A 55,574-nucleotide genomic window follows, 5' to 3' on the forward strand; every position below is an offset into this window, starting at 1 on the left:
AGCGCGTCGAGGTCGAGCGCCTCGGCGGTGTCGGAGATGGACAGGGCCTCCTTGCGCGCGACCTTCGCGACGATGTCGGACAGCGAGTCGTCGCGGTCGATGTCGCCGGACGCGGCGGCGTCGCCGGCGTGGGCGAACGTCTCGCGGGTGACCTCGCGGGTGAGGTCGAGCCTCAGCTCCTGGTGCCGCCGGTAGCCCAGCCGCCGGTAGAAGCGCACCACCGTCGTGGTCGACGTCTCACCCTCGGCGGCCAGGCGGTGCATCGACCAGCCGGCCACGCCCACCGGGTCCGCCAGGATCGCCCGGGCCACCCGCTGTTCCGACGGCGGCAGCGCCGGCAGGGCGGCACGGATGTCGACCAGGATCCTGCGGGCGGACGGCGTCGTCGGCATCGGGCTCCTTCTCGTCGGGTGATCGCGTACCAACTTTACGCATGCGAGCTCTCAGACGTATGGTCTATACCTGTCTGACGAACGAACGAGGAGGACGGGCATGTCGAACGGTCTGCGCATGACGGCGATCGGCGCCGTTGTCGCGATGTCCCTGGCGCTCGCCGCGTGTTCCGACGCGCCCCGCGACGAGGCGGGCTCCGGCGGCGACGCCGGCGCGTCCGAGGCGCAGCCCGGCGGCGACCTCGTCATCGGGGTGACGTCGGACCCGGACACGCTGTTCCCCTGGCGCGCCACGCAGTTCCAGGCCGTGCACCTGCTCGGCAACGTCTACGGCACGCTCACCGAGCTCGACGAGAACCTCGAGGTCGTCCCCGGCCTGGCGGAGTCCTGGGAGGTGTCGCCCGACGGTCTCACCGTCACCTTCCAGCTGCGCGAGGACGTGACGTTCGCCGACGGCAGCGCGTTCGACTCCGAGGACGTCGTCTTCTCGCTCGAGTCCATCCGCGACGAGGCGACCGCCGCCGTGGCGGCCAGCACGCTCGCGCGGGTCACCGCCGTTGCCGCTCCCGACCCGAGCACCGTCGAGCTCACGCTCAGCACGCCCGACTCCGGTCTGTTCGCCAACCTCGCGACCGTGAACCTGGCGATCCTGTCCTCGGACGACACCGAGGAGGCGCTGAACACCCAGCCCAACGGCACCGGGCCGTTCACGTTCGAGGCGCGCGTGCCCAACCAGTCGGTCACGCTGGCCCGCAACGACGCCTACTGGGGCGAGCCGGCGCTGCTCGACACCGTCGAGTTCCGCGTCATCCCGGACGAGTCGTCCATCGTCTCCGCGATGCAGTCCGGCAACGTCCAGATGGCCGTGTTCGACGACCCGCTGGTGGCCGACACCGCCACGAGTCCGGACCTCACCGTCACCGAGACGCCGCAGCTCAGCTACCACGTCCTGCAGCTCAACGCGCGCCGCGGCCCGCTGGCCGACGTCAACGCGCGGCTGGCGATCCAGTGCGCCATCGACCGCCAGCAGGTGCTCGACACCGCCGCGCTGGGCGAGGGCGAGGTCACCGGGCCCATCACGTCGCCGGCCTACAAGTCCGACCCCGACGCCCGGCCCTGCCCCACCCGCGACCTGGACCGGGCCCGCGAGTACCTCGCCGAGGCCGGGCTGCCCGACGGGTTCGCGCTCGACACCATCGTGTCGCAGGGCGAGTACGCCACCTCGGTCAACGAGGCGCAGAACCTGCAGGCGCAGCTCGCCGAGGTCGGCATCGAGCTGACGTTCACGCCGCTGGAGTCCGGCGCCTACGTCGACCGCTGGATCGCCGCCGACTTCGACGCCGCCGTCGCCCTCAACGGCGGCCGCCCGGAGCCCGACGGCATGTACGGCCGCTACTTCACCAGCGACGGCAACCTCAACCAGGTCGCCGGGTACAGCTCGCCGGAGCTGGACGAGCTGTTCGCGCAGGGCCTGCAGGCCACCGACGAGGACGAGCGCAAGGAGATCTACGACCAGGTCGCCCGGCACCTCGAGGACAACGCCGCCTGGGTGTGGCTGTTCACCAGCTACACGTACACCGTCACCACGAACACGCTGCAGGGCTTCGTCCCGATGGCCAACGGCTCGCTGCAGTACCTCCGGACAGCCGGCTTCACCGGCTGACCGGGGCGGACGGCATGCTCGACACTCTCGTCCACAACGGCGTCGTCCGCCGCGTCGCCCAGTCCGTGTTCACGCTGTTCGGCGTGGCCGTCGTGGTGTTCGTCGTACTCCGGGCCATCCCGGGCGACCAGATCACCGCCAACCTCGGCACCGAGGCGGCCGCGCTGACACCGGACCAGCGGGCCGCCCTGGAGTCGTACTACGGGCTGGACCAGCCGCTGCTCACGCAGTTCTTCGGCTGGCTGGGCAACATCCTGACCGGGAATCTCGGGTTCTCGGCGCGGGCGCAGACCAGCGTCGCCGACCTGACGCTGCAGGCGCTGCCGGTGACGTTCGAGCTGGCGGTGCTGTCGATCCTGCTGGCGCTGGTCATCGGGATCCCGCTGGGCATGCTGTCGGCGTCGCGGCCGAACTCCGCGCGCGACGCCACCGGCCAGGTCGTGGGGCTGGCCGGGCTGTCGGTGCCGGCGTTCCTGCTGGCCACGACGCTGACGTCGGTGCTCGCGTCGCGGTTCGGGTTCAACCCCAACGGCGAGCCGTTCGCGCGGTTCTTCGACGACCCGCTGCTGAACCTGCAACAGATGCTGCTGCCGTCGCTGGTGCTCGGGTTCGGCGTCGCCGCGCCGATCCTGCGGACCACCCGGACCGCGGTCCTCGAGGTCGCCTCCGACGACTTCGTGCGGACCGCACGGGCCAAGGGCGTCCCCGCCCGGCGGCTGCAGATCCGGCACGTGCTGCGCAACGCGCTGGTGCCGATCGCCACCATGACCGGCCTGCAGTTCGGCTACCTGCTGGGCGGCGCGGTGGTGGTCGAGCAGATCTTCTCCATCCCCGGCATCGGCCGGCAGGTGCTGCTGGGCATCCAGCAGAACGAGTACGCCCTGGTGCAGAGCACCGTGCTGGTCATCGCGCTGGCGTTCGTCCTCGTCAACCTGCTCACCGACCTGCTGTACCGGATCATCGACCCCAGGGTGCGCGCCGCATGACCACCACCGACCAGATCGCCGACGTCGCGCCCACCCGGGTCAGCGCGCGTGGACTGCTGCGTGCCCTGACCCGCAGCCGCGTAACGCTCGCCGGCCTGGTGATCACTGGCGTGCTCACGATCGTCGCCGTGCTGGCGCTCCTCGGCGCGCTGCCGCACGACCCGCTCGTCCAGGACCCGCCCAACCGGCTGCTGGCGCCGTCGGCCGAGTACTGGTTCGGCACCGACCAGTTCGGCCGCGACGTCTTCTCGCGGGTGGCGGCGGGCGTGGGCAACTCCGCGCGGATCGCCGCGGTGGCGGTGGCCATCGCCGCCGTCATCGGGACGGCCGCCGGACTGGTCGCGGGCTTCTACCGGGGCTTCTCCGACACGGCCATCGGCGGCGTCACGAACATCCTGTTCGCCTTCCCGCCGCTGCTGCTCGCGCTGGCGCTCGCATCGGTCTTCCAGCGCACCTGGTTCACCGTGGCGGTGGCCATCGCCATCGTCTACACGCCGATCTTCGTCCGGGTCACGCGCGGGCCGGTGCTGTCGCTGCGCGAGATCGACTACGTCCGCGCGGCGGTGAGCACCGGGCAGAGCCGGCCGGCGGTCATGCTCAAGCACGTCCTGCCGAACATCACGTCGATCATCATCGTGCAGGTCACGCTGTCGTTGTCATGGGCCGTGCTCACCGAGGCGTCGCTGAGCTTCCTGGGCCTGGGCACGCCGCCGCCGGCGCCGTCGCTGGGCTCGATGATCTTCGAGGCGCGCACGCTCGTCACCGTGGCGCCGTGGACGATGCTCGCCCCCGGGCTGGTGGTCGTGGCGCTCATCGCCGGGCTGAACCTGCTCGGCGACGGGTTGCGCGACCGGTACGACCGCCGCGGCCGGGGCGCGCGATGAGCGACGGGGACGGGCGCACGCCGCCGGACACCGAGGCGATCGACCCGCGCTACGCCGCCATCGAGGAGGCGTCGGTCGCCGACCTCGCCCGGCTCATGAACGACGCCGACCGGACGGTGCCGGCCGCGGTCGGCCGCGAGCTGCCGCGGATCAGCGCCGCCATCGAGGCCATCGTCGAGCGGGTCGGTGCCGGCGGCCGGCTGGTCTACGCCGGCGCCGGCACGTCGGGCCGGCTCGGCGTGCTCGACGCCTCGGAGTCGCGCCCGACCTTCAACGTCGGCCCCGACGAGGTGCTCGCCGTCATCGCCGGCGGACCGGACGCCATCGCCGGTGCCGTGGAGGGCGCCGAGGACGACGCCGCGGCCGGGGCGCGGGCGATGACCGACGCCTGCATCGGTCCCGCCGACGTCGTCGTCGGCCTCGCCACCAGCGGACGGACGCCGTATGTGCTCGGGGCGGTCCGCCGGGCCCGCGAGCTCGGCGCGTTGACCGTCGGCGTCTCCTGCAACCGCGGCGCCGAGCTGAGCGCCGACGTCGACCACCCCATCGAGGTGGTGGTCGGGCCGGAGGTCCTGAGCGGCTCCACCCGGCTGAAGGCCGGCACCGCACAGAAGCTGGTGCTCAACATGATCTCGACCATCACCATGGTCCGGCTCGGCAAGACCTACCGCGGCCTCATGGTCGACCTGCGGGCCACCAACGACAAGCTGCGCGGGCGGGCGACGCGGATCGTGTCGGCACTCACCGGGGCCGGCCCGGACGAGGCCCGGGCCGTGCTCGCGACCTCCGGGTACGACGTCCGCGCCGCCGTGGTGCGGCTGCGGCTCGGCCTCGACCACGACACCGCCACCGAGCGGCTGCGCGCCGCCGGCGGCCGGCTGCGCGACGCACTGGGAGAACACGCATGAGAGTCCTCGGCCTGATCTCCGGCACGTCGCACGACGGCATCGACGCGGCCACCGTCGACTTCACCGTCGACGACGGCGTCCTGCGCGGCGACATCGTCCACCTGTCGGCGACGCCGTACACGCCGGAGCTGCGGGCCCGGCTGCTCGCGGCGCTGCCCCCGGCGCCGGTCACGCTGGCCGAGGTCGCCGTCCTCGACACCCTCATCGGCCAGGCGTTCGCCGACGCCGCGGCGGCGGCCCTCGCCGCGGGCGGCCCGGCCGACCTCGTCACCTCGCACGGCCAGACCGTCTTCCACTGGGTCGAGGGGAGCAAGGCGCTGGGCACGCTGCAGCTCGGCCAGCCCGCCTGGATCGCCGAGCGCACCGGCACGCCCGTGCTGTCCGACGTGCGCATCCGCGACATCACCGCCGGCGGCCACGGCGCGCCGCTGGTGTCGATCCTCGACGACCTGCTGCTGCGCGGGCTCGACGGCGTGCCCGCGGCACTCAACCTCGGCGGCATCTCCAACATGACGGTGCTGCGTCCCACCGGGCTGCACGCGTACGACATCGGCCCGGCCAACGCGCTCGTCGACGCCGTCGTGACCCAGCACGGGCTGCACCCCAGCGGCTACGACGACGGCGGCAGGATCGCCGCCACCGGCACCGTCGACCCTGCGCTCCTCGACGTCCTCCTGGCCGAGCCGTACTACCGGCTGCCCGCCCCCAAGAGCACCGGCAAGGAGCTGTTCCACCTCGGCTACGTCGACGACGCCGTCGAGCGCAACGGCCTCACGCCGGAGCCGGCCGACCTCGTCGCCACCCTCACCGAGCTGACGGTGCGCACCGTCGCCGACGCGGTCCGGGCCGAGGGTGTGACGACGCTGGTCGTGTCGGGCGGCGGCGTGCGCAACCCGGTGCTCGTCGACGGCCTGCGCCGCGCGCTGCCGGACACGCGGCTGATCCCGTCCGACGACCTGGGGGTGCCCGCGGGCGAGAAGGAGGCCATCGCGTTCGCGCTCATCGGCTGGTGCAGCGCGCACGGGCTGCCCGGCACCGTGCCCGGCGGCACGGGCGCCACCGCCCCGCGGATCCTCGGCACCTTCACGCCCGGCGCCGCTGCGCTGCGGCTGCCCGAGCCCCTGGCGACGATGCCGCCGGCGCTGACCCTGCGGCGTGCGGCGCTGCCATGACGCCGTCCGTGCGCGCTGCCACCGCCGCCGACCTGGACGACCTCGTCCGGGTCTTCCTGGCCTGCTGGCGCACCAGCTACACCGCGACGCTGCCGCCGCACCTGGTCGCGTCGATGACGGACGACCGCGCCCGGGCACTGTGGCGCGGCGCGGCCGAGTCCGTCCGGCCCGGCGAGCTCCTGGTCGCGGTCGACGACGGTGTCACGGTGGGCGTCACGCGCTACGCGGTCACCGGCGCCGGAGAGGGCGCCGTCCACTCCCTCTACGTCCACCCCGACGCCCAGGGCCGCGGCGCCGGGGGCCGGCTGCTGGCCGAGGCGGTGCGTCGGCTGGGCGAGCGCGGCGTGCGGGCCGCCCGGCTGTGGGTGTTCCGCGACAACGCGCCGTCGCGCCGCTTCTACGCCGCGCAGGGCTGGGTGCCCGACGGCGCGCAGCGGGTGCAGGACGAGTTCGGCGAGCCGGAGCTGCGGCTGACCCGGCAGGTCCCCGGCCCCGCCGAGCATCCCGCCGTCGCCGCCGCCGTCGAGCGGATCCTCGAGCCCGGGCCGTCGTGGACGCCGCCGGCCGGCGCCGTCGTCATGGTCCGCACACCGGCCGGGACCTTCGCCCACGCCGCCGGCGACCGGCTGCCCGGCGCCGCCCCGATGACGGTGTCGGCGGTGCACGACCTCGCCTCCGTGACGAAGCTGGTCACGACGGCGATGTGCCTGCGGCTGGTGTCGGCAGGGCGCCTCGGCCTCGACGACGACGTGCGCGCTCACCTGCCGTCGTTCGCCCACGCCGTCACCGTCCGGCAGCTGTTGCTGCACCGCGCCGGGCTGTGGGAGTGGTGGCCGTTCTACGTCGGCGCCCGGCACACGGACGCGGCGTTCGAACAGCTCGACACGCTGCCGCTGCGCTACCCGCCGGACTCCGCCCGGCACTACTCCGACCTCGGCTTCATGCTGCTCGGGCGCATCGTCGCCGCGGTCACCGGGGGCGGGCTGCGCGCGGCCGTCCGCGACCTGGTCGCCGAGCCGCTCGGCCTACCCACCCTCGGCTACGGTCCGCGCACCGACGACGAGCTCGCCGCCGCCGCTGCCGACGGCGACGACGTCGAGCGCCGCATGCTCGCGACGTCGGCCCCGTACCCCGTCCCGTTCGGCCCCGGCGACATGGACCGCTGGCGCGACGGACCGGTGATCGGCACGGCGGCCGACGGCAACGCGTTCCATGCGCTCGACGGCGTGAGCGGTCACGCCGGCCTGTTCGCGGCGGCGCCGGACCTGCTGGCGTTCGCGGTCGCGGCCGCCGGCACCGCCGACAGCCCGCTGTGGGACGCCGCCACCGCCCGGACGTTCCTCGCCGAAGGACCCGACGCCGGGCAGGCCCTCGGCTGGCGCACGGACACGCTGCGGGCCGGCCCGGACACCGTCGAGCTGCGCTACCACCCCGGCTACACCGGGACCACCGTCGCCATGGTCCCCGGCCACGGCATCGCGTTCGTCGTCGCGACCAACCGGCTGGTGACGGCCGGCGAGCCCGCGACCAACGACCACCTCCGCCAGGTCGCCGCCGCCGCGGTCGAGGACCTGCTGTCCGCCGCCTCCCCCGTCACGACACCGACGAGGTACCCATGACGACCGACCCGCTGCTCTCGATCCGCAACCTCTCCGTCACGTTCGCTACCCCGGCCGGGCCCGTGGCCGCCGTCACCGGCGTCAGCATCGACCTGGCGGCGGGCCGGACGCTCGCGGTGGTCGGCGAGTCGGGCTCGGGCAAGTCGACGACGGCCGCGGCGATCAACCGGCTGCTGCCGGGCAACGGCACCATCACGTCGGGCTCGATCCACTTCGATGGACGCGACCTCGCCACGGCGAGTGAGCGCGAGCTGGTCGCGATCCGCGGCGCCCGCATCGGGCTGATCCCGCAGGACCCGATGTCGAACCTCAACCCGATGCAGCGGATCGGCACCCAGATCGCCGAGGCGCTCGAGGTGCACGGGCGCACCACCGGCCGCGCCACCGACCGGCGCGTCGTGGAGCTGCTGGACCTCGTCGGCATCCCCGAGCCGGAGCGGCGGGTCCGGCAGTTCCCGCACGAGTTCTCCGGCGGCATGCGCCAGCGCGCGCTCATCGCGATGGGGCTGGCCTGCGAGCCGGCCCTGCTGATCGCCGACGAGCCCACGTCCGCGCTCGACGTCACCGTCCAGCGGCGGATCCTCGACCAGCTCGACACCCTGACCGACCGCATGGGCACCGCCGTCTTCCTCATCACCCATGACCTCGGCCTCGCCGCCGAGCGAGCGGACACCGTCGTCGTCATGTACCGCGGCGAGATCGTCGAGACCGGCCCGGCCCGCGACCTCCTCGAGAACCCGCAGCACGACTACACGAAAGCGCTGATCGCCGCCGCACCGAGCCTCAGCTCGCGCGAGCTGGTCCGGCCCGCGGAGGGTCGTCCCGCCGAGATCGGGCCGCTGGTCGAGGTGAGCGGCCTCTCCAAGGAGTTCGCCATCCGCTCCGGCCGCGGCCGGAAGCAGTCCTTCCTCGCCGTCGACGGTGTCGGCTTCACCATTCCGCGGCGCCAGACGGTGTCGCTGGTCGGCGAGTCCGGCTCCGGCAAGTCGACGACGGCCAACCTGCTGCTCGGACTGGAGGACGCGACGTCGGGATCGGTCCGGTTCGACGGCGCCGAGCTGGTCGGCATGAGCCGGCGGCAGCTGTTCGCGTTCCGCCGCAGGGTCCAGCCGGTGTTCCAGAACCCGTACTCGTCGCTCGACCCCCGCTACACGGTCCTGCGCTCGATCACCGAGCCGCTGCAGGTGCACGACATCGGCGACGCGCGGTCGCGGCGGCAGCGCGCGCACGAACTGCTCGACCAGGTCGCTCTGCCGCCCGAGACGGCCGAGCGGCTGCCGCACGAGCTCAGCGGCGGGCAGCGGCAGCGCGTGGCCATCGCGAGGGCATTGGCGCTGGAGCCCGAGCTGGTCATCCTCGACGAGGCGGTCTCGGCGCTGGACGTGATCGTGCAGAACCAGATCCTCGAGCTGCTCGCCGGGCTGCAGCAGCGCCTCGGCCTCAGCTACCTGCTGATCAGTCACGACCTCGCCGTCGTGCGGATGCTCTCGCACCAGGTGCACGTCATGCGCCGCGGCCGCATCATCGAGAGCGGCACCCCCGCCCAGATCTTCGACGACCCGCGCGAGGACTACACCCGTGAACTGCTCAGCGCGATCCCCGGCGAGCACCGCGCCGCGTCCTGACGGGCCGTTCTTGCCTTGACGCATGCGTCAAGGATTACCGTCGAGACATGCGCATCGGCGACCTCGCCCAGCGGGCCGGCACCACCACCCGCGCCCTGCGGTTCTACGAGTCACAGGGCCTGCTCATGGCGCAGCGGGCCCCCAACGGCTACCGCGAGTACGACGACGACGACCTGCGGCTGGTCACGGAGATCCAGACGCTGCAGCGCATCGGCTTCAGCCTCGACGACACCCGCCCGTTCGTCGACTGCCTGCGCTCGGGCCACGACTCCGGCGACGCCTGTGCCGACTCCCTCGAGACCTACCGGCGCAAACTCGCCGAGGTCGACGGCGTGCTCGCACGGCTGACCCGGATCCGCGCCGACATCCAGGACAAACTCGACGACGCCGAGGCACGGCACGAAGGGACGGACGCCCGATGACCACGGAGACGCTGACCGTGACGGATGAGACGTTCGAGCGCGAGGTGCTGGGCAACGACCTCCCCGTCCTGGTCGACTTCTGGGCCGAGTGGTGCCCGCCCTGCCACATGATCGCGCCCATGCTCGCCGAGCTCGCCGGCGAGCTCGAGGGCACCATCGCCATCCGCAAGGTCAACACCGACGAGAACCCCGAGCTGGGCGCCCGCTACCGCATCATGTCCCTGCCCACCCTCATGCTCTTCGTCGACGGCGAGCCGGTGCAGGCCCTGGTCGGCGCGCGGCCGAAGGCCCGGCTGCTCAAGGAGCTCGAGGACGCGCTCTCCCGATTCCCATGATCATCATCGAGAAGCCCGGGTTCCTAGGGGCGGACGCCGCGCACGGCCCAGGCGCGGGCGGTGAGCGCGACCGAGCCGTCGGCCCTCGTCGGCACCCGGTCGCGCAGCACAGTACGGATCGCCTCTTGCCGCGACGGCGGCAGCGCGGCGAGGTAGCCGGGCGCCGCGCCCTGGCCGCCGAGGAACGGCCGCCAGAAGTCGTCGAACGAGGCGAACACCGTCGGGATCTCGATGCCGCGCACGTCCACGTCGGCCAGCCCGGCGGCCAGCCACAGGCGCCGCAGCGGGTCCGGGCGGCACAGCGGGAAGCGGGTGCCCTCGTCGAGGGCGGCGCCGGCGGGGTCGACGCCGGCCGCGGCGGCCCAGAAATGCCGCATCATCTGCATGCCCTCGGCGTAGTCCCAGACATAGGCGGCGACGACGGCGCCCGGCGCGGCCGCGCGGACGGACTCCGCCGCGGCGGCGGTCGCGTCGGGCACGAAGTTCAGCGCCAGCCCGCTGACGACGGCGTCGGCGGCGCCGTCGTCGACCGGGAGAGAGTCCGCGGAGCCCGGCGAGAAGGTCGCGCCCGGGACCTCGGCGCGCGCCGTCGAGAGGAAGCCCTCGGACGGGTCGACGCCCACGACGGAGGCGGGGGCGGCGAGGTCGAGCACGCTCCGGGTCAGGGCGCCGGTGCCGCAGCCGACGTCGAGCCAGCGCCGGCCGGCCGGCACGCCGAGCCAGGGCACGAACTCGGCGGCGACGCGGCGGCTCCAGCGTCCGACGTATGCCTCGTAGGCGTCGCCGCGGGCCCACACGTCCAGCGTCATGACCTGACGATACGTCCTGTTCGCCGGATAAAGTGTGACCATGCGCCGTCGCATCATCGTCACCATCTCCGCGGTGGTGGTCGGGGCACTGGGCCTGGGCGCCGCCATCTGGTTCGGCGCGGTCCCGCACTGGCGGCCGGCCCTCGAGGACGGCGAGCGCTACGGCATCGACGTCTCAGCCCACCAGGGCGAGATCGACTGGGATGCCGTCGCCGGCGACGGCATCAAGTTCGCCTACATCAAGGCCTCCGAGGGGCAGAACTGGGTCGACGGGTACTTCGAGCAGAACTGGGACGGCGCGGAGCAGGCCGGCCTCGAGCGCGGCGCCTACCACTTCTTCACGCTCTGTGCGCCCGGCGAGGAGCAGGCGGAGAACTTCCTCGCGGTGGCGCCGCCCGACGACGACGCGCTGCCGCCGGTCATCGACCTGGAGCTGAGCGGCAACTGCAGCGACCGCCCGCCCGCCGACCAGGTCGCCGCCGAGGTCGACGCGTTCGTGCAGTTGGTGGAGGAGGCCTGGGGCCGGCACCTGCTGTTCTACGTCCGCCCCGACTGGGACGACGTCTACCCGCTCCGCGACGGCCTCGACCGGCGGCTCTGGGACTACCGCTTCTTCCGCCGTCCCACCGACGAGCGCTGGCACGTGTGGCAGGTGAACACGTTCGCCCGGGTCGACGGCATCGACGGCCCCGTCGACCTCGACATCATGCGCAACGACGAGGACCTGGTCGACTAGAACGCGAACCGGGTGGCGCCGTACGGCTCCTCGGCGCCCAGCGCGAACATCGCCGACGGCGTCACGCGGTAGACCTCCCGCGGCGGCGGCCAGGTTGCGCGCCTTGCGGGTGCCGGGTCCGGCGCTGGACCAGAACGCACCGTCGAGCCAGAGCAGGCCGACGGGCATGACGCGCGGCCGGCCGTCGGGGCGGACGGTCGCCAGCCAGCAGGTGTGCCGGTTCGGCCCGCCGTCGCAGGGCGCCTGCGGCACGCCCGCGTCGAGCCGCGCCAGCACCTTCTCCCACGGGATCAGCGGTGCGCCGTAGCGCTCGATGTCCGGTCGCTCACGGGTGCCGTCATCGTCGTCGCCTCCTGGCATCGGAACCGCCAGCGCGTAGACCATCGATGCCACCCGGAGTCATCGTCGCGCGAGCGGGGCTGGGTTTGCCCCGATGTGGGCGCGGGAAGATATGTGTACTGACACGCAGCCCGCCACCCGGAGGGACCCGGCATGATCGTGCTCGGACTGATCCTCATCGCCGCCGCGGCAGCGGTGGTCGTCGCCGCCGTCATCGCCGGCGGTGACACCGTCGCGCTCGACGCATTCGGCTACGACCTCGACTCCCCCGCGTGGGGCGTCTTCGCCGCCGGTGTCGCCACCGGCCTGCTCCTGCTGCTCGGCATCCTGGCGGTGGTCGCCGGGGCGAACCGTGCGCGGGCCCGGCGCGAGGAGATCGAGTACCTGCGCGAGCAGGTCGCCCGGCACGAGCGGCTGGCCGGCCGCGACGGCGACGACCCCGAGGTCGGCGAGTGGCTGGGACAGGCCCACGGGCGCAACCGCGGGGACGCCCCGGGCACCGAGACGACCGCCCGGCCCGGCGCGACGTCAGGCGCGGCGCCGCTCTACCGGCAGGGCTGACGGCGCACGGGTACCACCGGTCACCGCGACGGCCAGCAGGACCCACGCCAGGACGATCAGCGCCGGCGCGAGCGTCTCGCCGACGGTGTGCCAGCCGCTGATCACGACCTCCGCGAAGGTCGCCGCCACGGCCAGGACCGCCACGACGGTGACCCACCGGCGCGCCGCGGCCGGCGCGACCACCACGGCCAGCAGGGCGCCCGACAGCACCAGCGGCACGTGGCCGCTGAGCAGCACGTCGCCCGACGGACGGGCGCCGGGGAACGGCAGCCAGCCGGCCTTGACCGCCTGGACGGTGACATTGGAGCCCGCGGCGACCAGCCCCGCGAACAGCGCGAGCCGCGGGCTGCGCCGGTAGGCGACGACCGTCAGGACGACGATCAGCACCACCATGAACGGCGGCACGATGCGGCCGAAGCCGCCACGGAGCAGCCGCCACACACCGTCGCGCCAGCCGGAGACCGCGTCGGCGACCGAACGCTCGACGCCGTCGCCCCATGCGGTGCTGCTCAGAGCGTACGCGACCGCGACCGCCGCACCGAAGCAGGCCACCGCGGCGAGCACGGCGAGGACGCGCCCGGTGGACCCGGCGCTCATTCCGCCGTCGTCGCGGCGGCCGGCCCGGCGGCCGGCTCGATGGCCGCACCGCCGCCGACCTCGACGAACCGGTCGCCGGTGACGGGGCAGCGCCACGCGCCGTCGCCGTCCGCCTCCAGAGGTACGCCGGCCCGCCCCACCCACCGCAACCGTCGCGCCGGGACCCCGGCCACCAGCGCGTAGTCCGGCACGTCCGCCGTCACGACCGCGCCGGCCGCCACGGTGGCCCAGCGCCCGACGACCACCGGCGCGATGCAGACGGCCCGGGCGCCGACGGAGGCACCTTCGCGGAGCGTGACGCCCACGGGTGACCAGTCGGCCGCGGACTTCAGCGAGCCGTCGGGGTTCACCGCGCGCGGGTAGAGGTCGTTGGTGAGGACCGCCGCCGGGCCGACGAAGACGCCGTCCTCGAGCACGGCCGGCTCGTAGACCAGCGCGTAGTTCTGGATCTTGCATGCCCGGCCGACCCGCACGCCGGGCCCGATGTAGGCGCCGCGCCCGACGACGCAGTCGGCGCCGACGTCGGCGCCCTCACGCACCTGCGCGAGGTGCCAGACGGTGGTGCCGCCGGCGACGCTCGCCTGGGCGTCGACGTCGGCCGAGGCCGCGATCCTGGTGTCCACTCGATCCCCCCAATGCCGAGTCGTGCGCATCGGCGCCGGAGCCCCACCGCTCGCGTGGCGCAGATGTGAGGGATGAGGCTACAGTGAGAACGCCTGTGACGTGCCGCGGGGGGCGGTTCGCCGGATTGCAGGCGTTCGCACGGGTGGGGGGCCGCCGTGAAACACATTCCAGCCATGGCCGTTGCCATGGTTCTCGTCTGCGCCGTGGCCGCTTGTTCCGGCGACGGCGACTCTTCTGGTGCCGCGGGCGCCACCGAGACGGCGGCCGCGCCGGGCACGTCGGGCACGGTGCCCGGCGCGGAGCCTGCCGACCCGAACGCTACGGACGGCCAAGACGCGGGCGGCCGACCGACCGGCGCACCGAGCGACGGCGGCACTCCGCCCGGCAGCGGCGGCGCGAGCGAGGGCGACGGCAGCGAGGTCATCCCGGATCCGCAGGAGACCGCGCCGCGGCTCGACGAGCTCTACGAGGACCCGCCGGCGGCCGCGCCGCTCGCCCAAGTGCCGGCCGACGGCAGCGCCTCCGGCGCACTGGTCGACGGGTTCCCGGTCGACGTCATCGACCTGGTGCCCGACGCCGAGGTGACCTCGAGCGCGGTGTCCGCCGAGGGCAGCCGGGTCCAGATCTCCCTCGAGGCGACGGCGCCGGTGTCGCCCGAGGAGGTGCTCGGCCACTACCGCTCGCGCTTCGTCGCGGGCGGGTTCGCCGAGGCCGCCGTGCCGTCCGTCGCCGGCACCACCGCGGCGGCGTTCTCACGCTCCGGCGACGCCCTCGTCGTCAGCTCCCGCACCGATGGCGACGAGACCCTGTTCAGCGTGACCGGCGTGCTGGTCGCACAGGGCTGAGCACATGTACATCACGCTGCGGGATCGGCCGAAGGCCGGTGAGCAGGCACCGCCGCGCTCGAAGCAGAAGGTCTCGTCCGTCGTCGTGACGCTCGGCGTGGTCAGCCTGATGACCGACATCTCGTCCGAGGCGGTCGCGGCGATCCTCCCGCTGTACGTCACGGCCGCTCTCGGCCTGACGACCATCGCGTACGGCTTCATCGACGGGCTGATGCAGGGCGCCAGCGCGCTCGTCCGCATCGCCGGGGGCTGGGCCGCCGACCGGGGAGACCACCCGAAGTGGGTCGCCGTCGCCGGCTACGGCCTGTCCATGCTGACGCGGGCCGGGCTGCTGGTGGCCTCCGGGTTCGCCGCCATCACCGCCCTGGTCGCCGTCGACCGCGTCGGCAAGGGCATCCGCACGGCGCCGCGCGACGCGATGATCACCGCCGCGTCCGATCCGGCGCACCTCGGGCGCTCGTTCGGGGTGCACCGCACGCTCGACACCATCGGCGCCGCGCTCGGCCCGCTGCTCGCCTTCATCGTGCTGTGGGCGATCCCGGACGGCTACACCACCGTCTTCGTCCTCTCCCTGGGCTGCGCGGTCATCGGCTTCGCACTGCTGGCACTCCTGGTCCCGGACACGCGCCCTCGCCGCCAGGCGGCGTCGAAGACCGCCGGGGCGAAGCCCGCCGGCCGGCCGTTCAGCTGGCGCTCGGTCGCCGAGCCGCGGCTGCGCAGGCTGCTCGTCGTCTCTGGCGTGCTGGGGCTGCTCACCATCGGCGACGGCTTCATCTATCTCGCGCTGCAGTCGCGCGACGGGTTCGCGACCCAGTGGTTCCCGCTGCTCTACGTCGGGACCAACCTCGCCTACCTCGCGCTGGCCATCCCGGTCGGGCGGCTCGCCGACCGCGTCGGCCGGGCACGGGTGCTGGTCCTGGGACATCTGGCGCTGCTCGCCGCCTACCTCTGCGCCGGGGCGGCGACCGGCGTGGCCGGGCTGACCATCGCGGCGCTGGTCCTGCTCGGCGTGTTCTACGCCGCCACCGACGGCGTGCTGGCGGCGCTCGCCGGACAGCTGGCCGACACGTCGGTGCGCGCGGCCGCCATCGGGACCGCGCAGACGGTGGTAGCGGTCAGCCGCATGATCTCGGCGGCCGCGTTCGGCTTCCTCTGGTACGGCCTCGGCCGCGGCCCGGCCATGCTGCTGATGGCGGCGGTCCTCGCGGTCGCCGTCCCGGCCTGCTTCGTCGCCCTGCGCGGTCTCGACGCCGCGCGCGTCACCACCTCCGGAGCGGCATGATCGAACGCAAGCGGCGGGTCACCGTCTTCGTCCTCGTCGTCCTCGTGGTCGTCGTGGCGGCCGGCGCCTACGGCTGGTCGGAGTACTCCCGCAGCCGCGACGCGCAGACCACCGCCAGCGACGTCGACCTCGCGCCGGCGGACGCGCCCATCACGGGCGAGCGCATCGTCTTCCGCAGCACGGCGCCCGGCGACCTGTACGGCCGGGTGGCCGCCGTCGCGGCCGACGACCCCGGCGGCCCGCGGTCGGTGGCGCCGGTCGCGTGTGACCGCATCGATACCACTGGAGACCAATCGGTGTGCCTGCGGACCGACCGCGGCATCGTCACGACGTTCGAGGCGCAGCTGCTCGACGCCGACTGGCAGGTGATCCAGACCTGGCCGCTGCCGGGCATTCCCAGCCGGACGCGACTTTCGCCGGATGGATCACTGATCGCGACGACGTCATTCGTCACCGGACATTCCTATGCCACGACGGGTTTCTCCACGGAGACGGTGATCCACTCGGCCGGCGGTGACGACTACGGCAACATCGAGGAATTCACTCTGCTCGAGAACGGCGCGGAGATCGCTCCGGTCGACCGGAATATGTGGGGCGTCACGTTCGTCGACGACACCACGTTCTACGCCACGACGCAGTCGCGGGCACTGGGGCACACCTGGCTCGTCGAGGGCGACCTCGAGGCGCGGACCCTGAGCGTCGTGCGCGACGGCGTGGAGTGCCCGTCGCTCTCGCCCGACGGCAGCCGCATCGCGTTCAAGAAGGACGTCGACGACGGGTCGGGGGTCCACTGGTCCATCGCCGTACTCGACCTCGCCAGCGGCGAGGAGACCGTGCTCGACGAGGAGCGCAACGTCGACGACCAGGTCGAGTGGCTCGACGACGACACCCTCCTCTACGGCCTGCCGCGCGACGACGAACCGGGCGTGAGCGACGTGTGGGCGGTCCCGGCCGCGGGCGGCGCGCCGAAGGTGCTGATCCCCGAGGCGTGGTCACCCGCCGTTGTCAGATCGTGACAACCTCCGCGTCAACCGGCCGGACGGAACCGCGCGCCTGTGAGAGACTGCAGGTCAGAACCTCGTCGAGCGCGGAGCCGAACGAACGTGATCCTGAGTGACCTGCTCAACGCACTGCTGCGTCGCTGGTACGTGGTGCTGGTGGGACTGGTCGGCACGGGGGTCCTCTGCTTCCTGGTGGCGGCGCGGGTCGCACCCACCTACGAGTCCACGGCCACGGCCACGCTCGTGCCCGGCGAGTCCACCATCGCCGAGCGCGGCAACCCGCTCATGTACCTCGACGGGCTCATCCTGGCCCGCGACGTCCTGGTCCGGTCGCTGAGCTCTGACGACGTCCGCGAGCCCGTCCTCGAGGCCTTTCCGGGCGCCGATTTCGCGGTCGACGGCGACCCCGCCACCAGCGGTCCCATGATCGTCATCGAGTCGACGGCCGACACGCCCGACGCCGCGAGCGGCATCGTCCAGCGCGTGCTCGACGAGTTGCCGGCCCGCCTCGAGGCGCTCCAGGACGAGGTCGAGTCGCCCGCGGCCGACCGCATCTCGGTGCTCCCGCTGGCCGAGCCCGCGGCGCCCGAGACCGTCAACACAGCGGTCATCCGCGCCCTCGGCGGGGTCGCCGGCGCCGGCATCGTGGTCACCCTGATCATCACCGGACTGGTCGACGGCCTCATCGGCGGTCGCCGCCAGCGCGGGCGCGGCCGCGACCGCGCCCGCCCGAAGGCCAAGGCGGCCGCGCCGCACCCGCCCCCGCATCCCGCCGAGACGGCCGCCGACACACCCGCCGAATCCTCGGACGCGAAGCCGGAATCGAACCGCGAGAAGCCCGATTCCGAGAGCTCCGAGACGCCCGCGAAAACCGATCTTGAACCGGCGAGAATGCACCAGAGGTCTAATTAGAGCGGCACAGGTCCAGATGAGGGCGGCATCGAAATTCGGTGAATATTTCCTCATTTCGCTGCATAAGAACGCTCACGAGTGGGCAGACTGTCGATTGGCTCCAGCCGATTCGATGATCCCGATATTTGGACTCCAATGACTCACATGCCGATCCGCAGCCGTGCCAGCAGACGTATCCGTCGTGTCCGCCGTCGTCGAATCCGCATTCGCCTCTCCACCGCCATCGCCACCGTCGTGGCGATCGTGAGCGGTGTCACGGTCGCCCTCGCGCTCACTCCCGACGACGCGCGGTCGACCCACGGGATCTTCGCCGACGACCTCGCGCCGCGCACCGCTGTGGACCCGGACCGGCGTGCGGTCGAGCTGGGCGTGCGCTTCTCCCCGCAAGAGGGCGGCAGCGTCACGGCGCTGCAGTACTACCAAGGGTCGCGCACCCACGACGTCACCACCGCCACGCTCTGGTCGGCCGACGGCGACGTCCTCGCCCGGGCGTCGTTCGAGGCCAGCCGCTCGGTCGGCTGGCGCACGGTCGAGCTCGAGAAGCCCGTGCAGCTCACAGCCGGTGAGACCTACGTCGCGTCCTACCACGCGCCCCGTGGTGGTTACGCGGTCACCGAACGCGACCTGACCAGGCGGCAGGTCCGCAACGGCTTCCTCTTGCAGGCCGGCGCCGGCGTGTACCACTACAGCAGCCGCAGCCGCTTCCCCGACGACACCTACCAGGGCTCGAACTACCTCGTCGACATCGTGTACGACACCGACTCGCTGCCCACGGTGCCCCCTGTGCCGCCGGCCGAGTCTCCGAAGCCGACGCCGACCACGACGCCCACGCCGAAGCCCACCCCGACGGCCACGGCCACCCCGAAGCCGACTCCGACCCCCACGCCGACGCGCACGCCCACCGCGACGCCGAAGCCGACCCCGTCGCCCACGCCGACGCGACCGGCCGAGCCGTCGAACCCGGGCGCGTTCCCGACCCGCGAGTCCGCGGGCCTGCCGGACGGCTGGAGCCCGGAGCGCACCGTCCAGGGCGACCTGCGCATCACCGAGGCCGGTGCCGTCGTCGAGGACCTCCGCGTCGTCAACGGCACCATCTTCGTCGACGCCCCGAACGTGACGCTGCGCCGCATCGACGCCGTCGGCACCGGCGTCGTCAACGACCCGCGCAACATCTGCCGCAACGGCCTGGTCATCGAGGACTCCACGTTCACGCCACGCGACCGGACGTCCGACCAGGACATCTTCGTCATCGGCCCGGGCGGCTACACGGTGCGCAACGTCCTCATCGACGGCGTGCCCGAGGGCCTGCGGGCGGCCGGCGACGACTACGGCTGCGAGGGCGTCACCGTCGAGGACTCCTACATCAAGGTGTCGCCCCCGACCAGCTGTGGCGACTGGCATGGCGACGGCATCCAGGGCTACTACGGCGGGCACCTGAAGGTCCGCAACAGCACCGTCATCCTCGAGGAGGAGCAGGGCTGCTGGGGCACCGCGGCGTTCTTCTACCCGCACAGCCAGGGCAACACGTCGCTCGACGTCGACGGGCTGCTGGTGGCCGGTGGCGGCTATCCGTTCCGCAACGGCATGCCGGGCTCGGTCCGCAACCTCAACGTCGTCGAGGGCAGCTGGGGCTACGGGCCGATCGACGTGAAGTGCTCGGTCATGGAGACCTGGGAGGCCCAGGTGGTCCGGCTGGACGGCGCCGGCCAGCCGGTCCCGGTGAAGCCGATCAGCTGCTCGATGGAGGGCGGCCGGTAACCACCGGCCGGCGGTCACCGGCCGGGTGCGCTACCGGCCGGTGACCGCGGCGATCGACGCGTAGATTTCGCCCATGCGGTCGATCCGGTGCTCCCACAGGTGCGTGGTGGCGACGTGCTCGCGCGCGGCGGCGCCCATCCGCAGCCTCAGCTCCCGATCCTCGGCGAGCTTGCGGATCGCGGCCGCGCAGTCCGCGGCCAGCTGCTCCGGCGAGACGGCGGCCAGCCGGAAGCCGCACGCGTCGCTGACGTTGGCGCCGGGCCCCCCGCGCTCGCAGACGACCACCGGCAGGCCGTACGACATGGCCTCGAGGCTGACGTTGCCGCCCGGCTCGCGGTAGCTGGGGAACACGAAGACGTCGGCACGCTCGTAGAAGCCGTCGACCTGCGCACGCGGCACAGAGCCGTGGAACGTCACCCGGTCGCCCAGGCCCAGCGAGCGGACCAGCTCCTCGCAGGCCGCGCGGTCGTTGCCGTCGCCCAGCACGTCGAGGACGACGTCGAGGTCGCGCAGGTCGCCCAGCGCGCGGATGACGTCGCGCAGGCCCTTGGTGCGGACGGTGCGCCCGACGTGCAGCAGCCGGAGCGGTCCGGTGCGCCCGGACCGGTCGACCGGCGGCGGGACGTCGTGGACGGCGGTCTCGCTGAGCAGCTCGAACCGCTTCAGGGTCAGGCCGGACAGGAACTCCTGGACATACGGGGCCACGCCCACCACGCAGTCGGCCGACTCGTAGGTGGAGCGCAGCAGCGGGTCGCGCCTGATGCGCCAGCCGTCGAGGGCGCGCAGCCGCTGGTACCAGGGCGTGGCGCCCTCTTCGGCGACGAACCCGGGCGGCGACTCGAGGCTGCCCCCGACCGGCCCGATGACGAGCGGGATGCCCAGCTCGCGGGCCGGCGACGGGTAGCGCATGGCGACGGGGACGCTCTGGTGCGCGACGTCGAAGCGCTCACCGTCGCGCAGCCGCCCGCGGATCCAGCCGCGGGCGCGCCGGTAGAACGGCGCGTAGGCCGGCTGCATGAGGCTGTTGAGCCGCTCGACCCGGCCGACCAGTGGCGGCTCGCTCCACTCGACGACCCGCACGCCGGGCAGCTGCTGCGACGGCGGCACGTGGCCGCGCTTGTACGTGGTCAGCAACGTCAGGTCGAAGCGCTGCGACACCAGTGACGCCCACTGGAACGCCACCCACGACTCGCCGACGTCCTGCCCGTCGCAGGCAGGCGCGACCATCAGGACCTTCATCTTCGTCCATCCCCCCTGGAAGACGATCAGTATGCGGTTGTCCGCCCACCCCTGGCGGCGCCCCGGTGGCTCACCGGGGCAGGAACGTGTCACTCGCCATCAGCATCGGCGGCCGTGTGGACGGCCGTACCAGGGCCCGTATGGTCGGCCACGACTTGCGGTGGCCGAGGACGGCCCGGCGGACCTCGGTGAGAACCGTGAGCACGAAGTACACCCAAGCACGGGTGTCGTCGGTGCGCCGCCGATACAGCCGGACCCGGTTGATGATCTTCATCGTGTGGGTCGTCGCGCTCTCGCCGGACCCGCCGCCCACGTGCATGGCCCCGGGAGCCGGGGTGTACACCGTCGCCCAGCCCCGGTCCTTGGCCCGCAGGCTGAAGTCGGTCTCCTCGGAGTAGAGGAAGTACGACTCGTCGAGCCCGCCGAGCGCGTCGTAGCACTCGCGGTCGAGCAGCAGGATCGCGCCGACGGCCCAGTCGACCTCGTGCTCGGCCTCGTACTCGGCAGGGTCCTCGATGCGCTCGGTGAACGCCGGGAGCCCGGTGAAGCTCAGCCCGCCGACCCGGCCCATGGTCGGCCCGCGGCGCAGCGTCGGCGACAGGCTGCCGTCCTCTTCGCGCACCCGCGGCGCCACGACACCGACGCCGGGCTTGCGCAGCACGTCGAGCATGAGCGGCACGGCGCCGGGGTCGAGGGTGGCGTCGGGGTTGAGGACGAGCAGCGCCGCAGCCGGCGGCGAGTGGCGCACCGCCTTGTTGATGCCCGCCGCGTAGCCGTCGTTCGTCGACCGCACGACGACGCAGTCGGGCCGCGAGTCGAGGAGCGCCAGTGTGCCGTCGGCGGAGCCGTTGTCGACCACCACCACGGAGTACGAGAGCCCGGCCAGCGCCGCGGGCAGGCTGTCGAGGAGCTCGACGATGTGCTCCTCGCTGTTGTACGTGACGACGAGCGCGGCGACGTCGACCGCCTCGCCGCTCATGGTCCCCCCACCATGGCCCCCACCCGATCCTCGGTTCTGCGCAGCGCGCCCGCCATTCCGAGCAGCAGGAAGAGCGTACCCATGGTCATCGGGAACGCGAACGCGTCGAACATGACCAGGCAGACGAACCCCACGGCGAGCGCCGCGGCCAGCGCCGAGGCGAGGTCGCGGGTCGCGTCGTCGGCCGCGCGCCGGCGCACCCGCACGAGCATGGCGATGGCGACGACGCCCAGGGCGACGAACAGCAGCGTGCCGATGACGCCCACCGTCACCAGCAGGCCGAGGTACTGGTTGTCGAAGATCCGGTACTTGGGCAGGAACGTCCCGAGCCCGCGGCCGAACCACGGGTGCTCGGAGATGAACGACCCCGCCAGCGCGAAGCTGTCCGTGCGCGAGGCGATGCTCGGGTCCTCGCCCGCACCGGTGAACAGCCCGAGGATCGAGTTGACCAGGGTCGGGGTGAGGAACGTCAGCACCACGATGCCGAGCGCGCCGACGGCCAGCACCAGCCGGCGCCGCGCCTTGGGCCAGCCGACGGCGCAGATCAGCACGCCGATGATCGCGCCGACGTAGGCCGACCGCGACGACGTCACCGGGATGACCGTGGCCAGCGCCGCCGCCGGGATCCACCGGCCCACCGGGTGCCGCCAGGTGTGGTTGAACCCGACGTGCAGCGCGAGCGGCAGCAGCATCGTCACCACGACGCCGTACTCGATGGGGTGGATGGCCGTGCCCGCGGGCCGCAGGAAGGCACCGCGCAGGTAGGTCCCGGCCGCGTCGGCAGCCGTCAGCCCCGGGAGGGAGATGCGGTCGACCCAGATGGTGTGGGTGAGGACCTGCACGATGCCGAGAGTCGCGATGACGCTGCCGCAGACGGCGATGCGCCAGACCAGGCTGTTCAGCCGGTCGCGGCTGGTCACGCCGTCGTGCGCGATGAGCATGGTGCCCGCCCACGAGGCCAGCGCGAGCAGGGCGACGTCGGCCGGGCTGATCTCGTCGGTGTTGATGGGGCCGGACATCGCCAGCGCATAGCTGACGCCGACGCTGAACAGGAAGGCGCACAGCGCGATACGGACCGGCTGGACGCGCACCTGCACCGGTTTCGTGGTGCCGACGTAGTAGAAGGTCCAGAGCATCAGGCTGCCCAGCCCGAAGACCATGGACGGCGCCCCGGCGCTGCCGAGCGGGGCGAAGATCAGCTTGGACGGCACGAAGAACAGCAGGCCGACGTACAGCGTGAGCCAGGCGACCGCGTCGAGTCGCTTGCGGGTGCGCGGCAGGGCGCCGGTGACCGTCGTCACTTGGCCCGCCTACGGCTCCCCGGTGCCGTCCGCGGCGCCGGCCGTTCCGCGGGTTCGACCGGGCGTCCGTCGTCGTCGCCGTCGTCACCCGACCCGTCGCCGGCGGGGCCTCCGGAGTCGGGCACCGGGCCCAGGGCGGTCCGCCGGGCCTCCGCACGCGCCCGTGGCGCCGCTCGGCGGCGGGCCGAGCGCCGCAGCACCATGCGGTCGATCAGGACGGTCGCGGCCGCCGTGGCCGCCAGCCCGGCCCCGGCGGCCACGATCGCGATCAGGGTGCCGTTGCCGCTGAGCTCCTCGGCCTCGGTGCTCATGGTCAGCGGCATGGAGGTGACTGTGGACTCGGCGGGCACCTCGAGCTCCTGCTGCAGCCGCGCCAGCGTGCTCGGGACGGCGTCGGCGATGTCCTGCAGCGTCGCGAGCGCGCCCTCGGGCGTGGTGTCGGTGACCTCGATGGCGATGACGGGGCCGCGGGTCGCCTCTTCCATGGCGACCTCGTACGACGCCGTCGGCATCACGGTCTCGACGTCGGCGCGTGCGGACGGGCTGTCGAGGTAGGACACGATGATGCGGGCGGGCATGTCGAGCGCGCCGAGGGCGAGGAACGGGTTGCCGCCGTCGCCGACGGCGTCCTCGGGCGGCAGCAGCAGCACCAGCCCGCGAGCGGAGTACGTGGGCGAGGACATCACCGTCGCACCGACGGCGAGTCCGAGCGTGATGAGGACGCCGAGCACCAGCACGTACCACCTGCGCCCGGCGGCGGCGAGGAATTCCGCAGCCACCCGCCATCGACCCCCAGACCCGTTGACGGCCGGCGGAACCGGCCGCACCTCCGGCGGGGCCGAGGGGACGGCTCACCCTCGTGCGCTCGCGCGGAGGATTCTCCCCCTTGACCAGGCGAGACGGCCGAAACCGCGCACGCCACGATCTGCGCTCGCTACTATAGCCTGGACCTGGGCGGCAGGGGGGTCGCCGGGTTTCGAGAGGCGCGTGGAACACCGATGACGCCGTGGGAACTGATTCTCACCATGCTCCGCCGTTGGCCGGTGGTGCTGGTCGGCGCGCTGTGCACCGGCGCCCTGGCGTTCGTCATGATCGCCGACGACCACGTCTACTGGTCGCGCACCGAGGTGGTCTTCCTCGCACCCACCAGCCGGCTGTACCCGAACTCACTGAGCGCGCCGTCCGAGGACCTCATCATCACGGCGGGTGTGGTGGCCAAGCGCGTCACCGGGCCGGGCGCGACGCTCAAGTACGCCTCGCCCGAGGCCAACCTGGTGGGCATCGGCGTGCGCGACGGCTGGTCGGTGAAGCTGCCCGACACCGGCGGCCAGTGGGCCCCGAACTTCGCCCGCCAGGTGCTGTCGGTCGAGGTGGTGGCGTCGGACCGCGAGAAGCTCCTGGCCCGGCAGCGCGAGCTCATCGACCGCATCGCGCGCGAGCTCGACGCGCTGCAGCGCGAGCAGGGCGTCGACCCCGTCAACGACATCACCGTGACCGTGCAGCCCGAGACGTCGGCCGTCTACGAGATCGGCGGCAGCAAGATCCGTACGCTCGCCATGGTCGGCATCCTGGGCGGCGGGGCCACCCTGGCGGTGATCGTCCTGCTCGAGTACCGCGCCCGCAAGCGCGGCACCCCCATCCCGCGCGAGCGCGACTTCAGCCCAATCTCTTGACCAGGCTCACCGCGGCGTTGCGGGCGTCGCGCAGCCCCGGCCGGTGAGTGAGGTAGGCGCGCACCGACTCGACGGTGTCCGCGGCGGTCACGCTGTAGCGCGGCTGCAGCCAGGACCGCTCGCGGGCCGGGAACCGGTCGCTGGTGTAGACGGTCCGGTAGCCGGCGCTGCGCAGCCGGCCGAGCAGTCGCCGGTCGTAGCGGCCCAGCGGCAGCGCCGCCTCCGTCACAGTGGCCCCACTCGCCGCGGCGATCGCCTCGCGCGCCTCGACGAGCTCGCGGCGGGCGTCGGCGGCCGACAGCCCGCGCCAGGGCACGTGCGCCCAGCCGTGGCTGCCGATCGCCATGCCGGCGCCGCGCAGCTCCTCGAGGTCGGCCGGCGCCAGGCTCACCGGGTCGTCCAGGCGGCCGGCGAGGGCGAAGAACGTGGCCCGCAGCCCGCGCTCGCGCAGCGCCGGCAGCGCCACCTCGGCGTCGGAGGCGTTGCCGTCGTCGAAGCTGAGCCGCACGTGCGGGTGCGCGGCGGCCTCGTCGAGCACGCGCTGGAACATCGGCTCGGTGACCCAGTACCGGGCTTCGCCGGGCTCGCGCTCCCGCTCGCACGTGCCGATGCCGTGGAAGCACAGGTGGACGATCACGGGGCGGTCCCTTCGGCGGCCGACGGGCCGCGGGTGGTGTCGTCGCGGCCCCAGCCGTCGCCCGGACGGGCCGGACGGCGGGCGAGCAGGGCCGCGGCGACGGTGATGACCAGGTACGGGATGGCCGCCGGCGCCCGCCGGGGCTCGCGCACGACGACGTCGCGCAGCCACGCCCAGCGGTCGGCCGATCGCACCGGCAGGTCCACCTGGCCGGCGGCCGCGGCGGTCCGCAGCTGGGCGTTGCCCCGGCGCACCCGGACCAGCCGGCGCAGTAGGTCGCGCGTGGTGAACGGCGCCTCGACGACGACCTCGACCTCGGTCAGCTCGGCCTTCTCCGCCGCGGTGAACCGCGAGTCGAGGAACAGGTCGTCGGCGATGAGCTCCGGGAACGTGTCGAACCGGGCGCGGCCCTCCTCGGACAACGCGATCATTCCCCGCCCGAACAGCCCGGTCCGGAACGCCGGGTGCCGCTCGTTGATGGAGAAGTACGCCTTCACCGGCCAGGCCCGGCCGGCGGTGTTCACCCGGCGCCGCGGCACCACGGCCAGCGGCCGCGGCAGCACCTCGAACCGGGCCACCACCGTCGCCACGGCATGCGCGGGCAGGACGATGTCGGCGTCGAGGTAGATCCGCGGGAAGCCGGTCGCGACCGGGTCGCCGGCGTTGAGAGCCCCGGTCTTCCCGGCCTCGGGGCGATCGACCACCGTGACGCCGTGGCGGGCCGCCACCGCGGCGGTGTCGTCAGTGCAGCCGTTCGCGCTGACGACGATGTCGAGGTCGCCCGAGAACCGCTGCCCGGACAGCGCCTCGAGGCAGCTCCCGATGACATTCGCCTCGTTGTGGGCGGCGATCACGACGCTGGCCATCGCCATTCCTCTCCCCGGAGGGTCACGCAATACCGGCGGGCTCCCGGTGGCCCGAGGTCCCCTGAACGCTCGACCCTCGGTCCGGTCCTTCCGTCCTCGCACGACCCGACAGCCGAAGGCTGCTGGTGGGGCTGCGATATGGTGACCCGATGGGAGCGCCCGCCGTGGTCGTGCGGCCTGTCTCGGCCGGCGACGCCTGGGCCGTCAGCCGGTTCCTCCACCAGCACCTCAACCCGCGGGTCTCGGCCGACGCGTGGAGCCTGCTGCTGGCGCCGCCGTGGAAGGCCGACGCGCCCAACCACGGGTTCCAGCTGCTCGACGGCGATCGGATCGTCGGGGTGTACGCGGCCGTCTACTCCGAGCGCGAGATCGGCGGCGAGCCGGTCCCGTTCTGCAACCTGGCCGCGTTCTGCGTGCTCGAGGAGTACCGGCCGCACTCGCTGCGGCTGGTGCGCGCGCTGCTCGGCCAGAAGGGCTTCGTCTTCACCGACCTGTCGCCCAGCGGCAACGTCATCGCGCTGAACGAGCGGCTCGGCTTCCAGCGCCTCGACACCGCCACCACGCTGGTGGCCAACCTGCCCCGCCCGGCCGGCCGCGGCACCCGGGTGACGACGGCGCCGGCCGTCCTCGACCGCGTGCTCACCGGCCGCGACGCTGAGGTCTACCGCGACCACCGGCAGGCGCCGGCGGCCCAGCACCTGCTGGTCGGGCGCGACGGCGCGCACGGCTACCTGATGTTCCGGCGCGACCGGCGCAAGCGGCTGCCGTTGTTCGCGACGCCGCTGTACGCGGGCGGCGATGCCGGCTGCCTCGAGGCGGCCTGGCCCGCGGTCGCCGCGCACCTGCTGTTGCGACACGGCCTCCCCCTGACGCTCGCGGAACGGCGGATCCTGGGTTTCACGCCCGGCGGCCCGGGCCGGGTGCTGGCCCAGCCGCGGCCGAAGATGTTCCGGGCCGAGCACGTCGGCCCCGAGTCCATCGATCATCTCTACAGCGAGCTGACTCTGGTCCGCTGGTAGCCGGTCAGGCCGCGGCCAGCTTCGAGTCGACGAACTGCGTCAAGGACCCGAGGGTCTCGAACAGCTCGGCGTCGAACTCGTCGTCGTCGATGGTGATGTCGAAGCGCTCCTCGATGGCCGTCACCAGCGAGAGGACGCCCAGCGAGTCCAGCTCGGGCAGCGATCCGAACAGGGCCGTGCTCTCCTGGAGGTCCTCGGGCCGCTGCGTGAGGTCCAGCGACTCGATCAGCACCGTGCGGACGGTGTCCAGGGTGTCGGTCATGTGTGCTCCTTGTGCGATGGTTCGGTGGCGGGTCAGACGAGGACTTCGATCGGGGACGGGTGCCCCAGGAAGGCGGTCGGGCTGGCGGTCAGGCCGTAGGCGCCGGCCTGGAAGATGACGACGAGGTCGCCGATCTCCGCGGCGGGCAGCTCGACGTCGTCGCCGAGCAGGTCCAGCGGCGTGCACAGGCAGCCGACGACGGTGGCGGTCTCGGAACCGGACTTCTCGACCCGGTTGCCCACCACGAGCGGGTAGTTGCGCCGGATGACCTGGCCGAAGTTGCCCGACGCCGCGAGTTGGTGGTGCATGCCGCCGTCGACGACGAGGTACGTCGTGCCACGCGACACCTTGCGGTCGAGGACGCGGGTGACATAGACGCCGCACTCGCCCACGATGTAACGGCCCAGCTCGATGACGGGGATCGCCTCGGGCAGCTTCTGCGCCAGTTCGCCGGCGACCAGGCCGGCCAGCTCGCCCGCCACGAGGCCGAGGTCGAGCGGCCCGTCCTTCTCGACGTACGGGATGCCGAAGCCGCCGCCGAGGTTGAGGTAGCGCACCGGCGCGGGCAGGTGCGCCGCGAGCGACGCGACCAGGTCGACGGTGCGCCGCTGCGACTCGGCGATGATCTCGGCGTTGAGGTTCTGCGACCCGGCGAACACGTGGAAGCCGAGCCAGTTCACGCCGGCAGCGGCGAACTCGCGCAGCACCGCGGGCACCTGCTCGGCGTCGATGCCGAACTGCTGCGGCCCGCCACCCATGCGCATGCCCGAGCCCTTCACCGCGAAGTCCGGGTTGACGCGGATCGCGACGTTCGGCGTCAGGCCGAGGTCGTCGCCGGCGGTGATGACGCGGCCCAGCTCCGTCGTCGACTCGACCTCGACGATGATGCCGGCCGCGACCGCCTGCCGGATCTCGGCGGGCGACTTGCCCGGCCCGGCGAAGCTGACCCGGTCGGCCGGCATGACGGTGTCGAGCGCGGCGTGCATCTCCAGACCCGAGGCGACGTCGATGCGGTCGACCCGGTGCGCCAGGTGCTGTACGACCGCCGGCATCGGGTTGGCCTTCATGGCGTAGCTGAGCTGCACCGAGTCGGGCAGCGCCGAGCGCAGCCGGTCGATGCGGGCGTCCAGGAGGCCGCGGTCGTAGGCGAAGAACGGCGTCGAGCCGACCCGGTCGGCGAGCCGGCTCAGCGGCATCCCGCCGACCCGGAGCTCGCCGTCGGCGGTGCCGAAGGCGGCGATGTGCTCGTGCGGCTTCACTGGACCAGCTCCCCCTTGATGAGGCCGCGGTCGAACTTGCCGTTGGGCGAGCGCGGCAGCTCGCTGCGGACCTCGACCTCGGACGGGACCATGTACAGCGGCAGCGTCTGGCGCATCGCGGCCAGCAGCGCCGCGACGTCGAGCTCCGCCTCGGCGGGCGTGGCGACGAGGACCACCCGCTGGCCCAGGGCGGCGTCGTCGACCCCGATGGCGACGGCGTCGCGGACCAGCCCCGTGCTGTACGCGGCCTCCTCGATCTCCGTCGGGCTGATGCGGTACCCCGAGGTCTTGATCATGTCGTCCTTGCGGCCCACGAAGTACAGGAAGCCCTCGTCGTCGGCCACCACGGTGTCGCCGGACCATACGGCCTGCTCCGGCGTGCGCCAGTCCTCGCCCGGCCGGGGCAGCGGCCTGTACCGCTCCGCGGTGCGGACGGGGTCGTTCCAGTAGCCGAGCGCCACCAGCGCGCCACGATGCACCAGCTCGCCCTCCTCGCCGGGCGCGCACGGGGTGCCGTCGGGGCGCACCACGAGGATCTCCGCGTTCGGGATCGCCTTGCCGATGGAGTCGGGCCGGCGGTCGACCTCGGCGGGGTCGAGGTAGGTGGAGCGGAACGCCTCGGTGAGGCCGTACATCAGGAACGGCCGGGCCTCGGTGAACACGCCGCGGAGCCGGTCGAGCGTCACCCGGGGCATGCGCCCGCCGGTGTTGGCCCAGTACCGCAGCTTGCGGGCGGCCGTCTCGGGCCAGGGCACCTCGGCCAGCTGCAGCCACAGTGGCGGCACGCAGGTGAGGCCCGTGACGCCGTACTGCTCGCACAGCTTCGGCACCTCGCGCGGCAGCAGGTAGTTCATCAGCACGCAGTGCGCGCCGGCCGAGAAGGCCGTCGTCACCTGGCTCAGGCCGGCGTCGAAGCTCAGCGGCAGCACGCTGAGGATGACGTCGTGGTCGCTGTTCTCGAGGTAGCTGCTCACGCTCTCGGCACCCACGATGAGGTTGCGGTGGCTCAGCACGACGCCCTTCGGCTTACCCGTGCTGCCGGAGGTGTAGAGGATCGCGGCCGGGTCGATGTCGATGGCCGGCGACGGCTCCGGCTCGCCACCGGCCTCCTGGCCGGCGTCCCAGCGGTGCACGAGGTAGGTCGCGCCGTCCGTGGCCTCGGTGGTCCCGACGATGACGACCTGCGTGACGGCGGTCCCGGCCAGGACGGCGTCGAGCTGGGCCAGCCGGTCGGCGGACGTGACCAGCACCGTCGCACCGCTGTCGGCCAGGATGTGCCCGACCTGCTGGGCCTTGAGCACGTGGTTGACCGGGACGAACACGCCGCCGGCGGCCGAGGCGGCGAAGAACGCGGCCACGGTCTCGATGCGCTTCTCGAGGTAGATCGCCACCCGGTCGCCCCGGCTCAGGCCCAGCCCGGACAGCTGTGCCGCCGCGGCCTGCACCGTCCGCCAGACGTCGCCGTAGCCGGCGGTCTGGTTGCGGTACGTCAGCGCCGGCGCGTCGGGCCGGGCAGCGGCGGCCTGGGCGAGCAGGTCGTGGAACTGCGTCCTGATCGCGGTCACGGCGCCCTCCTTTCCTCGAGGTAGCGGACGAGTTCCACGGTGTCGTCGAGGTCGACGTAGCGGCGGCCCTGCGGGTCGGTGGCGCGGCCGGGCTCAGCCGGCGGGACGGCCGGCCCCGGCCGCGAGAACCCGGTCAGCTCGTCGTACACCGACACGTACGCCTCGGCCTGCGCACGCCAGTCGAGCTCCGCGGCGACGCGCGTGCGCGCCTGCCGGCCCAGCTCCGCGCGCAGCCCGGGGTCGTCGATCAGCTTCTCGACGGCGTCGGCGAACGCGTGGACGTCGCCGGTCGGAACGTACAGCACGCTGTCGGCGCCGGAGACCCGGGTCTCGGCCAGGTCGAACGCGACCGACGGCAGGGCGTAGGCCATGTACTCCATGGTCTTGTTCATGGTCGACACGTCGTTGAGCGGCGTCTTCAGGTCCGGGCCGAGCCCGATGTCGGCGCGGCTCAGGTACTCGGCGATCTGGACGCGGTCGACGCGGCCGGTGAAGGTGACGTGGCCGTCGAGCCCGAGCGACGCGGACTGCTTGCGGAGGTCCTCGAGGCAGTCGCCGAACCCGAGCAGCGTGGCCCTCACGTTCGTGCGGCCGCGCCGGTGCACCAGCTCGTCCATGACCAGCAGCACCTGGTCGACACCGTCCTGCGGGCCCATGATGCCCAGGTACACGAGCACGATCTCGTCGGCCGGGCGCGGGTGCTCGGGGTAGACGGGGCGCATCTGCTCGGTGTCGGGGCCGCTGCGCACGACGGTGACGTGCTCCGGCCGGCGGTCGCCGCGGCGGATGGCGATGGCCCGGTACGACTCGTTGGTCGAGATGACCCGGTGCGCGGCCCGGAACGTGCGTCGTTCCAGCCAGACCAACGCGCGGTACTGCGCCTGCTGCGACCCGCCGCGTGGCTCGCCGAAGCGGGACAGGAAGAGCTCGGGGTTGAGGTCGTGGTGGTCGAAGACGAACCGCACCCCGAACGGGCGCCAGAGCAGCGCCAGCAGCCAGTAGGTGTCCGGCGGGTTGCAGGCCTGGATGATGTGGAACCGGCCGGCGCCGCGCACGCGGAGCGACAGCCACGCGGTGCGCAGCCAGCTGTAGGCGAACTCCCAGACGAACCCGAGCAGGCCCTTGGCCTCGGGCGCGGGCCTGTACTTGTAGAGGTCGACGCCCTCGACCACCTCGTGGTCGGGGTCGCCGGGGCCCTTGGGGCAGATGACGCTCACGCGGTAGCCGCGGGCGAGCAGCGCCTGGCACTCGAGCCAGACCCGCCGGTCCAGCGGTACGGGCAGGTTCTGCACGACGATGAGGACGTGCGGGCGACCGGTCATGAGTGCTCCATCGAGTTGACCAGCATGTTGACACGAGCGGCCCGGGTGTGGCGAGGCAGATAGCCGGTCCGGACGTGGCGCCCGAGGTAGTCGATCCCGTTCTGTCCGGGAAGGTACCGGGCGATGTCGGTGACGACGCGCTTCGCCAGCAGCACCGTCACGGCGCCGTAGGCCACCAGGATCGCGATCCCGATCAGCCCGACCCGGACGATCGGCGGCAGCCCGGCGGTCGCCGTCATGACCAGCCAGCCGGTCCCGGCGCCGACGGGCACCGCGACGGCGAGGAAGCCGAACGGCCCGGCCAGCGCCCACGGCCGGGCCTGCAGCAGCCGCGCGACCAGGAACCAGCGCGACGCCGTGGCGACGGCGGCCACGACCAGGAAGCCGGTCGCGACGCCCACGAGCCCCCACCGCACGGTGAGCGCCGTCGTGGCCACCGTCAGCACGTCGATGGCCAGCGCGTACCCGAACCAGCGGCCGGGGCGGCCGAGACCGTAGAACAGCCCGTGGTCCAGCGTCGCGCCGACCACCATGATCCCGGCGAAGGCCAGGATCCGGGCCACCGGCACGCTCTCCTCCCAGCCGTCGCCGAAGACGAGCGGCAGGATCAGCGGAGCCGCGACCGCCAGCAGCGTGAGCGGCGGCGCCAGCAGGGCGTACGTCATGCGCAACGCCCGCAGGTACGCGTGGCGCAGCCGCTCGGCGGAGTCGCGGATCTTCGCGAACGCGACCATGGTCACGGGGAGCAGCGCCGCGCCGGTGAGCTCCTGGACGATCTGCACCAGCCGCTGCGCGATGTTGAGGTAGCCGAGTGCGGCCATGCCGAGGCCGACGGAGACGATCGCGGTCTCGGCCCACTGGCGGCAGACGGCGACGCACTCGACGCCGAGCACCTGCCCGCCGAACCGGGCCATGACGGCGAACTGGCGGCCCGAGAACGCGAGCGAGGGCCACCAGCGCGCGGCCGTCCAGGCCAGCAGCGCGGTCAGCCCCTGGACGGTCAGCACCTGGCCGACCAGCGCCCAGACGCCTGCTCCGGTGAGCACCATGGCGACGGCGACGACCTGCGCGGCGACGGACGCGACGGTGCCCTGGATGGCCAGCGTCCGGAACCGCATCTCGCGCCGCAGCAGCGCCGTCGGCACCGACCCCAGCGCCGTCGCCAGCACGGCCAGCGCCAGCACCTGCAGCACCGGCACGACGTCGGCGGAATCGAACACCAGCCCGAACAGGGGCGCCGCCCCGGCGACGGCGGCGGCGAGCACCACACCGGCGAGAGCGGCGAACCAGAACGCCGTGCTCAGCAGCCTTCGCCCGGCGTGCTCGACCTGCACGATGTAGGCGGCGAACCCCAGGTCGGCCAGCAGGTAGAAGAACGGCAGCACCGTCGACGCCGCGGCCACGACGCCGAAGTCCTCGGGGCTGAGGAACCGGGTGAGCACGGCGATGGTCACCAGGCCGGAGAGCCGGACCGCCCACTTCTGCACGGTCAGCCAGAGCACGCCCGACGCGGCCTGCCGGCCGACGGACGTGTCGGGCGCTTCGCTCGTCCTCGGCTGGTCGTCAATCATCGTCGACACCAGATCAGTGGCCGGTCCGCGGTATCACGATCCGTACACCTCGTCCTCGAGGATGCGCAGCACGTCCGACTGGGCCTTGGTCCAGCCGAACCGCCGCACCGACTCCGCGGCGGCCTTCGCGGCCACGTCGCGGTCCGCACGGGTGACGACGGCACTCAGCGCGGCGGCGATGCCGTGCGGTGTGGGCGTCGCCCACGCGACGTGCTCGTTGACCAGGTCGGCCCGCGAGTGCACGGAGTCATTGACGACGGGGACGGTGCCGGCCGCGAGCATCTCCTCGGCGACCAGCGAGATGTTGGTGAAGGACATCGCGAGGCCCGCGATGCTGGAGTTGTAGAGCTCGTTGAGCTCCGCCGGGGTGAGCCGGCCGTGCTGGACCGCCGGGAACGGCAGGTTCTTGACCACGGTCCCGTAGAAGTGGATCGGGACCTCCGGGTGCTGCTCGTGGAAGCGTTGCAGCGCCAGCCGGGCCAGCCAGTAGCCGCGCCGCGGCACCGTCGGCCGGGCGTACAGCACGACGCCGGTGCGCTCGTGGTCGTCGAGCGGCCGGTAGACCGACGTGTCGCAGCCGAACTCCGTCACGTCCGGCGCGAGGCCGAGCTCGGAGCGCAGCGCCTGCGCGACCATCTCGCCCAGCGCGATGTTCCGGAATCCGAACCGGTAGGTGTCCTCGGCCAGCGAGTACAGCGAGCCGCGCGGGTAGAAGTACGGCTCGAAGTCCTGGATGAAGTAGGCCCGCCGCATCGGCGCGGTGCCCCGGCGGGCCAGCACGTGCGCGGTGTCCCAGGACGACGCGACACAGGCGTCGACGCCGGCGATGCCCTCCGAGGCGTCGCGGACCTCGGCGCGGATGTTCGGCCACCAGTCGCGGATCACCCGCTCCTGCTCGCGCAGGTCGCCGCCGTAGCGGTCGTAGAGGAACAGCACGCACCCATGGCCGGCCTTCTCGACGGCCTCGACCATGCGGAACAGCGTGGTGTGGCCGCCGGACCCGGCCCGTGGCGGCACGGTGACCCAGCCGACGCTCATGGGCTGCGAGCGCGGCGGGCGCCACTGGGGCACGGCGAGGTCCAGCTGCGTGGAATCGGCGATGTCGTCGTAGAGCAGGGGCTCGTCGAGGCTGGCGGCGTCGAGCCGGTCGTAGGCCACGCGGGTCAGCCGCTGCGCCAGCGCCCGCGGGCCGTCCGCGCGCAGGATGCCGGCGGCCTTGGCGACCTTGGCGCCCAGCCGGCGGCTCGTGTCGGCGGCGCTCATCGCACGGCCCCTTCCGTGGTGGCCGGCTCGGGCTCGCGGGCGCCGACGGCCTCGGTGTCGCGCTGCTTCCACTCCAGGGCGCCGGACCCTCCGCCCAGCTTGGCGGCGAGGATGCGCCGCTCCGTGCCCAGATCGCGCAGCCAGCGCCGGCTCGACGCCGTGCGCAGCGCCTCGTCGTACACGCCGGCCAGCCGTTCCGCCATGGCCGGCAGTCCGAAGTTCGCCTCGGCGAACGCCCGTGCGGCCGTCCCGAGCCGGTGTCGCTCGGCGGCGTCGGCGGCCAGGGTCCGGAGATGGCCGGCCAGCAGCCCGGCGCCGTCGGCGACCTCGCGCGGGCTCCAGAAGCTGTTGCGGAAGATCGCGTCGACGTACGGCTCGCGGAAGACCGCGCTCCAGCCGCGCTCGCCGAGCACGACCAGCGGCTTGCCGAAGGCCAGTCCGCGCGCAGCGGAGCTGCCCATGCCCAGGACGACGTCGGCACCGTCGTAGGCGGGGCGGGGGTCGGCGAGCGGGCCGACGAACAGCACCGCCGTGCGCCCGAGCCGCAGGTTGACGCCGTCGGCGACCGCCCGCAGCCGGGCCGCCGCGTCACCGGTGCCGGCGACGACCAGGTGCACCCGCGGGTCGCCGAGCCGTTCGACGGCGTGGATGGCGTCCTCGACGCCGCGCGCCTTCATCTCCTCCGTCAGCCGGCTGACGATGGTCAGCACGACGGCGTCGTCGGCGAGCCCCAGCTCGCGGCGGAAGGCGGCGCGGTCGGTGGACCCGGGTGCGTCGCGCGAGGTGTCGACCGGCGGGCTGACGAGGGTCGTGCCGCCCGGGCGGCCGGCCAACTCGTCGCGGAGGTAGCCGGTGCCGATGACGAGCGGGATGGACGGGTGGGTGCGCGGGTCGAAGGACATCTCGTAGATGGTGCGCACCAGCCCACGCCGGCCGAGCAGGGCCGGGCCCCAGTAGGCGGCCCGCTCCGACGTGCTGAACGCATGCACGAGATGCGCGCCGCGGGCGAGCCGCGACAGCACCCGCGCGTGCGCGAACAGCGACGCGGGCCGCTCGTAGGTGCGCGCCGTGACGCCGTAGTCGGCGCTCACGTCGAGCACCGACGGGCCCGCGGGCAGGGTGTCCGCCGGCCCGATGACCAGGCTGTCGTACCCATGCTCCGCCACCGCCGCGCTCAGCTGCACGGCGTTGATCTGCGCTCCCCCGAGCTCGAGGTTGTCGAGCTGGACGAGCACCCGGCGACGTCGCGTGCTCATGGCCCGCCGAGCGCCTTGACGACAGCGGTGGCGACCTGCTCCTGCTGGTCGGCGGTGAGGTGCGGGTAGAGCGGCAGCGACAGGATCTCGCCGGCCGCCCGCTCGGCCACCGGGCAGCTGCCGGCCGCGTGACCGAGACCGGCGTACGCGGGCGTCAGGTGCCACGGCTCGGGGTAGTGCAGCGCCGCGCCCACCCCGGCGGCGTTGAGCTCGGCCAGCACCCGGTCGCGGTCCTCGACCCGCACCACGTACAGGTGCCAGACGTCGCTGTTGCCGGGCATCGTCCGCGGGACCCGCAGGCCCGGCACGCCGGACAGCAGCGTGGCGTACCGGCCGGCGGCCTGCCGCCGCCGCTCGTTCCAGTCCTCGAGGCGGGCCAGCTTGGCCTTGAGGGTCACCGCGTGGATCGCGTCGAGCCGGGAGTTCATCCCGATGACGTCGTGCTGGTACTTCACCGCGGAGCCGTGGTTGGCCAGCAGCCTGACCCGCGCCGCGAGGCCGGCGTCGTTCGTCGTGACTGCGCCGCCGTCGCCGGAGGCGCCCAGGTTCTTGCCCGGGTAGAACGAGGTGGCGGCGATGGCGCCGAGGCTTCCGGCCCCCCGGCCGTGGCGCCGGGCTCCCTGCGACTGCGCGGCGTCCTCGACAATCGGGACGCCCGCCGCGGCGGCGATGGGCTCCAGCGCCTCGATCGGCGCCACCTGCCCGTACAGGTGCACGGGGACGATCGCGCGGGTCTTCCCGGTGATCGCGGCGGCGACGGCGTCGGGCGAGATCAGCAGGTGGTCGGGGTCGACGTCGACCGGCACCGGGACCGCGCCGATGCGCGAGGCCGCCTCGGCGGTCGCGATGAAGGTGTTCGCCGGCATGATGACCTCGTCGCCGGCCTCCACCCCCACGACCCGCAGCGCGAGCTCGATGGCGTCGGTGCCGTTGGCGACGCCGACGCAGTGCCCGGCCCCCACGTACTCGGCATAGGCGGTCTCGAAGGCGGCCACGTGCGGCCCGCCGACGAACCCGGCGGTGCGGAGCACGTCGAGGATCTGCGGCTCCACCTCGGCCGCGATCTCGGCCTGCTGGGCCCGCAGGTCGACCAGCGGAATGTTCGTCACTTCGACTCCTCCTGCCGCGTCAGCGGCCGTGCGGGCACACCGGCCCAGGTCGTCCTCGCCGGCTGGTCCTCGACCAGTGCGGCTCCCATTCCGAGGACGGCGTCGTCCCCCACCCGGCGCCGCTCGCGCACCGAGGAGTGCATGCCCAGGTACGCGGCCTCGCCGACGATCACCCCGCCGCCGAGCGCCACCCCGGCGGCCAGTGTCGCGTAGTCGCCCACCACGTCGTCGTGGGTGAGCGTGACGTGCGGCATGCAGACCACGTGCCGGCCCACCGTGACGGCCGCGGTCAGCACCACACCGGCCAGCAGGATGCTGCCGGCGCCCACCGTGCAGCCGGCCGGGGCCGGCGTGCCCGGATGGACGACGGTGGCGTAGCGCGCGTCGTCGACGCCGAGCTTGGCGAACCGGGCGGCGATGTCGCGCCTGGCGCCGCCGCGGCCCGCGCAGATGAGCAGGTCGGCGCCGTCGTGCTGGGTGACGTCGTCGAGCGGGCCCAGCACGGGCACGCCGTCGACGCTCGTCCCCGCCTTGCTCAGGTCGTCGTCGAGGAACCCGGCGACCTCGTGCTCGGGTGCGGCGCCGACGCGGATCGCCGCGAGCGCCTCCCGGGCCAGGCCGCCGGCCGCGACGAGCACCAGTGCCCTGCTCACACAGGCCCTCGCAATGCGGCGACGACGCGCTCCTGGTCGCTCTCGGTGAGCTCGTGGAACAGCGGCAGGATCAGCGTGTGGTCGGTGAGCCGCTCGGTGACCGGGAGGCCCGACGACGGCGTCAGCTCGCGGTAGGGCGGCTGGCGGTGCGCGGCCATGATGCCGCGGCGGGCGGAGATGTCGGCCTCGGCCAGGTGCGCCAGCAGGCCCTCGCGGTCGAGCGGGTACTCCGGCTCGACCTCGACCCAGTACGACTGGAAGTTGCCGGTGCCCCACGCGGGGTCGGCCACGGGACGCAGGCCCGGGATGTCGGCGATCTGCTTGGCGTAGACGTCGGCCAGCGCGCGGCGGCGGGCGATCGCCTCGGGCAGCCGCCCCAGCTGGACCAGGCCCATGGCCGCCTGCAGGTCGGTCATGCGGTAGTTGAAGCCGACCTCGGCGTACTCCTCGGCCGGGGCGAGCACGCTGGCGTGCCGGTCGGCCGCCGAGACGCTCATGGCGTGCTCGCGCAGCCGCCGGGCCCGGCTCGCCCAGTCCTCGCGACCGGACGTCACCATGCCGCCCTCGCCGGTGGTGATGATCTTGCGCGGGTGGAACGACCAGGCCGCGATCTCCGCGGTCGCCGCGACCGGCCGGCCCCGGTACGTCGAGCCGGCACCGCACGCGGCGTCCTCGACGACGACGATGCCCCGCGGGTCGCACAGCTCGCGGATCGGGTCGAGGTCGACCGGGACGCCGCCCTGGTCGACGACGATGACGGCGCGGGTCGACGGCGTGAGTGCGGCCTCGACGGTGTCGCGCGTGAGGTTGCCGGTGGTGGCGTCGACGTCGGCGAAGACCGGCCGGGCGCCGGCGTACTTCGCGGCGTTGGCCGTCGCGATGAACGAGAACGACGGCACGACGACGTCGTCGCCGTCACTCACCCCGGCCACGACGAGGGCCAGGTGCAGCGCCGTCGTGCACGACGACGTCGCCACCGCGTACGGGGTGTCCATGACCGTCGCGAACTCCGCCTCGAAGGCGGCGACCCGCGGGCCCTGGGCGACCCAGCCGGACCGGATCGCCTCGGCGACCGCGGCCACCTCCTCGTCGCCCAGCCAGGGGCGCATGACGTTGACGCGGCTCATCGCACTCCCGCCAGCGACCGGCCGGCCGCGATCTCCTCGCGCAGCGGCCGCCACCACTCCACCAGCTGCGCCAATCCCTCCTCGAGGCCGATGGTCGCCTCGAAGCCGAGGTCGCGGCGGGCCGCCGAGGTGTCGGCGAGGCGCCGCGTGACGCCGTTGACCGCGCGCTCCGGGCCGTGCTCGACCCCCAGGTCGGAGTCCATGACCTTCAGCAGCGCGGTGGCGAGGTCGAACAGCGACGTCTCGGTGCCGCTGGCGATGTTGTAGACGCCCTCAGTGATGTCGCTGCCCGCCGCCAGGACGTTCGCGCGGGCGATGTCGGGCACGCAGACGAAGTCCATGGTCTGCAGGCCGTCGCCGAAGATCAGCGGCGGCTTGCCGTCGGCGATGCGCTCCATCCAGCGCACCAGCACCTCGGTGTACAGACCGTGCACGTCCATGCGCGGGCCGTAGACGTTGAAGTAGCGCAGGATGACGTAGTCGAGGTCGTACATGGCCCGGAAGCTGCGCAGCATGCCCTCGTTGAAGGACTTCGCGGCGCCGTAGAAGGTGTCGTTGTTGTGGTGGTGGTGCCGCTCGCCGGTCGGGAACTCCTCGGCCAGGCCGTACACCGACGCGCTGGACGCCGCGACGACCTTGTCGACGCCGTGCTCGGCGGCCGCCTCGAGGACGGTGAACGTGCCGTCGACCAGCACCTCGAGCGCCAGCCGGGGCTCCTCGGCGCACTGGGTGATGCGAATGGCGGCCTGGTGGAAGACCACGTCCTTGCCGCGGGTGAGGTCGTGGACGGCGTCGCGGTTGCGCAGGTCGTCCTCGACCAGCGTGACACGGCCGCTGGCCAGGGCGTCGGCGAGGTTCTCGCGCCGGCCCCGGACCAGGTTGTCCAGGACGTCGACGTGGGCGACACCCGCGTCGACCAGCTGGTCGACGAGGGTGGAGCCGATGGTGCCGGCGCCCCCGGTGACGAGAACGCTGGCGCCTTCGAGCTGGGTCATGCGAGGACCTCCGAGTGGGTGCCGGCCGTCGTGCTGGTGAACATGCCGCCGGCCGTCAGGCTCGCCGACGCCGCCTCGAGCACGCCGAGCACGCGCAGCCCGGCCGCGCCGTCGGTGCGCGGCGCCCGGCCCTCGCGGATGCTGGCGGCGAACTCGCCGACCATGAGGCCGAGCGCCTCCTTCTCCGGCAGGGCGGGCGACCACGTGTCGCCGAGGCGGTACGAGATGGTCGCCGCGGCCCGGTCGGTGCCCACGGCCGTCGTCCCGGCGAGGTCGACGCCGCGGTCGTAGACGCTGAGCCGCTGCTGCGGGTTCAGGTCGTCCCAGACCAGCGTGCGCCGGCTGCCGCCGATGACCATCTGGCGGATCTTGGTCGGGCTCAGCCAGTTCACGTGCACGTGCGCCATGCCGCCGTTCTCGAGCGGCATCGACAGGTACGCCAGGCACGCCTTGCCCGCGCCGAGCGGGTCGGCGCCGTGCGCGGACACGCCCACCGGGCGCAACCCGCCCGGCAGGACGGCGTCGAGGATGGACAGGTCGTGCGGCGCGAGGTCCCACAGCACGTCGACGTCGGGCTGCACGAGCCCGAGGTTGATCCGGATCGAGTCGACGAACAGGATGTCGCCCAGCGCGCCCTCGGCCACCAGCTCGGCGATCTTCAGCACGGCCGGCGTGTAGCAGTAGGTGTGGTCGGTCATGAGCACGAGGCCGCGCTCGGCCGCGAGGCCGACCATCTCGGCCGCCCGCTCGCCGGTGTCGGCCAGCGGCTTCTCGACCACGACGTGCTTGCCCGCCCGCAGCGCCGCCGTCGCGATGGCGTAGTGGGTGCGGGCCGGCGTGGCGACGGCGACGGCGTCGATGTCGTCGCGGGCCAGCAGCCGGTCGAGCGACGTCTCGACGTCGGCGCCTCCCGACGCGCGGGCGACCTTCGCCGCACGGGCCTCGTCGAGGTCGCACACGGCCACCAGCTCCCAGTCCGGCGCCGTGGCGAAGTTGCGGGCCAGGTTCGGGCCCCAGTACCCGGCCCCGACCACCGCGGCGTTCAGCGGCGTGCCGACCTGATCAGTCATCTCGAACGTTCCCCCCATGGCGTGCTGTCTGCTTCTCTCACGAATCGGATCGGTAGATGACGTCGACCCAGTAGTTGTGCGGCGCCGACCCGGACGGGAAGCCCGTCCCGTAGACGTAGGCCCCGCCGTTCGCCGGCACCGTCAGCGGCCCGCGCGTGAGTGGCGCGGCGAACGTACTGGCGGTGACGGCGTACCGGCCCACCGTCGTGTAGTACGACGCGGTGTAGGTCTCACCGGCCGTCACCTCGATGGGCGTCGTGAACCGCACCGTCTGCCAGCCCGACGCCGTCTCGCCGGTGAACGTCGCCTCGCCGAGCTTGTCGCCGGCCGCGGACCACAGGTACCCGGTGTGGGTGCCCGTGTTCTGCGGGCCCTTGTAGAACCGGATGCCGGTGATGACGCCGTCGGCCGACGGGGTGACCCGCACGCCGACCTGCACGGCGTCGGGGTCGTTCCAGTTCGGGCTGGCGGGCGTGTCGGTGTCGGCGAAGATGCTGCACGGGCAGCCGTCGGGCCCGGGCGGCGCCTCGGCGGTGGTGAAGCTCCACGTGCCGTCGGCGAGCGGGGTGCCGCCGACGGACACGACCGCCGTCAGCTCCGTCTCGTACGGCAGCGCCGCGCTGGGCGTGAACGTCACCGTCCGCGTGGCCGACGAGTACGAGCTCTGCCCGGCGATGGCGCCGTTCGGCCCGGTCAGCGTCATGGTCGGCGTTCCGGCCACCGACTCGTGCAGTACGCCGCGCACCGTCGTGGTCACGGCCACGCCGGTGGCGCCGTCGGCCGGCGTCTGCCCGGTGACCAGAGTGGCGGACGGCACGAACACGACGTCGACGTAGTAGTTCGTGCTCTCGTAGGAGAACTGCGGGAAGCCGCCGTCGTAGCGGAACCGGCCGTTGTTGCCGGCGGGCGCCGTCAGCGGACCCTGCGTGCGGGCGTTGACGAAGAACCCGTTGTCGGCGGCGTAGCGGCCCCGGGGCGCGAAGTACGACACGACGTACGTCTGTCCGGCCTGGACGTCGACCGGTTGCGCGAAGGTCGCCGTCTGCCAGCCGACCGCGGTCTCGTCGGTGAACGTGACCTGCGCGATCCGCTCGCCCGCGGAGTTCCAGATCGAGCCGGTGTGCGTGCCGGTGTTGCCCTGGCCCTTGTAGAACCGGACCGCCGTCACCACGCCGCTGCGCGACGGTGTGAAGGCCGTGCCCAGCTCGACGGGCGCGCTCTCGGACGCGCTGGGCACCGCGGGCACCAAGCTGCCGAGCAGCGTGCACGGGCAGCCGCCGTCGGCCGGCGCCGTCGAGAAGGTCCACGTGCTGGTGGGCACGGTGGCGCCTTCGTCGGTGCGCGCCCCGGAGTGCCGCGCGGTGTAGGTGGTGCCGGCGGCGAGCGCCGACGCGGGGTCGAACGTCACCGTGAGGTTGTCGGCGGACCGGGTGGTCGTGCCGGCGACCGCCTGACCGCCCGCGGGCGTGACGGTGATGGTGCCGGTGGTGCTCAGCGGCTCCGTCCACGTGACGCCGACGTTGGTGTTCGTGGCCACGCCCACCGACCCGCCGGCGGGCAGGTGCTGGGTGACCGTGGGCACCGTGGGTGTCGGCTCGAACACGACGTCGACCAGGTAGGCGCTGGTCCAGGTCTCGTTCGGGTAGCCGGTGCCGTAGGTGTAGGCGCCGGCGCGCACCGGCGCGATCAGCGGCGTCCGGTCGCGCCCCTGCGTGGTGAACGCGTCGAGCGTGGCGGAGTAGCGGCCGTTGGGCGCACGGTAGGCGACGGTGTACTGCTGGTCCTTGAAGACCCGGATGGGCTGCGTGAACAGCGCCTCCTGCCAGCCGCTGCCGGTCTCGTCGGTGAACGTCACCGAGCCGAGCTGCGCGCCGTCGGGACCCCACAGCGTGCCGACGTGGGTGCCGGTGTTGTTCGGGCCCTTGTAGAACCGCACGCCCCTGACGTCGCCGTCGCGGGTCGGCGTGAAGCGGACGCCCAGCGTCACCGGGCCGGGGTCGTTGATCTCGAGGATCCCCGGCACCTCGGTCTCGTCGTAGAGGCCGCACGGGCAGGCGCCGGGTGCCGACGGCGGCCGCGCGGTCCGGAACGTCCAGGTGCCGCCCTCGGCGACCGGCTCGTTCGCCGTCACCGTGACGGTGTACTCGACGAAGCCCTCGAGGTCGTTGGCCGGCGTGAACGTGGCGGTCCGGGTGGCGGTGTCGTAGGAGGTGCTGCCCGCGACCTGGTTGCCCAGGGCGTCCTTGACCGTCATGGTCACCGACGCCGCGGGGACGATCTTCGACAGCGACGCCTTGATGGCGGTGTCCTGCGGCACGCTGGCCGCGTCGACCAGCGGCCACTGGTCGAAGACCGCCAGCGGCGAGTTGTCGACCAGCGAGAACTCGACGTCGACGAAGTAGGAGGTGTTGTTCCAGCTCTGGTTCGGGAACGTGGCCGGCGAGCCGAAGACGCCGGCCGGCGCGGTGCCGAACCCGCCGGCGACCCGCAGCGGCTTCGCCTCGAGACTGCTGGCCGTGAACGCGAAGGCCTGACTGGCGTAGCGGCCGGCCGGCGCGAGGTACGACACGACGTACGTCTGCCCCGCGGTGACGGCGACCGGCCGGTTGAACCGGGCCAGCTGCCAGCCACTGGCGGTCTCGTTCTGGAAGGTCACGCTGCGCAGCAGCTCACCCGTCGAGCTCCACAGCGACCCGACGTGCGTGCCCGTGTTGCCCTGGCCCTTGTAGAAGCGCACGCCGGTGACGTAGCCGTCCGTGGTCGGCTGGAACCTCAGGCCCAGCTCGGCCGCGGAGCCGTCGTCGGTGCTGGTCACCGGCGGCACCGTCGGCCCGTAGATCGAGCACGGGCAGTTCACCGTCACCGCGCGGGTGACGGCGTTGCCGATGTTGGCGCTGTCGTCGATGGCGCGCGCCCGCACGTCGCCCGGACCGGTGCCCTTCTGGACGTACGTGTACGACCAGCTGGTGGTGCCGGTGGCCGGGTGCCAGGTGGCGCCGCCGTCGGTCGACACCTCGACGCCGGCCACGACGCCGCCGACGTCGGCCGCGGTGCCGGTGACCGTGACGTTGGCGCCGTTGTTCAGCTGGGCGCCGGCCGCCGGCGACGTGATGGTGGCCGTCGGCAGCGTGGTGTCGGTGGTCTTGGTGGCCGGGACCAGCAGCGGGTCGAGCGAGCCCGGCTGGGCGTCGAGGTCGGCCAGCAGGTTCACCGTCGCCTGGCGCATCCGCTTGTCCGGCGCGACCGCCCAGCCGTCGTGGACGCCGTCGAGCCCCCACGACCACTGCACGGAGCCGGCCGAGAACACCCGCGCGCCGCTCGGCGCCTTGTACATGGTGATGTGGTGCGTGGTCTGGCCCGGCGCGACGCTGTTGCCGAAGTCCTGCAGGTACTCCGAGACCGGGCCCTGCGTCGTCGACATGCGGATGAGGCCCGGCGGCCGGAAGCCGTTGTCGAGGTCCTCGTTCGACTCGTAGCCGACGGTGCTCTCGGCGAGCGCGACCTTGGTGCCGGACGCCAGGTTGTTCAACCCGGTGTTGCGCCACATGCGCAGCTTGCCCTCGGCGGAGTTCACCGTGACCGGCAGGTCGGAGTAGTTGACCATGTACGCCGTGCCGACGAGGGCGTTCTCGGGCCGGCCGGCACCCGTCGACGGTGCCGCGTACCGCGGGTCGCGCCAGGTGCCGGTCCACTCGGTCTGGACCGGGTCGATCTTGTTGTAGCTCCAGGTCTCCTTGTATGAGACCAGCGTGCGGTAGTTCGTCGTCGGCCCGGCGATGGACGGCTCCCAGCGGGTGCGCCAGTACATCTCGTTGCCGCTGAAGAACGCCAGGTTCACGCCGGCGTCGCGGGCCGCCTCGACGTTGGCGCGCTGCCGCCCGGACCAGTACTCGTCGTGGCCCACCGACAGGAAGAGCTCGTGGTTGGTCAGCAGGTTGCCCCGGCGATCGGTGTCGACGCCGGCGATGTAGCTGACGTCGTAGCCGTTCTGCTCGAGGAAGCGGACCATCGGGTACTCGGCGCCGAAGTAGAAGTCGCGGGCCTCGATGCCGCCGCGGGTGGCGAACGGGCGGTTGTAGCTGATCTTGTACGCGCGGCCATTGGCGGCGCCGCGGTAGAAGTCCGAGCCGCCGTAGGAGTTGTACGCGTGCCAGGTGGTGTCGGAGGTCTGGAAGACGATGTCGGAGGTGCTGGCGTCGTTGCGCACGATGAAGGTGATGTGGCTCGACTCGTCGCGGTCGGGGCGGTTCAGCCGGGCGATGTAGACGCCCGAGACCGCAGTCGACGGCACGTTCCACGACGCCGAGACGCCCCAGTTGCCGCAGTCGTACAGCTCGGTCGCGACGTCGCGCATGCACTCGGGCTGGATCTGCGGCAGCGTGGCCGACGGGTTCACCCGCTGGATGAAGCGAGCGCCGTCGCCGCCGTAGTAGCCGGTGCGGTAGATGTCGATGGTGTAGGACCGCGCATCGGTGTCGATCTTGAAGTCGACGCGCTGCCCCACGTTGACGCTGATCTCGGTGGCGAAGCCCTGGATGCTGGCGTCGCCGGCACCGTCGATCTCCCATTCGTCGGGATCGTTACCCGGCTTGGAGTTCTCGCAGACGATCGGATTGCTGCCCGGACCGCACGGATCGGCGGCAGCGGACGGCGCCACCGGAATGAGCGCAGCGGCCGTCATGGCGACCAAAGACGCCAAAGCCATGGTCCAACGCACGACTTTCCGGCGTGACGTGGACGCAGAACGGTGCACCCGCATTTGTCGGCCCCCCCGGGCGAATCACCCCACGCGTCTCGAAGCCCCCCTCGACACGCGAATCGAAACGAGCATAGCCGTCATGGGACATTCCCGCATCCCTGGCGGCGATCTTGCTCGGCCGGCACCGCTCGGCGCCGGAGTCTCAGCCGGCCGAGGTGATCATTCCGGCGCCCACCGTGCGGTTCGTCGACTCGTCGACGAGGATGAACCCGCCGGTCTGCCGGTTGCGCCGGTACTCGTCGGCCAGCAGCGGCACGGTGGTGCGCAGCCGCACCCGGCCGATGTCGTTGAGCCCCAGCTGGGTCGCGGTGTCGTCGCGGTGCAGCGAGTTGACGTCGAGGCGGTACTGCAGCTCCTTCACCAGGGCCCGGGCCGAGCGCGTCGTGTGCTTGACGGCGAGCTTCTGGCCGGGCACCAGCGGCGTGTCGGCCATCCAGCAGACCATGGCGTCGATGTCCTGGGCGACCGCGGGCCGGTTGTGCGGCCGGCAGATCAGGTCGCCGCGCGAGACGTCGATCTCGTCCTCGAGCCGGACGGTGACGGACATGGGCGCGAACGCCTCGGCCACGGGCCCGTCGGCGGTGTCGATGGCGGCGATCCGGGTGGTGAAGCCGCTGGGCAGCACCATGACCTCGTCGCCGGGCTTGAGCACGCCGCCGGCCACCTGGCCCGCGTAGGCGCGGTAGTCGCTGTGCTGCAGCGACTGCGGCCGGATGACGTACTGCACCGGGAAGCGGACGTCGACGAGGTTGCGGTCGCTGGCGATGTGCACGTGTTCGAGGTGGTGCAGCAGCGACGGCCCCTCGTACCACGGCATGTTCGGCGAGCGGCTGACGATGTTGTCGCCGTGCAGCGCCGAGATCGGGACGACGGTGAGGTCGGGCACCTCGAGCTTGGTGGCGAACGACGAGAACTCGCGCTCGATGGACTCGAACACCTCTTGTGACCAGCCGACGAGGTCCATCTTGTTCACGGCCAGCACCAGGTGTGGCACCCGCAGCAGCGACACGAGGAACGCGTGCCTGCGGCTCTGCTCGACCATGCCCTTGCGGGCGTCGACCAGCACGATCGCGAGGTCGGCGGTGGACGCGCCCGTGACCATGTTGCGGGTGTACTGGATGTGACCGGGGGTGTCGGCGATGATGAACTTGCGCCGCGGCGTCGCGAAGTAGCGGTACGCCACGTCGATGGTGATGCCCTGCTCGCGCTCGGCGCGCAGGCCGTCGGTCAGCAGCGACAGGTCGGTGTACTCGTCGCCGCGCTGCCGGCTGGTGCGCTCGACGCTCTCGAGCTGGTCGGTGAAGATCGCCTTCGAGTCGAACAGCAGCCGCCCGATGAGCGTGCTCTTGCCGTCGTCGACCGAGCCGGCGGTGGCGAACCGGAGCAGATCCATCAGAAGTAGCCCTCCTTCTTCCGGTCCTCCATCGCAGCCTCGCTGACGCGGTCGTCGCCCCGGGTGGCGCCGCGCTCGGTGAGCCGCGTGGCGGCGATCTCGTCGATGACCTTCTCGACGGTGTCGGCGTCGGACTTCACCGCTGCCGTCAGCGACGCGTCGCCGACCGTGCGGTAGCGGACCTTCGCCACGAACGTCGTCTCGCCCTCGCGCGGCCGGCAGAACTCGTTGTTCGCGAACAGCATGCCGTCGCGCTCGAAGACCTCGCGGTCGTGCGCGTAATAGATGGACGGCACCGCGATCTCCTCGCGCCGGATGTAGTGCCACACGTCGAGCTCGGTCCAGTTCGAGAGCGGGAACACCCGGATGCTCTCGCCCAGGTGGATGCGGCCGTTGTAGAGGTTCCAGAGCTCGGGGCGCTGGTTCTTCGGGTCCCACTGGCCGAACTCGTCGCGGAACGAGAACACCCGCTCCTTGGCCCGCGCCTTCTCCTCGTCGCGCCGGGCGCCGCCGAACAGCGCGGTGAAGCGGTGCTTCTCGACCGCGTCGAGCAGCACCGGCGTCTGGATGCGGTTGCGCGAGCCGTTCGGCTCCTCGGCCACCAGGCCGCGCTCGATCGCCTCGGGCACCGACGCGACGACGAGGTTCACGCCCAGCTCGGCGACCCGCCGGTCGCGGAACTCGAGCACCTCCGGGAAGTTGTGCCCGGTGTCGACGTGCATGACGGGGAACGGCATGGGCGCCGGCCAGAACGCCTTCTCGGCCAGCCGGAGCATGACGATGGAGTCCTTGCCGCCGGAGAACAGCAGCACCGGCCGCTCGAGCTCGGCGGCCACCTCGCGGAAGACGTGCACCGCCTCGGCCTCGAGGTAGTCGAGCTGGGAGAGCTGGTACTCGTGGATCGTCATGGCGCGGTCCTCGCGGGTCGAGCGATGGCGCCGTCGGAGACGGCGGTCAGGAGCGCGTCGGCGAGCTCCGGGCGGGCGACGAGCAGGTCGGGCAGGTACGGGTCGGCCCGGTTGTAGCGCAGCGGCGAGCCGTCGAGCCGGCTGGCGACGAGACCCGCGGCGCGCGCGACCGCGACCGGCGCGGCGGAGTCCCACTCGTACTGGCCGCCGGCGTGCACGTAGGCGTCGGCCTCGCCGCGGACGACGGCGGCGACCTTGAAACCGGCCGAGCCCATGGGGACCAGCTCGGCCCCGAGAGCGGCGGCGGCCTGCTGCGCGGCGGCGGGCGGGCGGCTGCGGCTGACGGCGATGCGCGCTGCGGCGGCCGGGTCGCGCGGCGGCAGGCCCGGGGCGGGGTCGGAGCCGAGCGTGACGCCGTCGGCGCCCAGGCCGGGCAGGGCGACAGCGCCCGCCGTCAGCTCGCCGTCCTGCCAGAGCGCGACGTGCACGGCCCAGTCGTCGCGGCCGTCGCCGAACTCGCGGGTGCCGTCGAGCGGGTCGACGATCCACACCCGCCGGGCGTCGAGCCGCCCGGAGTCGTCGGGCGCCTCCTCGCTGAGGACGGCGTCGCCGGGCCGCTCGGCCGCGAGCGCGTCGGCCAGAAGTCGATGGGCTGCGCGATCCCCGGCGTCGCGCAGCGCATGAGTGCCCGTGGCCGGGTCGTGGTCGCGACGCAGTGCGAGCAGCAGCGCGCCCGCCTCGGTGGCGAGGCGGGCGGCCAGGATCGCATCGGTGGAAGCCACGGATCTCCTCGAAGCCGGTCTCGAACGTCCCAGCCTAGGGCGAACCGGCGGCCGGTCACGCGCTCGCCCATCATCCGAGACGCGACGTCCAGCATCCGGTCACGGCGGTCACTCGATGCCGAGGACGCTCGGCGCGGCCGCCCGCAGCGCCTCGCGCCACGGCCGCAGCGGTGCCAGCCCGAACCGGGCCCACCGCTCCTGCGACAGCACCGAGTGCGCCGGCCGCGGCACGATCCGCGGCACCTGGTCGGCCGCGATCGGCCGCACCCGCTCCGGGTCCAGCCCCAGCTCGGCGTAGACCGCCCGGGCCAGCCCGAACCACGTGGTCGCGCCGGAGTTGACGGCGTGCAGGACACCCGAGACGCCACCCGCCCGGCCGATGTCGATGACGCGGTCGGCCACGTCGAGCGTCCAGGTCGGCTGGCCCCACTGGTCGTCGATGACGTCGGCGAAGGGGCGCTTGGCGGCCGACGCGGCGGTGGACCGGACGAAGCTGCGCCCGTACTCGCCGTACAGCCAGCCGGTCCGCAGCACCACGCCGGTCTCGGGCAGCTCGTCGAGCACCGCCCGCTCGCCGTCGGCCATGGTCCGCCCGTAGGCGGTGGCCGGCGAGACCGGCGTGTCCTCGGTGTACGGCTCCTCGCCGCAGCCGTCGAACACGTAGCTCGTCGACAGGTGGATGAGCCGCAGGTCGTTGCGGGCGCAGGCCCGCGCGAGGGTGGCGACGCCGAACACGTTGACGGCGCGGGCGCCGCCCTCGTCGACCTCCGCCGCGTCGACGTCGGCCCAGCTGTCGAGGTTCGCGACGATCGCGCCGCCGTGCGCGCCGATGCGGGCGATGGTCGTGACGGCCGCCTCGACCGCGTTGCGGTCGGTGAGGTCGAGGACCTGGCGCGTGACCGGGATGACCCGTTCACGCACCGCCCGCAGCATGGTCACCAGGTCACGGCCGAGTACGCCGTCGGCACCGGTGACCAGCCACGTCGCCACCCAGGACTCCCCTCACCGGCCGTCAGGACGATACACCGGCGAGCGGGCGGCGGCTCGACCAGGGCCGAGGGGTCAGTAGGCGCCGGTGCTGCGCACCACCACGCCCGCCGTCCGGCCCAGCAACTGCAGGTCGTTCCCGTAGGACCAGTTGTCCACGTAGCGCAGGTCGAGCCGCACCGTCTCGTTCCAGGAGAGGTTGGACCGCCCGCTGACCTGCCACAGGCCGGTCATGCCGGGAATCGCGACCAGCCGGCGCCGGGCCGTGCCGTCGTACGCCGCCACCTCTTCGGGCAGCGCGGGCCGCGGCCCGACCAGCGACATCTCGCCGCGCACGACGTTGATCAGCTGCGGGAGCTCGTCGAGCGAGTATTTGCGCAGCACCCGGCCGATCCGCGTGACCCGCGGGTCCTGCCGCATCTTGAACATCAGGCCGTCGTTGTCGCCGGAGTCGAGCAGCTCGGCGCGGCGCAGGTCGGCGTCGACGTACATGGTGCGGAACTTGAACATCGTGAAGAACAGGCCGTCGCGCCCGACCCGGACCTGCCGGTAGATGGCCGGACCCGAGTCGGTCAGCTTCACGGCCAGGCCGATGCCCAGCAGCAGCGGCGAGATCAGCAGCAGGATCGCCGACGCGAGCACGCGGTCGGTGGCCACCTTCGCCAGCAGTCGCAGCCTCGTCGGGCGGGCCTGCTTGACGTGCAGCAGCACGCTCGAGCCCATGGTGCCCAGCCCCATGCGGTGCGCGGCGACGTCGGACAGCCCGAGGTCGGTCACGAGGTCGATGCCGAGGTCGCCCAGCATCCACGTGAGCGCCCGCAGCCGGTCGCCGGCGAACTCCGAGCCCGCCGTCACGCAGACGGTGCGGGCGCGGACCCGCTGGGCCGCCAGCCGGACCGCCTGCACCATCTCCTCGTCGCGCAGTGCGTCGTCGCGGCCCGGCAGGCCGCGGTCGATGCTGCCGACGACCGGAATCGACGACGGCGGCGCGGTGCCGTCGTCTTCGATGCAGGCCGCGACGACGGTGAGCGGATGCTCGCCGTCCTGCGTGAACCGGTCGAGCGTGGCGGTGACGCTCGCAGCCGGCCCCACGACCAGCGTGCGCCGCGTGGCCCGGCCGAGCCGGCGCAGCTGCCCGAGCTTGCGCCGGACCAGCATGCGCACCGCGACCGAGCCCGTCGTCAGCACCGCGGTCGCCACGAGGAACGCCGTGCCCAGCAGCGGCACCGACAGCACCGCACTGGCGATGGCGGCCACGGCGACGAGCGCGGCGAGCGCCTGCAGAACGTCGCGGTAGGTGTTCCTGACCCCGAACAGCCGGTCCGGCCGGCCGCTGCGAGCGGTCAGGACGAACGGCCAGCCGACCGCGATCGCGCTGACGGCGATCGCGGCATCGACCGCGGTCCAGTTGAGTGCCCAGGTCGCGCCCACAGCGGCGGCTGCGGTCAGCAGATCACCCGCGGCAGTGGCGCGACGATAACGAAAAGGACGATTGACGGGCTGAGCATGCGCGCTGCTTCCACCATCGAATAGCGATGGTCGCTTCCCTGCATGAACGCGCGCACCAGCCGACGACAAACCGACCGTAGCCATGGCCCCCCCAAGGCGACGATTTCCCCCCATCGGCTCATCATCAAGCCGACGAACTGGGACGGACTATACGCTGATTGGGCGGAATGGGACCAGTCGAACGCGACGATTTCGGAACGCGCGGTCCACGGGGCCGCATCGACCCACGTCATTCAGGCGTTGTAGTGATTCTGCGCGTACGTCAGCCCGTCGACCACGACGGCCTCGGCGGCGTCGGCGGCGCGGTCGAGCTCGAGCTCGATCTCACGCTTCTCAACAGTGGAGAAGGGCTTGAGCACGAACGCCGCGGCGTCCATGCGTCCCGGCGGCCGGCCGATGCCGAACCGCAGCCGGCAGTAGTCGCCGGTGCCGATGCGGGCCCGCACCGAGCGCAGCCCGTTGTGACCGTTGTCACCGCCGCCGCGCTTGAGCCGGACGGTGCCGAACGGCAGGTCGAGCTCGTCGTGGACGACCAGCAGGCGGTCCGGCTCGACCTTGTAGAAGTCGGCGAGCAGCGCCACCGGGCCGCCGGACTCGTTCATGTACGTGTGCGGCTTGGCCAGGACGGCCCGGACACCGGGCACGCCGCCGAGCCGGACCTCGGCGACGTCGGCCCGGTGCTTGCGCTGCGACTTGAGTGCGACGCCGGCCCGCTCGGCGAGGAGGTCGACCACCATGGCCCCGGCATTGTGCCGGGTGCCGGCATACGTCGGGCCGGGGTTGCCCAGCCCGACCACCAACCACGCGTCGGACATCGACAGGCTCCCCGGCCCGGCGGAGTGAGCTCAGGACTCGTCGGAAGCGGCCTCGGCGGCCGGAGCCTCGCCCTCGGCGGCGGCATCCTCGTCGGCCGCAGCCTCGCCTTCGGCAGCGGTCTCCTCGACCTCGCCCTCGAGCTGCTCGGCGGTGGGCGCCGCGGTGACGTTGACGACCAGCTGCTCGGGGTCGCCGGCCAGGGCGGAGCCACGGGCGAGGGTAAGGTCCTTGGCCAGGATCTGGGTGCCCTCGGGCAGGCCCTCGACGGAGACCTCGATGCCCTCGGGCAGGTGGGTCGCCTCGGCCTCGATGGAGACGGTCGGCTGGTCGAGGTTGACCAGCGTGCCCGGCGCGGCCTCGCCCGTGACGTGGACCGCCACCTCGACGGTGACCTTCTCGCCGCGCTTGACCAGCAGCAGGTCGACGTGCTCGATGAAGCCCTTCAGCGGGTCGCGCTGCACGTGCTTCGGCAGCGCCAGCTCGCTGCCCCGGCCCTCGATGTCGAGCGTGAGGAGGACGTTGGGGGTCTTCAGCGCGAGCATGGTGTCGTGGCCCGGCAGCGCCAGGTGGACGGGGTCGGTCCCGTGCCCGTAGAGGACCGCGGGAACCTTGGCAGCGCGGCGAAGGCGGCGCGCGGCGCCCTTGCCGAACTCGGTACGCAGCTCGGCGGCGATCTTGACGTCGGACACGGGAGAACTCCTCGAAAGCGCGGTGGGCGGTCAGCGGCACGTCGGGCTCGGGCAAGGGCGCGCACCGACTGCGCACCGCGTCGATCACGGTGTCGTCAAGAAAGACGCACCCTCGCCGAGGCAACCCGCCAAGTCTAGCCCTGGAGCAGCCCCGATGTGAAACCGGCTGGGTCAGGCGTTGCCGTTGAAGAGACTCGTGACCGAGCCCTCTTCGAAGACCTCGTGGATCGCCCGCGCGATGAGCGGTGCGATGGACAGCACCGTCAGCTTGTCGAACCGGCGGTCCTCGGGGATGGGCAGGGTGTTGGTGACGATGACTTCCTTGATGCCGGCGGAGTTCTTCAGCCGATCGACCGCCGGCCCGGACAGCACGGCGTGCGTCGCGGCGACGAGCACGTCGGCGGCGCCGGCCTCCATGAGCGCCTCGGCGGCCTGCGTGATGGTGCCGGCGGTGTCGATCATGTCGTCGACCAGGAGGCAGGTGCGGCCCTGGACGTCGCCGACGACCTCGTGCACCTTCACCTCGTTGGCGACGTCGGGGTTGCGGCGCTTGTGGATGATGGCCAGCGGCGTGCCCAAGCGGTCGGCCCACACGTCGGCGACCCGCACCCGCCCGGCGTCGGGCGAGACCACCGTCATGTTCTCGGGCGCGTAGTTGTCCTGCACGTGGCCGGCCAGGATGGGCAGCGCCCACAGGTGGTCGACCGGACCGTCGAAGAAGCCCTGGATCTGCGCGGTGTGCAGGTCGACGGCCATGAGGCGGTCGGCGCCCGCCGTCTTGAACATGTCGGCGACGAGGCGCGCGGAGATGGGCTCGCGGCCGCGGTGCTTCTTGTCCTGCCGCGCGTAGCCGTAGAACGGCATGACCACGGTGATCTGCTTGGCCGACGCCCGCTTCAGCGCGTCGACCATGATCAACTGCTCCATGATCCACTCGTTGATGGGCGCGGTGTGGCTCTGGATGACGAACGCGTCGCTGCCGCGCACGCTCTCTTCGAACCGGACGTAGATCTCGCCATTGGCGAAGTTGAAGGTCTTGCTGGGCACGAGGCTGACGCCCAGGGCGTCGGCCACCTCGGCGTTGAGCTCGGGGTGCGCGCGGCCCCCGAACAGCATCAGCGTCTTCGTGCCCGTCGCGCGGATCCCCGTCACGGTTGCTCCCCCTCGTTGCCGTCGTCACCCGTGTCGCCGGCGGCCGCCTGCTCCGCCGCCGCCGCGCTCTTGCTGCCGGGGCGCTTGCGCGCCACCCAGCCCGCGATGTTGCGCTGCCGGCCGCGCGCGACGGCGAGCTCGCCCGGCTCCGTCCCCGACACGACCGTGGACCCGGCTGCGACGTAGCTGCCGTCGGCCAGCTCGACCGGCGCCACCAGCACCGAGTCGCTGCCGACGAAGACGTGCTTGCCGACCGTGGTCGGGTGCTTCTCGACGCCGTCGTAGTTGGCGAAGATCGTGCCGGCGCCGATGTTGGCGCCCTCGCCGATGGTGGCGTCGCCGACGTAGGTCAGGTGCGGCACCTTCGCGCCCGGGCCGACCGTCGACTTCTTGATCTCGACGTAGGCGCCGGCCTTGGCGTTCGCCTCGAGCACGGTGCCGGGCCGCAGGTAGGTGAACGGGCCGACGGTGGCGCCGGCGCCGATGTGCGCGCCGTCGCAGTGCACCCGCACCACGCTCGCGCCCGGGCCGACGACGGTGTCGACGAGCGTGCTGTCGGGGCCGACCTCGGCGCCCGCGGCCACCTCCGTGGTGCCGCGCAGCTGCACACCCGGACGCAGCACGACGTCGCGCTCGAGCACCACGGTGACGTCGATGAACGTGGTGGCGGGGTCGATCATGGTGACGCCGGAGCGCATCCACTTCTCGGTGACACGGCGGTTCAGCTCGCGGTTGATGGCGGCCAGCTGGACGCGGTCGTTGACGCCCTCGGTCTGCCAGGGGTCGTCGGTGACGACGGCGCCGACCCGGCGGCCGTCCTGCCGCGCCAGCCCGAGCACGTCGGTGAGGTAGAGCTCGCCCTGCGCGTTCTCGGTGGTGATGCGGCTCAGCCCGTCGCGCAGCACGGCGGCGTCGAAGGCGTAGATGCCGGAGTTGATCTCCTTGATCGCGCGCGTCTCGGCGTCGGCGTCCTTGTGCTCGACGATGGCCCGCACTCCGCCGTCGGCCTCGCGCACGATGCGGCCGTAGCCGGTGGGATCGGCCACCTCGGCCGTGAGCACCGTGACGGCGTTGCCGTCGGCCACGTGCTGCTCGACCAGCGCGTGCAGGGTGTCGCCCGTGAGCAGCGGCACGTCGCCGTACGTGACGACGACGACGCCGTCGAGCTCGGGCAGCTGCTCCAGCGCCACCCCGACGGCGTGGCCGGTGCCGAGCTGTTGCTCCTGCACCGCCGTGGTGACAGCCGGCGCGGTCTCGCCCAGATGCGCGGCGACCAGGTCGCGGCCGTGCCCGATGACCACGCTGAGGTGGTCGGGCTTCAACTCCTGCGCGGCGGCGACGGCATGCCCGACGAGGCTGCGGCCGGCGACCTCGTGCAGGACCTTCGGTGTGGACGACTTCATCCGGGTGCCCTCGCCAGCGGCGAGAACAACGACGGCGGCCGGGCGCGTAGTCACGCGTTCGAGCTCCTCGGCTTCGGTGGCGGGCTTGGACACGACATTACCCGTCCGGCTCTGCTCGCGAGAACATCACCCGAGACCTGGTCCGGGTGGGCTCATGAGCTCCGCCGCCAGGGCTCGAACCTGGACAAAGGGCTTCAAAGGCCCTCGTGCTAACCGATTACACTACGGCGGAAAGTGGGCGCGCCCGACCGTCACGTCGCCGCCCGCACCCCTCTACGGTATCGCGACGATCACACCGGTGGCCGGGGGTCCTAAAGTCGGCCGGGGGTTTGAGGTTGGCCGGGGGTTTGAGGTTGGCCGGGGTTTGAGGTGGGCTCCCCGTCCCCCTTGCTGCCCATTCTCTTAACCCCGGCCACCCGCCTCAAGTCCGCGCGCTCTGTGCTTGCGCGCCGCCGGGGTCGGGGCGCTTGGACTTGACCCGGGCACCCGGGGCCTAAGAACGGGCAGCTATCAGGGGGACGGGGAGACCCTGGGCACGCC

Annotated in this window: 52 protein-coding genes, 1 tRNA gene and 1 pseudogene (1 of these 54 only partly in view); 18 read left to right on the top strand and 36 right to left on the bottom strand. The window is 72.8% G+C overall.

Annotated features, from left to right (window positions below):
• A protein-coding gene (locus tag E1212_RS06780; RefSeq protein ID WP_131980632.1) for a MurR/RpiR family transcriptional regulator crosses the window boundary here: on the bottom strand, positions 1-392 show its start. The gene continues 493 nt to the left of window position 1, outside the view; only the first 392 of its 885 coding nucleotides appear in the window; it begins with the start codon at positions 390-392; the stop codon falls past the left edge of the window.
• A gap of 100 nt (positions 393-492) precedes the next feature.
• On the opposite strand from E1212_RS06780, the gene E1212_RS06785 reads away from it, so the two are divergent.
• The 9 genes from E1212_RS06785 to trxA are packed head-to-tail and all read left to right on the top strand — an operon-like array spanning position 493 to position 10,006.
• Entirely contained in the window at positions 493-2,055 is a 1,563-nt protein-coding gene (locus E1212_RS06785) for an ABC transporter substrate-binding protein (protein WP_131980634.1), read from the top strand.
• Positions 2,056-2,069: 14 nt separating this feature from the next.
• A complete protein-coding gene (locus E1212_RS06790) occupies positions 2,070-3,041 on the top strand; it encodes an ABC transporter permease (protein ID WP_131980636.1) in 972 nt (323 codons plus the stop codon).
• Positions 3,038-3,925: an ABC transporter permease gene (locus E1212_RS06795; protein WP_131980638.1), complete on the top strand. Its 888-nt coding sequence runs from the start codon at positions 3,038-3,040 to the stop codon at positions 3,923-3,925. Before E1212_RS06790 ends, E1212_RS06795 begins: the two co-directional genes overlap by 4 nt.
• The gene (gene murQ / locus E1212_RS06800) at positions 3,922-4,833 is read left to right on the top strand and encodes an N-acetylmuramic acid 6-phosphate etherase (RefSeq protein ID WP_131980640.1); all 912 of its coding nucleotides are present in this window, start codon (positions 3,922-3,924) and stop codon (positions 4,831-4,833) included. The genes E1212_RS06795 and murQ overlap by 4 nt, the downstream gene beginning before the upstream one ends.
• Positions 4,830-6,005 (top strand): anhydro-N-acetylmuramic acid kinase, encoded by a 1,176-nt coding sequence (locus E1212_RS06805; RefSeq protein WP_131980642.1) that lies wholly within the window; start codon positions 4,830-4,832, stop codon positions 6,003-6,005. The genes murQ and E1212_RS06805 overlap by 4 nt, the downstream gene beginning before the upstream one ends.
• 8 nt (positions 6,006-6,013) lie before the next feature.
• On the top strand, positions 6,014-7,624 hold the full coding sequence (locus E1212_RS06810) for a GNAT family N-acetyltransferase (RefSeq protein WP_162605361.1): 1,611 nt from the start codon (positions 6,014-6,016) through the stop codon (positions 7,622-7,624).
• On the top strand, positions 7,621-9,249 hold the full coding sequence (locus tag E1212_RS06815) for an ABC transporter ATP-binding protein (protein WP_131980646.1): 1,629 nt from the start codon (positions 7,621-7,623) through the stop codon (positions 9,247-9,249). Before E1212_RS06810 ends, E1212_RS06815 begins: the two co-directional genes overlap by 4 nt.
• 47 nt (positions 9,250-9,296) lie before the next feature.
• Positions 9,297-9,671 (top strand): MerR family transcriptional regulator, encoded by a 375-nt coding sequence (locus E1212_RS06820; protein WP_131980648.1) that lies wholly within the window; start codon positions 9,297-9,299, stop codon positions 9,669-9,671.
• Positions 9,668-10,006, top strand: coding sequence for a thioredoxin (gene trxA, locus E1212_RS06825; RefSeq protein ID WP_131980650.1), 339 nt, complete (start codon positions 9,668-9,670; stop codon positions 10,004-10,006). Before E1212_RS06820 ends, trxA begins: the two co-directional genes overlap by 4 nt.
• Positions 10,007-10,029: 23 nt before the next feature.
• Here trxA and E1212_RS06830 read toward each other — a convergent pair whose 3' ends face one another.
• Entirely contained in the window at positions 10,030-10,815 is a 786-nt protein-coding gene (locus E1212_RS06830) for a class I SAM-dependent methyltransferase (protein WP_131980652.1), read from the bottom strand.
• A gap of 40 nt (positions 10,816-10,855) precedes the next feature.
• Here E1212_RS06830 and E1212_RS06835 point away from each other — a divergent pair, with 40 nt between their 5' ends.
• On the top strand, positions 10,856-11,551 hold the full coding sequence (locus tag E1212_RS06835) for a GH25 family lysozyme (RefSeq protein WP_203416528.1): 696 nt from the start codon (positions 10,856-10,858) through the stop codon (positions 11,549-11,551).
• Here the strand turns inward: E1212_RS06835 and E1212_RS29305 are convergent.
• Positions 11,548-11,691, bottom strand: a complete 144-nt coding sequence (locus E1212_RS29305) for a hypothetical protein (protein ID WP_162605362.1) — start codon at positions 11,689-11,691, stop codon at positions 11,548-11,550. The genes E1212_RS06835 and E1212_RS29305 overlap by 4 nt on opposite strands.
• A 4-nt stretch (positions 11,692-11,695) precedes the next feature.
• A pseudogene (locus E1212_RS31030) lies at positions 11,696-11,935 on the bottom strand (pyridoxamine 5'-phosphate oxidase family protein); the annotation flags it as partial.
• A 108-nt stretch (positions 11,936-12,043) separates the two neighbouring features.
• On the opposite strand from E1212_RS31030, the gene E1212_RS06845 reads away from it, so the two are divergent.
• On the top strand, positions 12,044-12,451 hold the full coding sequence (locus E1212_RS06845; protein ID WP_131980656.1) for a hypothetical protein: 408 nt from the start codon (positions 12,044-12,046) through the stop codon (positions 12,449-12,451).
• On the opposite strand, the gene E1212_RS06850 is transcribed toward E1212_RS06845, so the two are convergent.
• Together E1212_RS06850 and E1212_RS06855 are read right to left on the bottom strand one after the other, a co-directional pair.
• Positions 12,419-13,048: a hypothetical protein gene (locus E1212_RS06850; protein ID WP_131980658.1), complete on the bottom strand. Its 630-nt coding sequence runs from the start codon at positions 13,046-13,048 to the stop codon at positions 12,419-12,421. The genes E1212_RS06845 and E1212_RS06850 overlap by 33 nt on opposite strands.
• Entirely contained in the window at positions 13,045-13,671 is a 627-nt protein-coding gene (locus E1212_RS06855; RefSeq protein ID WP_238992269.1) for an acyltransferase, read from the bottom strand. Before E1212_RS06855 ends, E1212_RS06850 begins: the two co-directional genes overlap by 4 nt.
• A 174-nt stretch (positions 13,672-13,845) precedes the next feature.
• On the opposite strand from E1212_RS06855, the gene E1212_RS06860 reads away from it, so the two are divergent.
• The 5 genes from E1212_RS06860 to E1212_RS06880 all read left to right on the top strand — a co-directional run bounded on the left by E1212_RS06860 (position 13,846) and on the right by E1212_RS06880 (position 19,470).
• Positions 13,846-14,517 carry a hypothetical protein gene (locus E1212_RS06860; RefSeq protein WP_131980662.1) on the top strand — a complete coding sequence of 224 codons (672 nt, stop codon included), beginning with the start codon at positions 13,846-13,848 and terminating at the stop codon, positions 14,515-14,517.
• Positions 14,518-14,521: 4 nt separating this feature from the next.
• A complete protein-coding gene (locus tag E1212_RS06865; RefSeq protein ID WP_131980664.1) occupies positions 14,522-15,799 on the top strand; it encodes an MFS transporter in 1,278 nt (425 codons plus the stop codon).
• Complete coding sequence (locus E1212_RS06870) at positions 15,796-16,815, top strand: TolB family protein (protein WP_131980666.1); 1,020 nt, start codon at positions 15,796-15,798, stop codon at positions 16,813-16,815. The genes E1212_RS06865 and E1212_RS06870 overlap by 4 nt, the downstream gene beginning before the upstream one ends.
• An 87-nt stretch (positions 16,816-16,902) precedes the next feature.
• A complete protein-coding gene (locus E1212_RS06875; RefSeq protein ID WP_131980668.1) occupies positions 16,903-17,712 on the top strand; it encodes a YveK family protein in 810 nt (269 codons plus the stop codon).
• 243 nt (positions 17,713-17,955) lie between these two features.
• Entirely contained in the window at positions 17,956-19,470 is a 1,515-nt protein-coding gene (locus tag E1212_RS06880; RefSeq protein WP_162605363.1) for a DUF4082 domain-containing protein, read from the top strand.
• A gap of 30 nt (positions 19,471-19,500) precedes the next feature.
• On the opposite strand, the gene E1212_RS06885 is transcribed toward E1212_RS06880, so the two are convergent.
• The 4 genes from E1212_RS06885 to E1212_RS06900 form a co-directional block, all read right to left on the bottom strand.
• A complete protein-coding gene (locus tag E1212_RS06885; protein ID WP_131980672.1) occupies positions 19,501-20,709 on the bottom strand; it encodes a glycosyltransferase family 4 protein in 1,209 nt (402 codons plus the stop codon).
• Between the two features lie 70 nt (positions 20,710-20,779).
• Positions 20,780-21,688 carry a glycosyltransferase family 2 protein gene (locus tag E1212_RS06890; protein WP_131980674.1) on the bottom strand — a complete coding sequence of 303 codons (909 nt, stop codon included), beginning with the start codon at positions 21,686-21,688 and terminating at the stop codon, positions 20,780-20,782.
• Positions 21,685-22,989 carry an O-antigen ligase family protein gene (locus E1212_RS06895; protein ID WP_131980676.1) on the bottom strand — a complete coding sequence of 435 codons (1,305 nt, stop codon included), beginning with the start codon at positions 22,987-22,989 and terminating at the stop codon, positions 21,685-21,687. The genes E1212_RS06890 and E1212_RS06895 overlap by 4 nt, the downstream gene beginning before the upstream one ends.
• The gene (locus tag E1212_RS06900; protein WP_131980678.1) at positions 22,986-23,768 is read right to left on the bottom strand and encodes a YveK family protein; all 783 of its coding nucleotides are present in this window, start codon (positions 23,766-23,768) and stop codon (positions 22,986-22,988) included. Before E1212_RS06900 ends, E1212_RS06895 begins: the two co-directional genes overlap by 4 nt.
• Before the next feature lie 219 nt (positions 23,769-23,987).
• Here E1212_RS06900 and E1212_RS06905 point away from each other — a divergent pair, with 219 nt between their 5' ends.
• Entirely contained in the window at positions 23,988-24,662 is a 675-nt protein-coding gene (locus E1212_RS06905) for a hypothetical protein (RefSeq protein WP_131980680.1), read from the top strand.
• Here the strand turns inward: E1212_RS06905 and E1212_RS06910 are convergent.
• Complete coding sequence (locus tag E1212_RS06910; RefSeq protein ID WP_238992270.1) at positions 24,646-25,299, bottom strand: polysaccharide deacetylase family protein; 654 nt, start codon at positions 25,297-25,299, stop codon at positions 24,646-24,648. The genes E1212_RS06905 and E1212_RS06910 overlap by 17 nt on opposite strands.
• Positions 25,296-26,165 carry a glycosyltransferase family 2 protein gene (locus E1212_RS30720; RefSeq protein WP_131980682.1) on the bottom strand — a complete coding sequence of 290 codons (870 nt, stop codon included), beginning with the start codon at positions 26,163-26,165 and terminating at the stop codon, positions 25,296-25,298. The genes E1212_RS06910 and E1212_RS30720 overlap by 4 nt, the downstream gene beginning before the upstream one ends.
• Before the next feature lie 149 nt (positions 26,166-26,314).
• On the opposite strand from E1212_RS30720, the gene E1212_RS06920 reads away from it, so the two are divergent.
• The gene (locus E1212_RS06920) at positions 26,315-27,184 is read left to right on the top strand and encodes a hypothetical protein (RefSeq protein WP_203416530.1); all 870 of its coding nucleotides are present in this window, start codon (positions 26,315-26,317) and stop codon (positions 27,182-27,184) included.
• Between the two features lie 4 nt (positions 27,185-27,188).
• On the opposite strand, the gene E1212_RS06925 is transcribed toward E1212_RS06920, so the two are convergent.
• The 24 genes from E1212_RS06925 to E1212_RS07035 all read right to left on the bottom strand — a co-directional run bounded on the left by E1212_RS06925 (position 27,189) and on the right by E1212_RS07035 (position 55,266).
• Entirely contained in the window at positions 27,189-27,446 is a 258-nt protein-coding gene (locus tag E1212_RS06925; protein WP_131980684.1) for an acyl carrier protein, read from the bottom strand.
• A 32-nt stretch (positions 27,447-27,478) separates the two neighbouring features.
• Complete coding sequence (locus E1212_RS06930) at positions 27,479-28,705, bottom strand: pyridoxal-dependent decarboxylase, exosortase A system-associated (protein WP_131980686.1); 1,227 nt, start codon at positions 28,703-28,705, stop codon at positions 27,479-27,481.
• On the bottom strand, positions 28,702-30,261 hold the full coding sequence (locus E1212_RS06935; RefSeq protein ID WP_131980734.1) for an acyl-CoA ligase (AMP-forming), exosortase A system-associated: 1,560 nt from the start codon (positions 30,259-30,261) through the stop codon (positions 28,702-28,704). The genes E1212_RS06930 and E1212_RS06935 overlap by 4 nt, the downstream gene beginning before the upstream one ends.
• 5 nt (positions 30,262-30,266) lie before the next feature.
• On the bottom strand, positions 30,267-31,592 hold the full coding sequence (locus E1212_RS06940) for a glycosyltransferase family 4 protein (protein ID WP_131980688.1): 1,326 nt from the start codon (positions 31,590-31,592) through the stop codon (positions 30,267-30,269).
• A complete protein-coding gene (locus E1212_RS06945; protein WP_131980736.1) occupies positions 31,589-33,163 on the bottom strand; it encodes a lipopolysaccharide biosynthesis protein in 1,575 nt (524 codons plus the stop codon). The genes E1212_RS06940 and E1212_RS06945 overlap by 4 nt, the downstream gene beginning before the upstream one ends.
• 33 nt (positions 33,164-33,196) lie before the next feature.
• On the bottom strand, positions 33,197-34,426 hold the full coding sequence (locus E1212_RS06950) for a rhamnosyltransferase WsaF family glycosyltransferase (protein WP_131980690.1): 1,230 nt from the start codon (positions 34,424-34,426) through the stop codon (positions 33,197-33,199).
• Complete coding sequence (locus E1212_RS06955; protein ID WP_131980692.1) at positions 34,423-35,682, bottom strand: glycosyltransferase family 4 protein; 1,260 nt, start codon at positions 35,680-35,682, stop codon at positions 34,423-34,425. The genes E1212_RS06950 and E1212_RS06955 overlap by 4 nt, the downstream gene beginning before the upstream one ends.
• Positions 35,679-36,791 carry a DegT/DnrJ/EryC1/StrS family aminotransferase gene (locus tag E1212_RS06960; RefSeq protein WP_131980694.1) on the bottom strand — a complete coding sequence of 371 codons (1,113 nt, stop codon included), beginning with the start codon at positions 36,789-36,791 and terminating at the stop codon, positions 35,679-35,681. The genes E1212_RS06955 and E1212_RS06960 overlap by 4 nt, the downstream gene beginning before the upstream one ends.
• Entirely contained in the window at positions 36,788-37,444 is a 657-nt protein-coding gene (locus tag E1212_RS06965) for an LbetaH domain-containing protein (RefSeq protein WP_131980696.1), read from the bottom strand. The genes E1212_RS06960 and E1212_RS06965 overlap by 4 nt, the downstream gene beginning before the upstream one ends.
• Complete coding sequence (locus tag E1212_RS06970) at positions 37,441-38,571, bottom strand: DegT/DnrJ/EryC1/StrS family aminotransferase (protein ID WP_131980698.1); 1,131 nt, start codon at positions 38,569-38,571, stop codon at positions 37,441-37,443. The genes E1212_RS06965 and E1212_RS06970 overlap by 4 nt, the downstream gene beginning before the upstream one ends.
• A complete protein-coding gene (locus tag E1212_RS06975; protein WP_131980700.1) occupies positions 38,568-39,566 on the bottom strand; it encodes an NAD-dependent epimerase/dehydratase family protein in 999 nt (332 codons plus the stop codon). The genes E1212_RS06970 and E1212_RS06975 overlap by 4 nt, the downstream gene beginning before the upstream one ends.
• On the bottom strand, positions 39,563-40,636 hold the full coding sequence (locus E1212_RS06980) for a Gfo/Idh/MocA family protein (protein WP_203416536.1): 1,074 nt from the start codon (positions 40,634-40,636) through the stop codon (positions 39,563-39,565). Before E1212_RS06980 ends, E1212_RS06975 begins: the two co-directional genes overlap by 4 nt.
• Before the next feature lie 37 nt (positions 40,637-40,673).
• The gene (locus tag E1212_RS06985) at positions 40,674-45,293 is read right to left on the bottom strand and encodes a DUF4082 domain-containing protein (RefSeq protein WP_203416538.1); all 4,620 of its coding nucleotides are present in this window, start codon (positions 45,291-45,293) and stop codon (positions 40,674-40,676) included.
• Positions 45,294-45,537: 244 nt separating this feature from the next.
• The gene (cysN, locus tag E1212_RS06990) at positions 45,538-46,788 is read right to left on the bottom strand and encodes a sulfate adenylyltransferase subunit CysN (protein ID WP_131980706.1); all 1,251 of its coding nucleotides are present in this window, start codon (positions 46,786-46,788) and stop codon (positions 45,538-45,540) included.
• The gene (cysD, locus tag E1212_RS06995) at positions 46,788-47,696 is read right to left on the bottom strand and encodes a sulfate adenylyltransferase subunit CysD (RefSeq protein ID WP_131980708.1); all 909 of its coding nucleotides are present in this window, start codon (positions 47,694-47,696) and stop codon (positions 46,788-46,790) included. Before cysD ends, cysN begins: the two co-directional genes overlap by 1 nt.
• Positions 47,693-48,478 carry a 3'(2'),5'-bisphosphate nucleotidase CysQ gene (locus E1212_RS07000; protein WP_131980710.1) on the bottom strand — a complete coding sequence of 262 codons (786 nt, stop codon included), beginning with the start codon at positions 48,476-48,478 and terminating at the stop codon, positions 47,693-47,695. Before E1212_RS07000 ends, cysD begins: the two co-directional genes overlap by 4 nt.
• Before the next feature lie 108 nt (positions 48,479-48,586).
• The gene (rfbD, locus tag E1212_RS07005; RefSeq protein ID WP_131980712.1) at positions 48,587-49,468 is read right to left on the bottom strand and encodes a dTDP-4-dehydrorhamnose reductase; all 882 of its coding nucleotides are present in this window, start codon (positions 49,466-49,468) and stop codon (positions 48,587-48,589) included.
• 72 nt (positions 49,469-49,540) lie between these two features.
• Positions 49,541-50,896, bottom strand: coding sequence for an exopolysaccharide biosynthesis polyprenyl glycosylphosphotransferase (locus tag E1212_RS07010; RefSeq protein WP_162605364.1), 1,356 nt, complete (start codon positions 50,894-50,896; stop codon positions 49,541-49,543).
• A gap of 14 nt (positions 50,897-50,910) precedes the next feature.
• On the bottom strand, positions 50,911-51,207 hold the full coding sequence (locus tag E1212_RS29310; protein WP_162605365.1) for a hypothetical protein: 297 nt from the start codon (positions 51,205-51,207) through the stop codon (positions 50,911-50,913).
• Positions 51,208-51,789 (bottom strand): aminoacyl-tRNA hydrolase, encoded by a 582-nt coding sequence (gene pth / locus E1212_RS07015; RefSeq protein WP_131980716.1) that lies wholly within the window; start codon positions 51,787-51,789, stop codon positions 51,208-51,210.
• Positions 51,790-51,819: 30 nt separating this feature from the next.
• The gene (locus E1212_RS07020) at positions 51,820-52,479 is read right to left on the bottom strand and encodes a 50S ribosomal protein L25/general stress protein Ctc (RefSeq protein WP_131980718.1); all 660 of its coding nucleotides are present in this window, start codon (positions 52,477-52,479) and stop codon (positions 51,820-51,822) included.
• A 171-nt stretch (positions 52,480-52,650) separates the two neighbouring features.
• Entirely contained in the window at positions 52,651-53,631 is a 981-nt protein-coding gene (locus tag E1212_RS07025) for a ribose-phosphate diphosphokinase (RefSeq protein ID WP_131980720.1), read from the bottom strand.
• Complete coding sequence (gene glmU, locus E1212_RS07030; protein ID WP_238992271.1) at positions 53,628-55,034, bottom strand: bifunctional UDP-N-acetylglucosamine diphosphorylase/glucosamine-1-phosphate N-acetyltransferase GlmU; 1,407 nt, start codon at positions 55,032-55,034, stop codon at positions 53,628-53,630. Before glmU ends, E1212_RS07025 begins: the two co-directional genes overlap by 4 nt.
• Positions 55,035-55,193: 159 nt before the next feature.
• Positions 55,194-55,266: transfer RNA gene (locus tag E1212_RS07035), tRNA-Gln, on the bottom strand.
• Between the last annotated feature and the right edge of the window lie 308 nt (positions 55,267-55,574).

The organism is Jiangella ureilytica (assembly GCF_004348545.1).
Classification (GTDB): Bacteria; Actinomycetota; Actinomycetes; order Jiangellales; family Jiangellaceae; genus Jiangella; species Jiangella ureilytica.

What these genes read in the sequence shown, in the direction of transcription:
- E1212_RS06785 (WP_131980634.1), top strand. Translation starts at nt 493, where the DNA reads ATGTCGAACGGTCTGCGCATGACGGCGATCGGCGCCGTTGTCGCGATG.
- E1212_RS06790 (WP_131980636.1), top strand. Translation starts at nt 2,070, where the DNA reads ATGCTCGACACTCTCGTCCACAACGGCGTCGTCCGCCGCGTCGCCCAG.
- E1212_RS06795 (WP_131980638.1), top strand. Translation starts at nt 3,038, where the DNA reads ATGACCACCACCGACCAGATCGCCGACGTCGCGCCCACCCGGGTCAGC.
- murQ (WP_131980640.1), top strand. Translation starts at nt 3,922, where the DNA reads ATGAGCGACGGGGACGGGCGCACGCCGCCGGACACCGAGGCGATCGAC.
- E1212_RS06805 (WP_131980642.1), top strand. Translation starts at nt 4,830, where the DNA reads ATGAGAGTCCTCGGCCTGATCTCCGGCACGTCGCACGACGGCATCGAC.
- E1212_RS06815 (WP_131980646.1), top strand. Translation starts at nt 7,621, where the DNA reads ATGACGACCGACCCGCTGCTCTCGATCCGCAACCTCTCCGTCACGTTC.
- E1212_RS06820 (WP_131980648.1), top strand. Translation starts at nt 9,297, where the DNA reads ATGCGCATCGGCGACCTCGCCCAGCGGGCCGGCACCACCACCCGCGCC.
- trxA (WP_131980650.1), top strand. Translation starts at nt 9,668, where the DNA reads ATGACCACGGAGACGCTGACCGTGACGGATGAGACGTTCGAGCGCGAG.
- E1212_RS06830 (WP_131980652.1), bottom strand. Translation starts at nt 10,815, where the DNA reads ATGACGCTGGACGTGTGGGCCCGCGGCGACGCCTACGAGGCATACGTC.
- E1212_RS06835 (WP_203416528.1), top strand. Translation starts at nt 10,856, where the DNA reads ATGCGCCGTCGCATCATCGTCACCATCTCCGCGGTGGTGGTCGGGGCA.
- E1212_RS06845 (WP_131980656.1), top strand. Translation starts at nt 12,044, where the DNA reads ATGATCGTGCTCGGACTGATCCTCATCGCCGCCGCGGCAGCGGTGGTC.
- E1212_RS06850 (WP_131980658.1), bottom strand. Translation starts at nt 13,048, where the DNA reads ATGAGCGCCGGGTCCACCGGGCGCGTCCTCGCCGTGCTCGCCGCGGTG.
- E1212_RS06860 (WP_131980662.1), top strand. Translation starts at nt 13,846, where the DNA reads ATGGCCGTTGCCATGGTTCTCGTCTGCGCCGTGGCCGCTTGTTCCGGC.
- E1212_RS06865 (WP_131980664.1), top strand. Translation starts at nt 14,522, where the DNA reads ATGTACATCACGCTGCGGGATCGGCCGAAGGCCGGTGAGCAGGCACCG.
- E1212_RS06870 (WP_131980666.1), top strand. Translation starts at nt 15,796, where the DNA reads ATGATCGAACGCAAGCGGCGGGTCACCGTCTTCGTCCTCGTCGTCCTC.
- E1212_RS06885 (WP_131980672.1), bottom strand. Translation starts at nt 20,709, where the DNA reads ATGAAGGTCCTGATGGTCGCGCCTGCCTGCGACGGGCAGGACGTCGGC.
- E1212_RS06890 (WP_131980674.1), bottom strand. Translation starts at nt 21,688, where the DNA reads ATGAGCGGCGAGGCGGTCGACGTCGCCGCGCTCGTCGTCACGTACAAC.
- E1212_RS06905 (WP_131980680.1), top strand. Translation starts at nt 23,988, where the DNA reads ATGACGCCGTGGGAACTGATTCTCACCATGCTCCGCCGTTGGCCGGTG.
- E1212_RS30720 (WP_131980682.1), bottom strand. Translation starts at nt 26,165, where the DNA reads ATGGCCAGCGTCGTGATCGCCGCCCACAACGAGGCGAATGTCATCGGG.
- E1212_RS06920 (WP_203416530.1), top strand. Translation starts at nt 26,315, where the DNA reads ATGGGAGCGCCCGCCGTGGTCGTGCGGCCTGTCTCGGCCGGCGACGCC.
- E1212_RS06925 (WP_131980684.1), bottom strand. Translation starts at nt 27,446, where the DNA reads ATGACCGACACCCTGGACACCGTCCGCACGGTGCTGATCGAGTCGCTG.
- E1212_RS06940 (WP_131980688.1), bottom strand. Translation starts at nt 31,592, where the DNA reads ATGACCGGTCGCCCGCACGTCCTCATCGTCGTGCAGAACCTGCCCGTA.
- E1212_RS06945 (WP_131980736.1), bottom strand. Translation starts at nt 33,163, where the DNA reads ATGATTGACGACCAGCCGAGGACGAGCGAAGCGCCCGACACGTCCGTC.
- E1212_RS06950 (WP_131980690.1), bottom strand. Translation starts at nt 34,426, where the DNA reads ATGAGCGCCGCCGACACGAGCCGCCGGCTGGGCGCCAAGGTCGCCAAG.
- E1212_RS06955 (WP_131980692.1), bottom strand. Translation starts at nt 35,682, where the DNA reads ATGAGCACGCGACGTCGCCGGGTGCTCGTCCAGCTCGACAACCTCGAG.
- E1212_RS06970 (WP_131980698.1), bottom strand. Translation starts at nt 38,571, where the DNA reads ATGAGCCGCGTCAACGTCATGCGCCCCTGGCTGGGCGACGAGGAGGTG.
- E1212_RS06975 (WP_131980700.1), bottom strand. Translation starts at nt 39,566, where the DNA reads ATGACCCAGCTCGAAGGCGCCAGCGTTCTCGTCACCGGGGGCGCCGGC.
- E1212_RS06980 (WP_203416536.1), bottom strand. Translation starts at nt 40,636, where the DNA reads ATGACTGATCAGGTCGGCACGCCGCTGAACGCCGCGGTGGTCGGGGCC.
- cysN (WP_131980706.1), bottom strand. Translation starts at nt 46,788, where the DNA reads ATGGATCTGCTCCGGTTCGCCACCGCCGGCTCGGTCGACGACGGCAAG.
- cysD (WP_131980708.1), bottom strand. Translation starts at nt 47,696, where the DNA reads ATGACGATCCACGAGTACCAGCTCTCCCAGCTCGACTACCTCGAGGCC.
- E1212_RS29310 (WP_162605365.1), bottom strand. Translation starts at nt 51,207, where the DNA reads ATGACGTGGGTCGATGCGGCCCCGTGGACCGCGCGTTCCGAAATCGTC.
- pth (WP_131980716.1), bottom strand. Translation starts at nt 51,789, where the DNA reads ATGTCCGACGCGTGGTTGGTGGTCGGGCTGGGCAACCCCGGCCCGACG.
- glmU (WP_238992271.1), bottom strand. Translation starts at nt 55,034, where the DNA reads ATGAAGTCGTCCACACCGAAGGTCCTGCACGAGGTCGCCGGCCGCAGC.